This window comes from Kribbella pratensis, assembly GCF_004365355.1.
In the GTDB taxonomy this organism is placed as follows: domain Bacteria; phylum Actinomycetota; class Actinomycetes; order Propionibacteriales; family Kribbellaceae; genus Kribbella.
This window is the reverse complement of the sequence record NZ_SODP01000002.1, coordinates 1,733,846-1,789,780: the sequence shown is the minus strand read 5'-3', so window position 1 is coordinate 1,789,780 and position 55,935 is coordinate 1,733,846. Positions and strand designations below refer to the sequence as shown.

At 68.5% G+C, this 55,935-nt stretch carries 53 protein-coding genes, 1 pseudogene and 1 riboswitch (1 of these 55 running past the window's edge); of the genes and pseudogenes, 29 read left to right on the top strand and 25 right to left on the bottom strand.

Annotation, left to right across the window (positions count from 1 at the left end; all coding sequences use genetic code 11):
• The 3 genes from pucL to EV653_RS25325 all read left to right on the top strand — a co-directional run.
• Positions 1-2 carry a 2-nt sliver of a factor-independent urate hydroxylase gene (gene pucL / locus EV653_RS25335; protein WP_134106164.1) on the top strand. The gene continues 904 nt to the left of window position 1, outside the view, so just 2 of its 906 coding nucleotides fall inside the window; its start codon lies off the left edge, out of view; only part of the stop codon is in view: it crosses the left edge, with 2 bases visible at positions 1-2.
• Between the two features lie 2 nt (positions 3-4).
• Positions 5-1,348: an 8-oxoguanine deaminase gene (locus EV653_RS25330; protein ID WP_134106163.1), complete on the top strand. Its 1,344-nt coding sequence runs from the start codon at positions 5-7 to the stop codon at positions 1,346-1,348.
• 131 nt (positions 1,349-1,479) lie between these two features.
• Positions 1,480-2,430 (top strand): type IV toxin-antitoxin system AbiEi family antitoxin domain-containing protein, encoded by a 951-nt coding sequence (locus tag EV653_RS25325; RefSeq protein ID WP_166679551.1) that lies wholly within the window; start codon positions 1,480-1,482, stop codon positions 2,428-2,430.
• A gap of 88 nt (positions 2,431-2,518) precedes the next feature.
• Here EV653_RS25325 and guaD read toward each other — a convergent pair whose 3' ends face one another.
• The 6 genes from guaD to EV653_RS25295 form a co-directional block, all read right to left on the bottom strand.
• Entirely contained in the window at positions 2,519-3,796 is a 1,278-nt protein-coding gene (guaD, locus tag EV653_RS25320) for a guanine deaminase (protein WP_134106161.1), read from the bottom strand.
• On the bottom strand, positions 3,793-4,659 hold the full coding sequence (xdhC, locus tag EV653_RS25315) for a xanthine dehydrogenase accessory protein XdhC (RefSeq protein WP_134106160.1): 867 nt from the start codon (positions 4,657-4,659) through the stop codon (positions 3,793-3,795). Before xdhC ends, guaD begins: the two co-directional genes overlap by 4 nt.
• A 5-nt stretch (positions 4,660-4,664) precedes the next feature.
• Positions 4,665-7,091, bottom strand: a complete 2,427-nt coding sequence (gene xdhB, locus EV653_RS25310; RefSeq protein ID WP_134106159.1) for a xanthine dehydrogenase molybdopterin binding subunit — start codon at positions 7,089-7,091, stop codon at positions 4,665-4,667.
• Positions 7,088-8,524, bottom strand: coding sequence for a xanthine dehydrogenase small subunit (locus tag EV653_RS25305; protein ID WP_134106158.1), 1,437 nt, complete (start codon positions 8,522-8,524; stop codon positions 7,088-7,090). Before EV653_RS25305 ends, xdhB begins: the two co-directional genes overlap by 4 nt.
• A complete protein-coding gene (gene uraD, locus EV653_RS25300) occupies positions 8,521-10,434 on the bottom strand; it encodes a 2-oxo-4-hydroxy-4-carboxy-5-ureidoimidazoline decarboxylase (protein WP_134106157.1) in 1,914 nt (637 codons plus the stop codon). Before uraD ends, EV653_RS25305 begins: the two co-directional genes overlap by 4 nt.
• Positions 10,435-10,589: 155 nt before the next feature.
• Positions 10,590-12,122 carry a PucR family transcriptional regulator gene (locus EV653_RS25295; protein WP_134106156.1) on the bottom strand — a complete coding sequence of 511 codons (1,533 nt, stop codon included), beginning with the start codon at positions 12,120-12,122 and terminating at the stop codon, positions 10,590-10,592.
• A gap of 153 nt (positions 12,123-12,275) precedes the next feature.
• Here EV653_RS25295 and EV653_RS25290 point away from each other — a divergent pair, with 153 nt between their 5' ends.
• The 6 genes from EV653_RS25290 (at position 12,276) to EV653_RS25265 (ending at position 19,242) form a co-directional block, all read left to right on the top strand.
• Positions 12,276-13,088: a hydroxypyruvate isomerase family protein gene (locus EV653_RS25290; RefSeq protein ID WP_134106155.1), complete on the top strand. Its 813-nt coding sequence runs from the start codon at positions 12,276-12,278 to the stop codon at positions 13,086-13,088.
• 18 nt (positions 13,089-13,106) lie between these two features.
• Positions 13,107-13,991: a 2-hydroxy-3-oxopropionate reductase gene (locus EV653_RS25285; protein WP_134106154.1), complete on the top strand. Its 885-nt coding sequence runs from the start codon at positions 13,107-13,109 to the stop codon at positions 13,989-13,991.
• The gene (gene gcl / locus EV653_RS25280) at positions 13,991-15,766 is read left to right on the top strand and encodes a glyoxylate carboligase (RefSeq protein WP_134106153.1); all 1,776 of its coding nucleotides are present in this window, start codon (positions 13,991-13,993) and stop codon (positions 15,764-15,766) included. Before EV653_RS25285 ends, gcl begins: the two co-directional genes overlap by 1 nt.
• A 134-nt stretch (positions 15,767-15,900) precedes the next feature.
• Positions 15,901-17,067, top strand: a complete 1,167-nt coding sequence (locus tag EV653_RS25275; RefSeq protein ID WP_134106793.1) for a glycerate kinase — start codon at positions 15,901-15,903, stop codon at positions 17,065-17,067.
• Positions 17,068-17,089: 22 nt separating this feature from the next.
• On the top strand, positions 17,090-18,430 hold the full coding sequence (gene allB, locus EV653_RS25270) for an allantoinase AllB (RefSeq protein WP_134106152.1): 1,341 nt from the start codon (positions 17,090-17,092) through the stop codon (positions 18,428-18,430).
• Positions 18,427-19,242 carry a bifunctional allantoicase/(S)-ureidoglycine aminohydrolase gene (locus EV653_RS25265; RefSeq protein ID WP_134106151.1) on the top strand — a complete coding sequence of 272 codons (816 nt, stop codon included), beginning with the start codon at positions 18,427-18,429 and terminating at the stop codon, positions 19,240-19,242. Before allB ends, EV653_RS25265 begins: the two co-directional genes overlap by 4 nt.
• A gap of 176 nt (positions 19,243-19,418) precedes the next feature.
• Here the strand turns inward: EV653_RS25265 and EV653_RS25260 are convergent, their stop codons facing one another.
• Both EV653_RS25260 and EV653_RS25255 read right to left on the bottom strand, forming a co-directional pair.
• Complete coding sequence (locus tag EV653_RS25260; RefSeq protein WP_134106150.1) at positions 19,419-19,958, bottom strand: GNAT family N-acetyltransferase; 540 nt, start codon at positions 19,956-19,958, stop codon at positions 19,419-19,421.
• A gap of 50 nt (positions 19,959-20,008) precedes the next feature.
• Positions 20,009-20,368, bottom strand: coding sequence for a hypothetical protein (locus EV653_RS25255; RefSeq protein WP_134106149.1), 360 nt, complete (start codon positions 20,366-20,368; stop codon positions 20,009-20,011).
• A gap of 18 nt (positions 20,369-20,386) precedes the next feature.
• Here EV653_RS25255 and EV653_RS25250 point away from each other — a divergent pair, with 18 nt between their 5' ends.
• The gene (locus tag EV653_RS25250) at positions 20,387-21,154 is read left to right on the top strand and encodes an SDR family NAD(P)-dependent oxidoreductase (RefSeq protein WP_134106148.1); all 768 of its coding nucleotides are present in this window, start codon (positions 20,387-20,389) and stop codon (positions 21,152-21,154) included.
• A gap of 370 nt (positions 21,155-21,524) precedes the next feature.
• On the opposite strand, the gene EV653_RS25245 is transcribed toward EV653_RS25250, so the two are convergent.
• Together EV653_RS25245 and EV653_RS25240 are read right to left on the bottom strand one after the other, a co-directional pair.
• The gene (locus EV653_RS25245) at positions 21,525-22,307 is read right to left on the bottom strand and encodes an ABC transporter permease (RefSeq protein ID WP_134106791.1); all 783 of its coding nucleotides are present in this window, start codon (positions 22,305-22,307) and stop codon (positions 21,525-21,527) included.
• A complete protein-coding gene (locus tag EV653_RS25240) occupies positions 22,307-23,254 on the bottom strand; it encodes an ATP-binding cassette domain-containing protein (protein ID WP_134106147.1) in 948 nt (315 codons plus the stop codon). The genes EV653_RS25245 and EV653_RS25240 overlap by 1 nt, the downstream gene beginning before the upstream one ends.
• Positions 23,255-23,348: 94 nt before the next feature.
• On the opposite strand from EV653_RS25240, the gene EV653_RS25235 reads away from it, so the two are divergent.
• Entirely contained in the window at positions 23,349-24,137 is a 789-nt protein-coding gene (locus tag EV653_RS25235) for a TetR/AcrR family transcriptional regulator (protein WP_134106146.1), read from the top strand.
• On the opposite strand, the gene EV653_RS25230 is transcribed toward EV653_RS25235, so the two are convergent.
• The 5 genes from EV653_RS25230 to EV653_RS25210 all read right to left on the bottom strand — a co-directional run bounded on the left by EV653_RS25230 (position 24,063) and on the right by EV653_RS25210 (position 27,652).
• Positions 24,063-24,494 (bottom strand): hypothetical protein, encoded by a 432-nt coding sequence (locus EV653_RS25230; protein ID WP_166679550.1) that lies wholly within the window; start codon positions 24,492-24,494, stop codon positions 24,063-24,065. The two genes, EV653_RS25235 and EV653_RS25230, sit on opposite strands and share 75 nt — an antisense overlap.
• Positions 24,495-24,527: 33 nt before the next feature.
• Positions 24,528-25,130: an FMN reductase gene (locus tag EV653_RS25225; protein WP_134106144.1), complete on the bottom strand. Its 603-nt coding sequence runs from the start codon at positions 25,128-25,130 to the stop codon at positions 24,528-24,530.
• On the bottom strand, positions 25,127-26,272 hold the full coding sequence (locus EV653_RS25220; protein ID WP_134106143.1) for an LLM class flavin-dependent oxidoreductase: 1,146 nt from the start codon (positions 26,270-26,272) through the stop codon (positions 25,127-25,129). Before EV653_RS25220 ends, EV653_RS25225 begins: the two co-directional genes overlap by 4 nt.
• 127 nt (positions 26,273-26,399) lie before the next feature.
• Complete coding sequence (locus tag EV653_RS25215; RefSeq protein ID WP_134106142.1) at positions 26,400-26,735, bottom strand: tetratricopeptide repeat protein; 336 nt, start codon at positions 26,733-26,735, stop codon at positions 26,400-26,402.
• 38 nt (positions 26,736-26,773) lie between these two features.
• A complete protein-coding gene (locus tag EV653_RS25210; RefSeq protein WP_134106141.1) occupies positions 26,774-27,652 on the bottom strand; it encodes an aldo/keto reductase in 879 nt (292 codons plus the stop codon).
• A 128-nt stretch (positions 27,653-27,780) separates the two neighbouring features.
• Here EV653_RS25210 and EV653_RS25205 point away from each other — a divergent pair, with 128 nt between their 5' ends.
• The 3 genes from EV653_RS25205 (at position 27,781) to EV653_RS25195 (ending at position 29,372) form a co-directional block, all read left to right on the top strand.
• The gene (locus EV653_RS25205; RefSeq protein ID WP_130445777.1) at positions 27,781-28,011 is read left to right on the top strand and encodes an antitoxin VbhA family protein; all 231 of its coding nucleotides are present in this window, start codon (positions 27,781-27,783) and stop codon (positions 28,009-28,011) included.
• The gene (locus tag EV653_RS25200; RefSeq protein ID WP_166679549.1) at positions 28,008-28,808 is read left to right on the top strand and encodes a Fic/DOC family protein; all 801 of its coding nucleotides are present in this window, start codon (positions 28,008-28,010) and stop codon (positions 28,806-28,808) included. The genes EV653_RS25205 and EV653_RS25200 overlap by 4 nt, the downstream gene beginning before the upstream one ends.
• Before the next feature lie 81 nt (positions 28,809-28,889).
• Positions 28,890-29,372 carry a GNAT family N-acetyltransferase gene (locus tag EV653_RS25195; RefSeq protein WP_134106139.1) on the top strand — a complete coding sequence of 161 codons (483 nt, stop codon included), beginning with the start codon at positions 28,890-28,892 and terminating at the stop codon, positions 29,370-29,372.
• Here the strand turns inward: EV653_RS25195 and EV653_RS25190 are convergent.
• The 9 genes from EV653_RS25190 to EV653_RS25150 form a co-directional block, all read right to left on the bottom strand.
• Positions 29,353-30,444 carry a hypothetical protein gene (locus EV653_RS25190; protein ID WP_134106138.1) on the bottom strand — a complete coding sequence of 364 codons (1,092 nt, stop codon included), beginning with the start codon at positions 30,442-30,444 and terminating at the stop codon, positions 29,353-29,355. The two genes, EV653_RS25195 and EV653_RS25190, sit on opposite strands and share 20 nt — an antisense overlap.
• Entirely contained in the window at positions 30,441-31,595 is a 1,155-nt protein-coding gene (locus EV653_RS25185) for a hypothetical protein (protein ID WP_134106137.1), read from the bottom strand. The genes EV653_RS25190 and EV653_RS25185 overlap by 4 nt, the downstream gene beginning before the upstream one ends.
• 34 nt (positions 31,596-31,629) lie before the next feature.
• Positions 31,630-33,018 (bottom strand): diguanylate cyclase domain-containing protein, encoded by a 1,389-nt coding sequence (locus EV653_RS25180; protein ID WP_238160070.1) that lies wholly within the window; start codon positions 33,016-33,018, stop codon positions 31,630-31,632.
• A 142-nt stretch (positions 33,019-33,160) separates the two neighbouring features.
• The gene (locus EV653_RS25175; RefSeq protein ID WP_134106135.1) at positions 33,161-33,907 is read right to left on the bottom strand and encodes a sugar phosphate isomerase/epimerase family protein; all 747 of its coding nucleotides are present in this window, start codon (positions 33,905-33,907) and stop codon (positions 33,161-33,163) included.
• Positions 33,908-33,926: 19 nt separating this feature from the next.
• Complete coding sequence (locus EV653_RS25170; RefSeq protein WP_134106134.1) at positions 33,927-34,742, bottom strand: sugar phosphate isomerase/epimerase family protein; 816 nt, start codon at positions 34,740-34,742, stop codon at positions 33,927-33,929.
• The gene (locus tag EV653_RS25165; RefSeq protein WP_238160068.1) at positions 34,739-36,226 is read right to left on the bottom strand and encodes a dihydrodipicolinate synthase family protein; all 1,488 of its coding nucleotides are present in this window, start codon (positions 36,224-36,226) and stop codon (positions 34,739-34,741) included. The genes EV653_RS25170 and EV653_RS25165 overlap by 4 nt, the downstream gene beginning before the upstream one ends.
• On the bottom strand, positions 36,226-37,386 hold the full coding sequence (locus EV653_RS25160; RefSeq protein WP_134106132.1) for a Gfo/Idh/MocA family protein: 1,161 nt from the start codon (positions 37,384-37,386) through the stop codon (positions 36,226-36,228). The genes EV653_RS25165 and EV653_RS25160 overlap by 1 nt, the downstream gene beginning before the upstream one ends.
• Before the next feature lie 11 nt (positions 37,387-37,397).
• Entirely contained in the window at positions 37,398-38,126 is a 729-nt protein-coding gene (locus EV653_RS25155; protein WP_202871812.1) for a cupin domain-containing protein, read from the bottom strand.
• A 267-nt stretch (positions 38,127-38,393) separates the two neighbouring features.
• Positions 38,394-39,803 carry an FGGY family carbohydrate kinase gene (locus tag EV653_RS25150; RefSeq protein ID WP_134106131.1) on the bottom strand — a complete coding sequence of 470 codons (1,410 nt, stop codon included), beginning with the start codon at positions 39,801-39,803 and terminating at the stop codon, positions 38,394-38,396.
• A 116-nt stretch (positions 39,804-39,919) separates the two neighbouring features.
• On the opposite strand from EV653_RS25150, the gene EV653_RS25145 reads away from it, so the two are divergent.
• Genes EV653_RS25145 through EV653_RS25115 form a run of 7 tightly spaced genes read left to right on the top strand, consistent with a single transcriptional unit; the run spans position 39,920 to position 46,742 of the window.
• Entirely contained in the window at positions 39,920-40,813 is an 894-nt protein-coding gene (locus EV653_RS25145; protein ID WP_134106130.1) for a nucleoside hydrolase, read from the top strand.
• Positions 40,810-42,105 (top strand): ABC transporter substrate-binding protein, encoded by a 1,296-nt coding sequence (locus EV653_RS25140; RefSeq protein WP_134106129.1) that lies wholly within the window; start codon positions 40,810-40,812, stop codon positions 42,103-42,105. Before EV653_RS25145 ends, EV653_RS25140 begins: the two co-directional genes overlap by 4 nt.
• 3 nt (positions 42,106-42,108) lie before the next feature.
• A complete protein-coding gene (locus EV653_RS25135; protein ID WP_134106128.1) occupies positions 42,109-43,011 on the top strand; it encodes a carbohydrate ABC transporter permease in 903 nt (300 codons plus the stop codon).
• Positions 43,008-43,898, top strand: a complete 891-nt coding sequence (locus tag EV653_RS25130; protein WP_134106127.1) for a carbohydrate ABC transporter permease — start codon at positions 43,008-43,010, stop codon at positions 43,896-43,898. The genes EV653_RS25135 and EV653_RS25130 overlap by 4 nt, the downstream gene beginning before the upstream one ends.
• 8 nt (positions 43,899-43,906) lie before the next feature.
• The gene (locus EV653_RS25125) at positions 43,907-44,902 is read left to right on the top strand and encodes a sugar phosphate isomerase/epimerase family protein (RefSeq protein WP_134106126.1); all 996 of its coding nucleotides are present in this window, start codon (positions 43,907-43,909) and stop codon (positions 44,900-44,902) included.
• A complete protein-coding gene (locus tag EV653_RS25120; RefSeq protein ID WP_134106125.1) occupies positions 44,899-45,777 on the top strand; it encodes a transketolase in 879 nt (292 codons plus the stop codon). The genes EV653_RS25125 and EV653_RS25120 overlap by 4 nt, the downstream gene beginning before the upstream one ends.
• Positions 45,774-46,742, top strand: a complete 969-nt coding sequence (locus EV653_RS25115) for a transketolase family protein (RefSeq protein WP_134106124.1) — start codon at positions 45,774-45,776, stop codon at positions 46,740-46,742. Before EV653_RS25120 ends, EV653_RS25115 begins: the two co-directional genes overlap by 4 nt.
• On the opposite strand, the pseudogene ribB reads toward EV653_RS25115, so the two are convergent.
• Positions 46,735-47,340 (bottom strand): annotated as a pseudogene (gene ribB, locus EV653_RS25110) (3,4-dihydroxy-2-butanone-4-phosphate synthase); the annotation flags it as partial. The gene EV653_RS25115 and the pseudogene ribB overlap by 8 nt on opposite strands.
• 90 nt (positions 47,341-47,430) lie before the next feature.
• A riboswitch (FMN riboswitch) is annotated at positions 47,431-47,564 on the bottom strand.
• 45 nt (positions 47,565-47,609) lie between these two features.
• Between ribB and EV653_RS25105 the strand changes: the two are divergent.
• The 8 genes from EV653_RS25105 (at position 47,610) to EV653_RS25070 (ending at position 55,603) form a co-directional block, all read left to right on the top strand.
• The gene (locus tag EV653_RS25105) at positions 47,610-49,100 is read left to right on the top strand and encodes an apiosidase-like domain-containing protein (RefSeq protein ID WP_166679548.1); all 1,491 of its coding nucleotides are present in this window, start codon (positions 47,610-47,612) and stop codon (positions 49,098-49,100) included.
• A gap of 30 nt (positions 49,101-49,130) precedes the next feature.
• The gene (locus tag EV653_RS25100) at positions 49,131-50,105 is read left to right on the top strand and encodes a sugar-binding transcriptional regulator (protein ID WP_202871811.1); all 975 of its coding nucleotides are present in this window, start codon (positions 49,131-49,133) and stop codon (positions 50,103-50,105) included.
• Positions 50,106-51,452 carry a threonine/serine ThrE exporter family protein gene (locus EV653_RS25095; RefSeq protein WP_134106122.1) on the top strand — a complete coding sequence of 449 codons (1,347 nt, stop codon included), beginning with the start codon at positions 50,106-50,108 and terminating at the stop codon, positions 51,450-51,452.
• Positions 51,453-51,520: 68 nt separating this feature from the next.
• On the top strand, positions 51,521-52,114 hold the full coding sequence (locus EV653_RS25090) for a TetR/AcrR family transcriptional regulator (RefSeq protein WP_134106121.1): 594 nt from the start codon (positions 51,521-51,523) through the stop codon (positions 52,112-52,114).
• Positions 52,114-52,755: a VC0807 family protein gene (locus EV653_RS25085; protein ID WP_134106120.1), complete on the top strand. Its 642-nt coding sequence runs from the start codon at positions 52,114-52,116 to the stop codon at positions 52,753-52,755. The genes EV653_RS25090 and EV653_RS25085 overlap by 1 nt, the downstream gene beginning before the upstream one ends.
• On the top strand, positions 52,752-54,134 hold the full coding sequence (locus EV653_RS25080) for an FAD-dependent monooxygenase (protein ID WP_134106119.1): 1,383 nt from the start codon (positions 52,752-52,754) through the stop codon (positions 54,132-54,134). Before EV653_RS25085 ends, EV653_RS25080 begins: the two co-directional genes overlap by 4 nt.
• A gap of 82 nt (positions 54,135-54,216) precedes the next feature.
• Positions 54,217-54,615, top strand: a complete 399-nt coding sequence (locus EV653_RS25075; protein ID WP_134106118.1) for a cyclic nucleotide-binding domain-containing protein — start codon at positions 54,217-54,219, stop codon at positions 54,613-54,615.
• Positions 54,605-55,603, top strand: coding sequence for an adenylate/guanylate cyclase domain-containing protein (locus EV653_RS25070; protein ID WP_134106117.1), 999 nt, complete (start codon positions 54,605-54,607; stop codon positions 55,601-55,603). Before EV653_RS25075 ends, EV653_RS25070 begins: the two co-directional genes overlap by 11 nt.
• Positions 55,604-55,935: the final 332 nt, after the last annotated feature.

Here is a 55,935-nt window from a genome sequence, read left to right as displayed (position 1 = left end):
GAGCATGTCGAGGATCGTGATCGAGGGCGCCCACGTAGCGACCCTCGATCCGTCCCGGCGCGAGTTCATCGGGCATGTGGTTGTTGAAGGCAAGCAGATCGTTGCTGTCGGCCCCGGTCCGGGACCGGCGTACGACGGCGCTCGGGTCATCGACGGCTCGGGATGCCTTGTCACACCGGGCTTCGTGAACACGCATCAGCATCTGTACCAATGGGTGACGCGTGGTCTCGCCGCGGACGCGACGCTGTTCGAATGGCTGACGACGCTGTACCCGGTCTGGGCGCGGATCTCCGAGGAGACTGTGTACGTCGCGGCGCGGGCGGCGCTCGCCCAACTGGCTCGGACGGGATGTACGACGGCCGCCGACCATCATTACGTCTTCCCCCGTGAGGGCGGCGATCTGCTCGCCGCGGAGATCGCCGCGGCGGCCGAGATCGGGCTGCGCTTCCACCCCGCTCGTGGGTCGATGGATCGTGGTCAGAAGGACGGCGGTCTCCCGCCGGACTCCGTGGTCGAGGACCGCGACGAGATCCTCGCCGCGACCGAAGCCGCGATCGACCGCTGGCACGATCCGTCGCCGGACTCGATGCTGCAGCTCGTGGTCGCGCCGTGCTCGCCGTTCAGCGTGAGCGGCGAACTGATGCGCGACTCGGCCGAGCTGGCCCGGCGCCGCGGCGTACGGATGCACACTCATCTCGCCGAGACCACGGACGAGACCGACTGGTGCCGCGACACCCACGGCTGCACGCCGCTCGAGTACGCCGACGGCCTGGGCTGGACCGGGCAGGACGTGTGGTTCGCGCACGGCATCCACTTCGATGACAGCGAGATCAAGCACCTCGGCAGCACCGGCACCGGCGTAGCGCATTGTCCGAGCTCCAACGCTCGCCTGGGCGCAGGCATCGCCCGTACCGCCGACCTCCGCGCAGCCGGCGCTCCCGTAGGGCTGGGTGTAGACGGTGCTGCCAGCAACGAATCGGGCAGCCTGGTCGAGGAAGTTCGCCACGCCCTGCTCTTCGCCAGAGCCCGAGGCGGGCCGCAGTCCCTCACGGTCCGGGACGCTCTGGAAATGGCGACGCTGGACGGCGCCCGCATCCTCGGACGCTCGGACCACATAGGTTCGCTGGAACCCGGCAAGCTGGCCGACCTGGCCGTGTGGAACCTGAACACGCTGCCCCACGCCGGCATCCCGGACCCGGTAGCCGCCCTGGTCCTCAGCACGCCCCCGCCGCTCGCTCTCCTTCTCGTCAACGGACGACCTGTCGTAGAGAACGACGTACTGCTCACGGTCGACGAGGTGACCCTGGCCGCCGAAGTCGCACGCACGCAGGCCCGCCTCCTGGCGTAAGCACGTCGGACAAGCGATGGGGACTGCGGACCAGCTATTGCTTGTCCGCGGTCACCGGTGAGGGTCCGAGGTTTCCACAGATCGGCGCTCGGGCCGTCCGGGTACGGCGTGCGCGGTGCATGTTCTCTGGCGTGAACAAGAGACTGGAAGTGATCGCGGCCGAACGCGGCGGGTGGTTCACCCGTGCCGACGTCATGGCCGCGGGGTACAGCGACAATGAGCTGCGGCGACGCCTGCGCAGTGGGCAATGGCGCAGGCTGAGCTACAACTCGTACGTCGAAACGCGGGACTGGCCGGCCGATGAGCCGCCGTGGGATCGCGCGATCCGGTTGCATCGGCTGAGCGTGCGGATGGCGAGCGAACGACTCGGCGACGTCGTGGTCAGTCATCAGTCGGCCGCAGTACTTCACGGGCTGCCGATTTGGGGGCTCGACCTCGCCAGAGCGCACTTCACCCGTCCCGGGGCGGGGCGCGGTCGCGTGGGTCGGGCGGTCCGGGTGCATTTGTCGCCGATCGCGGTCGACGAGATTGCCGACGTGGGTGGCCTGGCGACGATCAGCGTCGAGCGCGCGATCGTGGAGACCACGTGCGGATCGTCGTACGAGGTTGGCGTGGTGCTGGCCGACGCCGCGCTCAGTCGCGGCCTGACGACTCCCGAGCGGCTGCGTGCCGTCGTACTGCGTCATCTGCGCTGGCGGGGCGCTGCTGCCGCGCGGGCCGCCGTCCTGTTCGCCGACGGACTGAGCGAGTCGGTGGGCGAGTCGCGTCTCCGGGTGTTGATGGCGAACCACGGGCTGCCGACGCCGAGGCTGCAGGTGGAGATCCACAACGAGGACGGCCGGCTGATCGCGCGGGTCGACTTCCTGTTGCCTGGTGGCCTGATCGTCGAGTTCGACGGGGCGTTGAAGTACGGCACTGGCGAGGCCGTGCTCGCGGAGAAGTGGCGCGAGGACCGGCTGCGGGAGCGTGGGTATCGCATGATCCGCGTGGGCTGGGCCGACCTCGACCGGCCCCGCGCCACGGCCGATCGGCTGTGGCGCGGGTTGCGTGGACAGGCCGCCGAGACCTTGGACAAGCAATAGCTTGTTCGAGGTCCCCGGCGGGAGTCCGCGGCTCAACGGCACCGGCCGGCCTTGGACAAGTAGCAGCTTGTCCGAGGCCGGCCGGTGGTCAGTGGAGGAGGGTGCCGTTGATCCAGACTGCTTGCACGTCCGCCGGGGTTCCCAGCGTGAAGATGCGGGCCAGGGCCTCTTCGGTGTCTTCGGCGTGGGTGATGGCGACGGCCAGCGGCGAGCCGTCCGCCGGACGGAGGAGTTGGGCGTCGAAGTGCTGTCCGACGCTCAGATGGCCGACGCGCGGCAGGTCCAGGGCCTCCGCGCCGGCTGCGGTGGAGAGGTACAGCAGGTGGGCCGCGGTCAACGGGCGGCCCTGGTCGGCGAGGAGTTGCTGGCAGAAGTACGCCTGCAGGCCCTCCTTCAAGAGCGAGAAGCCCGTGCCAGCGCCGACATCGGATCCCAGGGCCACGCGTACGCCGTACTGCAGGTGGCGGCTCAACGGGAACAGGCCGCTGCCGAGCGCCGCGTTGCTCGTCGGGCAGTGGGCGACGGTCGCACCGCTGGTGGCGAGCATCTTGAGCTCCACGTCCGTTGGGTGGACGTTGTGAGCGAGCACGGTACGGCGATCCACCAGGCCGTGCCGGTCGTATGTCGTGACGTAGTCGGCGCCTCCGAACAGGTCGGCCACCGACGCGATCTCGGCCTCGTTCTCGTTCACGTGGGACGTGAACAGCGCGCCGGGGATCGCGTCCATCAGCTCGCGGCAGGTGGCGAGGAGATCGTCGGTGCAGGACAGCGAGAAGCGGGGCGTCACGGCGTACCGGTTGCGGCCGACACCGTGCCAGCGGTTCGCGAGGGCGAGCGACTCGGCGTACGCACGCACCGGGGTGGTGAGGAGCTCCGGACGGAGCAACCTGTCGCTCAACACGAGACCGCTCGTCACTCGCAGACCGACGCCGGACGCGGCGTTGAAGAGCGCGTCGACGGCGTCTACGTAGTGCGCGCCGAAGACGAGCGCGGACGTCGTACCAGCCGCTGCGAGGCCGCGGACGAACTCGTTGGCGACGCTGGTGGCATAGGAGACGTCCGCCATCCGCGCCTCCTCCGGGAGCGCGTACCGGTCGAGCCACTCGAGCAGCGGCAGCCCGAGGCCACCGACGGCGCGGATCTGCGGGAAGTGCACGTGCGTGTCGACGAAGCCCGGGAGTACGACGCCGTCGGTCAGGTCGACGACCTGCTCCGCTGGGTGCGCGCTCCGGATCTCCAGGAACGGGCCACGAGCAACGATCACGCCGTCCTGGACCAGGAGCCCCGTGTCGCTGTCCACGCGCAGGTTCCCGCCGTCGAACGGGTTCTCCGGCGTGTCGATGAACGTGCCACGGAAGATAGTCATGCCTTCGCCTCACGATGAGCCGAGGCGGTGCGACGCTCGGCAGATTGGGCCGACACGGGATGCCGTTCGGCGGTAAAACGTTCGAGCAACCAGGCGGCAACACCGACCGCGATGACGGCCGGCTCCTTGCCGGTCACGCTGGGGATGCCGATCGGTGTGGTGATCCGGGCGATCGCTTCCGCGGAGTTGCCGTCCTCGGCGAGCTTGCGCTGGAAGCGGGTCCACTTGGCGCTGGACCCGATCAGGCCGATTGTGGCCAGCTCGTCGTTGCGGATGGCAACATCGCAGAGCGCGGCATCCTCGGCGTGGTCGTGGGTCATGATCAGGGCGTGGGTGCCTGGCGGCAGCTCACCGACGACGAGCTCAGGGAGCACCGGCACGTTGTGCACGTGTACTTGCGCCACCGCATCGTCCAAGACAGCAAGACGATCCGCGGTCAGCTGGTCCGGCCGCGAGTCGACCAGGTGCAGCTCGATGTCATGCCGCGCGAGGATCCGCGCCAGCTCGAGTCCGACGTGTCCGACCCCGAAGATCGCGACCGAAGGCACCACCGGCAGTGGTTCCAGCAACAGCTTCACCTCTCCACCACAACACTGAACCCCGTGCTGGTACGGCGCTTTGTCCGATAATGCAGCCGTCAACACCTCAGGAACCGTGATCCCGCGCGCGATCATCTCGCGCGAACGCTCGACCGCTAGTGCCTCGAGGTTGCCGCCGCCAACAGTCGCCCAGACGTTGTCAGCAGCAACCACCATCTTCGCGCCCGCTTCGCGCGGCGCATGCCCACGCACCGACATCACGGTGACGAGCACTCCGGCCTGCCGGCGGGCCCGCAACCGCTGAACAGCTTTGACCCACTCCATCGACCTCACCCACCCGTTCCACGGGAGGAGGTGGAGGGGGAGGACGAGTCGTCGTCCCCTGCACGAGCGGCTTGCCGGCCGCCGTCAGCCGCCTCGCCACCCCAGCTCTGATCTGAGCGCGCTCGTTCGACCGCCCAGTAAACCGCTTCCGGCGTGGCGGGCGACGGTAGGTCGACGCTGGTGCCCGAAGGGCCGAAGGCGGCTGCGGCCTGCCGCAGCGCTTCGCGGACCGAGAAGGCCAGCATGAGTGGCGGTTCGCCGACGGCCTTCGAGCCGTAGACCGCGCCGTCCTCGTGGGCCTTCTCCAGCAGGCGGACGTTGAAGACCTCCGGCATCTCCGAGAAGCTCGGCAGCTTGTACGTGCTGGCCGCCTGCGTCGCCAGCCGTCCACGACGGTCGCCGGTGCTCTCGTCCCAGCGCAGGTCCTCGAGCGTCAGCCAGCCGGCGCCCTGCACGAACCCGCCCTCGATCTGACCGATGTCGATCAGCGGGCTCAGGCTGTCGCCGACGTCGTGCACGATGTCGACCCGGCGGACCGTGTACGCCCCGGTGAACCCGTCCACCTCGACCTCGGACGCCGCCACGCCGTACGCGAAGTACTTGAACGGCTCGCCGCGCATCGCGTTGGCGTCCCAGTGCAGGCCCTCGGTCCGGTAGAACCCGGCCGCCCACAACTGCACGCGCTGGTGGTAGGCAAGGTTGATCAGCTCGTTCCAGTCCACGCTGTCCCCGGACAATCCGCGGACGACGCCATCGACGAACCGCACGTCGTGAGGACTGATCCCGAGCTTTCCGCCGGCGACCTGCGCCAGCCGCTCCTGGATCTGCTCGCAAGCGTTCTTGATCGCCGCACCGTTCAGGTCGGCACCGGACGACGCAGCTGTCGCGGACGTGTTCGGCACCTTGTCCGTACGTGTCGGCGCCAGCCGCACCCGCGACAGCGGCACCCCCAGCGTGGTCGCGGCGACCTGCAGCATCTTCGTGTGCAAGCCCTGCCCCATCTCGGTGCCGCCGTGGTTGATCAGTACGGACCCGTCCTTGTAGACGTGAACGAGCGCCCCGGCCTGGTTGAATGCGGTCAGGTTGAACGAGATCCCGAACTTCACCGGAGTCATCGCCAACCCACGCTTCACATGCTCGTGTGACGCGTTGAACGCCTCCACCGAAGCAACCCGCTCAGCAACATCTCCACCGGCAATGACCTGCGACCAGCACGACTCGAGCCGGTCCGCGTGCCGCACCGGTTGCCCGTACGGCGTGGAGTCGCCCGGCTGATAGAAGTTCCGTCGACGCAGCTCCAAGGCGTCGTACCCGAGCAGTGGTGCGCACCGCCCGAGGATGTCCTCGATCACCAACATCCCCTGCGGACCGCCGAACCCGCGGAACGCAGTCTGCGACGTCTTGTTCGTCTGCGCGATCTGCCCGTCGACCCGGACATGCGGGATCTCGTACGCGTTGTCGATGTGGCACATCGCCCGCGCCAGCACCGGCTCGGACAGATCCAGGCTCCACCCGCCGTCGGCGGTCAGCGTCGCATCCAGCGCGACCAGCTTGCCGTCGTTGGAGAAGCCAACGGTCCACGACGAGTGGAATCCGTGCCGCTTGCCCGACATCGTCATGTCCTGCGTCCGGTTCAGCCGCAGTCGCACCGGCCGACCGGTCAGCGTCGCGCCGAGCGCAGCGATCGCCGCGAACCCGTGCGGCTGCATCTCCTTGCCGCCGAAGCCGCCGCCCATCCGCAGGCACTGCACGGTCACCGAATGACTGGCGAGCCCGAGGACGTGCGCGACGATCTCCTGCGTCTCCGACGGATGCTGCGTACTCGACTGGACGAAGATCTGCCCGTACTCGTCCACCAGCGCCAACGCCGCGTGCGTCTCGAGGTAGAAGTGCTCCTGGCCGGCGAACTCGAACTCACCGCCGAACACATGCGAAGCCTCCGCCAAAGCAGCTGAGACGTCGCCGCGCTCCAGATGCCGCCCGATGCCCTGGAAGCTGCCCGCCTCGATCGCCTCGCGAACGGTCACCAACGACGCCAGCGGCTCGTACTCGACCTCGACCGCCAATGCCCCCAGCCGAGCAGCTTCCAACGTCTCCGCGAGGACCCAGCACACCGCATGCCCGTTGAACATCACCTCGTCCGGGAACAACGGCTCGTCATGCTTCACGCCGGCGTCGTTCACACCTGGTACGTCGTCCGCGGTCAACACTCGGACGACACCGGGCACGTCGTACGCCGGCTTCACGCGCAGCGCAGTCACCCGCGCGTGCGCATGCGGCGACTGCACCGGCCACGCATGCAGTACGTCGCGGGTGCGCATCACCAGATCGTCTGTATATAAGGCAGCACCCGTCACGTGCAGCGCGGCGCTCTCATGCGGCAGCGGTACGCCGACGACGCCAACCGCGGGCCGTTCCGACAGCGAGCTCATGCCTCGACCCCCTCGAAGTAGAACCGCAACAACGACTGCCCGAGCATCGCCGAGCGGTACGCCGAACTCGCGCGGTGATCGTCCATCGGCGTACCCTCCGCGGCCATCACTCCGGCGGCGGTCCGCACGGTCGTCTCGTTCCATGGCCGACCGATCAACGCGGCCTCAGTCTCGCGGGCCCGCAGCGGGGTAGCCGCGACACCACCGAGCCCGATCTTCGCCTCCCGCACCACACCGTCCTGTACGTCGACGGCGTACCCGATCGCGACGCTGGAGATGTCGTCGAACCGGCGCTTGGCGATCTTGTGGAACGCGGTCATCGGTGCCAGGGGCAACGGAATCACGATCGTCTTGATCAGCTCGTTGGCCGCCTTCACCGTCTGCCGATACCCGGTGAAGTACTCCGCCAACGGCACCACACGCTCACCCCGCGATGACGCCAGCACGAGGCGAGCGTCCAGTGCCAGGAGCGCGGGCGGCGCGTCTCCGATAGGAGAGCCGGTCCCGAGGTTCCCGCCGATCGTCGCGCCGTTCCGGATCAGCCGCGACGCGAACTGCGGGAACAGCTCGGCCAGCAACGGCACCCGTCCCGCCAGCCGCCGCTCGATCTCCGTGAGCGTCAGCGCCGCACCCAGCCGGACCTCGTCGTCGCCGAAGGAGAACTCGCGCAGCTCCTCCAGGCGGTCGATCGCGATCGTCAGCGGCGGGCGGGAGCCGAAGATGTTCACCTGTACGCCGAGGTCGGTCGAACCGGCGACCACCACCGCATCGCTGCGTTCGCCCAGAACAGCCAGTGCGTGGTCGAGCGAGCTCGGACGGATGAACTCGCCCTCGGGCGAGACCATGCCGGTCGGTGCCGGCGCGGGCGGCGGCGCGTCACGGCGTACGGCGAGAGCGTCGTTCTCGGCCGGATCCTCGAGGGCGTAGGCCGCGTCGCGGATCGGGCGGTAGCCGGTGCACCGGCACAGGTTGCCGCTCAGCGAATGCAGGTCGAACCCGTTCGGGCCGTGCTCGTGATCGCCCTCGCCGCACGCACGACCCGGGCGGTAGAACTCGGCTGCCATGCTGCAGACGAATCCTGGTGTGCAGTAGCCGCACTGCGAACCCCCGCGGACGGCCATCTCGCGCTGCACCGGGTGAAGCTCGGCCGGCGAGCCGAGGCCTTCCGATGTGACCAGCTCCTGGCCGTCTAGCGAGGCGATCGGCAGGAGACATGCGTTGACCGCGGTCCACTCGGTCGGGGTGTCGGTGCCGGCGCGGGCGACGAGGATCGAGCATGCGCCGCACTCGCCCTCGGCGCACCCCTCCTTGGCGCCGGTCAGGCCGCGGTCGCGGAGCCAGTCCAGGACCGTGGTGTGGACGGGAATGTCGCCGAGCGCGGTGAGCTCGCCGTTCACCGTCACAGCAGGGGCGCGCAGTGCTTGGGTAGTCATCGGTTGCTGCTCCAACGGGTTCGTGCGCTGTGGATCGGGTTGGCGTCGGAGACGAGGTCGTCGAACCGATAGCCGGCGATCTTCGCGATCTCGAGCAGCGCGGCGGCGTGCTCCTGGTTTTCGCAGTTGCCGAGCCGCTCGCGGCCCTGTTCGACGATCCGGTCGTACGACTCGGCGTCGCGCACCGAGATCACCAACGGGAATCCGAACCGCTGCTCGTACTCCGACGTGATGGCGGCCAGCTGGTCGCGCTCCGGATCGCCCAGGAACGTCAGCCCCTTGTCCGACTGGTCCCGCAGCGAGGCTTCGCCGCTGAGGCCATCGGCAACGAACTGCGACCCCAGCTGTGGGTACGCCTGGACCAGATCGCGCTGCTCATCGCGTGAGCCGGAGAACAACGCCTCCTGGAAGGAACGTCGCAGCGCGTGGGTGTCGGCGTACGGCCGCATGTCCCAGGCTCGCTCGACGGCCCAGCGCGGACCCTGGAACAGGCCGCCGAACGTCTCGACGAACTCCTCGCGGGTCATGTTGTTCACCTGGTCCAGCCGCACGGAGTCACCCGGCTGTCCCGCGACCGCCGGGCCGAAGCTCTTGCCGACGTGGTGGAACAAGATGTTCAGGAAGATCGCGGTCAGGCTGCCGAGCGTGATGCCGCTGCCGAAGATGATCTCGGCCCAGTCCGGCACGGCCTGCGCGACCTGCGGCTGCGCGGTCACGTACATGGCCAGGCCGACGCTCGTCGCGACGATGACGACGTTCCGGTGATCGTGGAAGTCGACCTTCGTCAGAGTCTGGAAGCCGACCACCGCGACGGTCGCGAACATCGCCAGCGCCGCACCGCCCAGGACCGGGTGCGGTACGCCGGCCACGATCGCACCGGCCTTCGGCAGCAGCCCGATCAGGATCATGATCGCTCCCGCGGTTGCGACCACCCAGCGGCTGCGGACCCGGGTCAGCCGGACCAGGCCGACGTTCTCGGCGAAGCAGGTGTACGGGAACGAGTTGAAGACGCCGCCGATCGTGGTCGCCAGACCGTCGGCCCGCAGCGCCCGGGCGATGTCCTCGCGGCCGATCCGCTTCTCGACGATCTCACCGGTCGCGAAGACGTCACCGGTGGTCTCGACCGCGGTGATCAGCATGACCACGACCATCGAGATGATCGCTGCCACCGAGAACTTCGGCCAGCCGAAGTAGAACGGCTGCGTCACGCCGACCCACGCCGCGTCGTGCACCGCACCGAAGTGCGCGTCGCCGAACGCCCACGCCACCAGCGTCCCGGCCACCAGTCCGATCAGTACGGCGATGGTCGCCATGAATCCCTTGAACACCCGCTGGATGAGCACGATCAGGGCCAGCGTGCCGAGTGCGTAAGCCATGTTCTTGCCGCTGGTCGGCGCCGCCGTCGGTCCCGCCCCGCCGACCGCGTCCCCGGCCGCGACCGGCAGCAGAGCCAGACCGATGATCGTGATCACCGAGCCGGTCACCACCGGCGGGAAGAACCGGATCAGCTTGCTGAAGTACGGCGCGATGAAGAACGTGGCCAGCCCGGCGACCAGTACGGCGCCGTAGATCACCAGCAGACCGTCGGTACCGCCGCCCGCCGCGAGCCCGATCGCGATCATCGGCGAGACCGCCGTGAACGTGACGCCCTGCAGCAGCGGCAGCCGGACGCCGACCTTCCAGAACCCGACCGACTGGATGATCGAGGCGATGCCGCAGGTGAAGAGGTCCGCGTTGATCAGGTGGATGAGCTGCTCGGTGGTGAGCCCGATCGCACTGGCGAGCAGAATCGGCACGATCACGGCCCCGGCGTAGAACGCCAGCACGTGCTGGGCGCCGTACACCGCGAGCTTGCCAGGTGGCAGCACCTGATCGACGGGGTGGCGGCTGGACCGCAGGTTTGCCTTCATCGGGGACACGCTCCTCGGGCTGCGTGGGGCCTGTGCAGGCTGAACGGGGGATTTGAACCTGCCCTTGAGCATCTGCTCACCGCGCCCCGGATTGCACCCGGTGAACCTCCGAAGATGAACGACCGGAGAACACCCTGTTTTGTGCGATCACACAACTAGAGCGATTTGAGCGCCAGGAACACGTCGACGCGGTCCTCCAGGCTCGACAGATCGCGACCGGTCAGTTGCTCAACGCGTTCGATCCGGTAGCGAACGGTGTTCACGTGCAGGTGCAGCGACTCCGCGGTACGGGTCCAGGAACACGAGCAGGCGAGGAACGCCTGGAGCGTGGTGAGCAGGTCGGCATGGGTACGGCGGTCGTGCTCGAGGACCGCTCCGAGGACACGGTTGGTGTAGGTACGCCGTACGTCGTCGGGCAGGGTGGCGAGCAGCAGGACGTGGGAGGCGACCTCGTCCGAGGTGACCACCGATACCGGTGCACGCCCGGCCCCGGCTGCACGCTGCGCAAAGCGGGCTTCTTCCAGTGCGCCGGCGAGTGCGTCGACCGACGTCTCGCCGCTGATTCCGACCGCGAGCCGACCTCGATTCAGACCCGGAGCGAGACGGCTGAAGCTCCGACGTACATGCTCGGGCAGCTCCGGTGTGTAGGGGAGGAAGCCGACCAGCAAACCGTCGCGTCCAGGCGCGACGACCGCCGGGCCGACCGTCAGCGCTACGTCCTCGAGCAGGCTCAGTGCGACTTCGCTCGGTCCGTCGTCGCGGAGCTCGGCGACCGCGACGACCATCGGTCGCTCCGAGTGCGACCCGGCCTGCTTGAGCCGCGCCGCGACTTCGGCTTGTGGAGCGCCGGACTCGACCAGCGCCAGTGCGTCGGCGACCAGCGGGCGGAGCGCCCGGCGGCCCTCGTCGCGACGGGCGCGGTCCAGCGCCGCGATCGCGCACAGCTCGTGCACCGCCTCGACGTGGTCGCGGGACCATTCGTTGTGGTCGCCCTCGATCACCAGCACCCACGCCGTCAGGCGGTTCCCCAGCCCGGAGCCGACCGGGAACAGGCTGTACGACGCATCGATGGTCATCGCGACCGCAGGCGTGCGATCCGCGGTCAGGAACTTGCGGGTCACCGCGTCGATCGCGGCCGCGTCGAGCTCGCCCGGCCCCGGTACGACATGGCGCCCGGTCGGGGTCAGGACGCGGCAGTCGTGCCCGATCTCCGCCGAGATCCGCGCCGCCAACTCGTCGAGGCTGCGCCCGGCTGCGATCGACGACAACAGTTGCCGCTGCCGGACGAGACTCGCCGACAGCCGGGCCCCGGTCTCCGCCGATCCGGCCGCCGCGACGTACTCCGTCACGTCCGCGAACGCGATCTCGACCGGCACCTCGATCAGCGTCACCTCGTGTCGGCGGCACGCATCCATCAGGTCCGCCGGCACGTCGCCCAACTGCGCCCTGCCGGCCAGGATCGTCGTCGCTCCACGCCCCGCCATCGAGGCCACGAACACCTCGCTGTCCATCGGCCTTCGCCGCCAGACCAGCCCGGTCAGCACCACCTCGCCGCCGTTCAGGTAGCGGCCCGGCTCGAGGAGGTCGGTGGTGACCAGCCGCCCGATCGGGCGATCCAGAACGCCGCCCGCCGAATGCAGCAACCGCAGCCCGAGTTCGGGCGCATCCAGCAGCTCGGACAGCAGCACGGCGCACCTCCTTTAGAGGAACGTACAACGCGCGCGCCCACGTGAGACACCCCCTCGCCGTCGCGAACCCAGACCTTGACGCTGTCGGGCAGGCCAACCTATGGTTTTCGCAGAACAGAAACGAACTTCCGCAATACGGAAATTGGAGTCAGGATGAGCCACCAACTGCGGTACACGGTGAACTGCTCGTTGCTCTTCACCGAGTTGCCTCTGCTGGAGCGACCGGCGGCCGCCCGGCGGGCCGGGTTCAGCGCGGTCGAGTTCTGGTGGCCGTTCGTCGAGGCGGTCCCGCCGGACCGGCAGGTCGACGCGTTCGTCGGCGCGATCACCGATGCCGGTGTCCAGCTGACCGGCCTCAACTTCTTCGCCGGCGACATGCCCGGCGGCGACCGCGGGCTGGTGTCCTGGCCGAAGCGGTCGAGCGAGTTCCGCGACAACGTCGACGTCACCGTCGGCATCGGTGAGCGACTCGGCACCCCGGGCTTCAACGCGCTGTACGGCAACCGCGTCGACGGCAGCAGCGAGCAGGAGCAGGACGACCTCGCGGTCGAGAACCTCGCCCTCGCCGCTCGGGCCGCGGCGCGGATCGGCGCCACGATCCTGGTCGAGCCGGTCAGCGGCGCAGAGCGGTATCCGCTCAAGACGGCCGCCGACGCCCTCGCCGTGATCGACCGCGTCCAGACGGCGTACGACGTACCGAACGTCGGCCTGCTCGCCGACCTCTACCACCTCGCGGTCAACGGCGACGACGTGAGCAAGGTGATCGCCGACAGCACCGACTGGGTCGCCCACGTGCAGATAGCCGACGCGCCCGGGCGCAACGAGCCCGGCACCGGCACGCTCCCGCTCGACCAGCAGCTGACCGCCCTCGAGGCGAACGGCTACTCCGGCTGGGTCGGACTCGAGTACAAGCCGTCCACCACCTCAGACGAAAGCTTCGGCTGGCTGCCGTTCGAGCGCCGCTGACCATCTAGGAGACGTGAAATGACGAATATCGCCTTCATCGGCCTCGGCATCATGGGCAACCCGATGGCCGTCCACCTCGCGAACGCCGGCCACACCGTGGCCGGGCTGGACCGCAGCCCGGAGCGGGCCCAGGACCTGGTCGCCGCCGGCGGCCGGGCCGCGACCTCGCTCGCCGACGCGGTCAAGGGCGCCGACGTGATCTGCGTGATGGTGCCCGACTCGCCGGACGTCCAGGACGTGCTCGAGGGTGAGGACGGAGTCTTCCAGCTGGCCGAGACCGGCACGCTGATCATCGACTTCTCCAGCATCCGGCCGGACGTCACGCAGCAGCTCGCCGAACGGGCGCGGGCGCTCGGCTTCCACCTGCTCGACGCCCCGGTGTCCGGCGGCGAGGCAGGTGCCAAGAACGCCGCCTTGTCGATCATGGTCGGTGGTGACGCAGACGACTTCGCGAAGGCCAAGCCGCTGTTCGACGTGGTCGGCAAGACCGTCGTCCACGTCGGCCCGAGTGGTTCGGGGCAGACGGTGAAGGCCGCGAACCAGCTGATTGTCGCCGCGAACATCCAGGCAGTCGCCGAGGCTGTTGTCTTCCTGGAGGCGTACGGCGTCGACACCAAGGCGGCGCTCGAGGTCCTCGGTGGTGGTCTCGCCGGTTCGACCGTACTGAACCAGAAGAAGGAGAACATGCTGTCGCGCTCCTTCCAGCCCGGGTTCCGGATCGACCTGCACCACAAGGACATGGGCATCGTCACGGCGGCCGCGCGCGAGGCGGGTGTCGTCGTACCGCTCGGTGCTCTGGTGGCGCAGCTCGTCGCGTCGGCGCGGGCGAACGGTGACGGTGGCCTCGACCATTCGGCTCTGCTGCGTGGCGTCGAGCGGCTGTCCGGGAAGGAGATCGGCTGATGGCCCGCATGCGCGCGGTTGACGCCGCAGTACTGATCCTGGAGAAGGAGGGGTCGACGCAGGCGTTCGGGTTGCCCGGCGCGGCGATCAACCCGTTCTACAGCGCGATGCGTGCCCACGGCGGGATCAAGCACGTCCTTGCCCGCCACGTCGAGGCCGCCTCGCACATGGCCGAGGGCTACACCCGGGCCCGCGCCGGCAACATCGGCGTCTGCATCGGTACGTCGGGCCCGGCCGGAACCGACATGATCACCGGCCTGTACTCCGCGGCGGCGGACTCGATCCCGATCCTGTGCATCACCGGCCAAGCGCCGGTCGCCAAGCTGCACAAGGAGGACTTCCAGGCCGTCGACATCTCGTCGATCGCCAAGCCGGTCGCGAAGTGGGCGGTCACGGTGATGGAGGCCGCGCAGGTGCCGGGCACGTTCCAGAAGGCGTTCCAGGTGATGCGCGAAGGCCGTCCGGGTCCGGTGCTGATCGACCTGCCGCTCGACGTACAGCTTGCGGAGATCGATTTCGACATCGACACGTACGAGCCGCTTCCGGTGTCGCGTCCTGCGGCCACCCGGGCGCAGGCGGAGCGGGTGCTCCAGATGCTCGGCGCTGCCGCTCAGCCGCTGATCGTTGCCGGTGGCGGCGTGATCAACGCGGACGCGAGCGATCTGCTGGTGGAGTTCGCCGAGCTGACGGGCATTCCCGTCGTACCGACGCTGATGGGATGGGGTTCGATCGCCGACGACCACCCGCTGAGTGCCGGAATGGTCGGGTTGCAGACCTCGCACCGGTACGGGAACGCCACGATGCTGGCGTCCGACGTCGTGCTCGGAATCGGCAACCGGTGGGCGAACCGGCACACGGGCGGGCTGGATGTGTATCGCGGTGAGCGGAAGTTCATCCACGTCGACATCGAGCCGACGCAGATCGGGCGGGTGTTCGCGCCTGACTACTCGGTCGTGTCGGACGCCCGCGCCGCACTGCAGGTGTTCGTCGAGGTGGCGCGCGAGTGGGCCGCCGACGGCAGGCTGGCTGACCGTAACGCCTGGGCCGCCGAATGCCGCGAACGTCGTACGGCGTTGCAGCGGAAGACGCACTTCGAGAACACGCCGATCAAGCCGCAGCGGGTGTACGAGGAGATGAACCGCGCGTTCGGACCGGACGTCCGGTACGTCAGCACGATCGGGCTGTCGCAGATCCAGGCCGCGCAGATGCTGCACGTGTACCGTCCGCGGCACTGGATCAACGCGGGCCAGGCCGGGCCGCTCGGCTGGACCGTGCCGGCGACGCTTGGGGTTGCGGTCGCGGACCCGGAGAGCACGGTGGTGGCGTTGTCGGGCGACTACGACTTCCAGTTCCTGATCGAGGAGCTGGCGGTCGGGGCGCAGTTCAACATCCCGTACATCCACGTGGTCGTGAACAACTCCTACCTCGGGCTGATCCGGCAGGCGCAGCGGAACTTCGACATGGACTACTGCGTGCAGCTGGCGTTCGACAACATCAACAGCCCGGAGGTCGACGGGTACGGCGTCGACCACGTGAAGGTCGCGGAAGGCCTTGGTTGCAAGGCACTTCGGGTGTCCGAGCCGGACGGGATCCTGCCGGTCCTCGAGCAGGCGAAGAAGCTGATGGTCGAGCACCGGGTCCCGATCGTCGTCGAGGTCATCCTGGAGCGCGTCACCAACGTCTCCATGGGCGTCGAGATCGACAACATCATCGAATTCGAAGACCTGGCCATCTCCCCCGAAGACGCGCCAACAGCACTGGCCCTCCTCGACTGATGACCGACCCAACTCGCCCCGGCCCCGTCCCCGCGCTAGGGGAGTGGGACGGCACCCGTGGGCCGGCGGGTGCCGCGGTCCGCCCCGATCCCTCGGCCCGGGCGGGGGACGGCCGCTCAATCCCCTCACCCCGGATGCGGGACGCCCGCCCAATCCCCCCGCCCCGAGCGGAGCGAGGGGCGGGGTTTCGGGTGGTGGTTGCCTCTGACAAGTTCAAGGGGACTTTGACGAGTTCGGAGGTGGCGGCCGCGGTTGGTGCCGGCGTGCGGCGAGTTCACCCCGACGCGACCGTGGTCTCCGTCCCGGTGGCTGATGGTGGCGACGGGACTCTTGCCGCCGCTGTCGGCGCCGGGTACGAGTTGGTGCCGGTTGTTGCCTCGGGCCCCACGGGTGAGCCGGTGAAGTCCGGCTACGCCCGCCGGGGCGACACCGCGGTGGTTGAACTCGCGGACGTCTCCGGCCTCGTACGGCTCCCCGGCGGCGTTCCAGCTCCGCTGACAGCCACGTCGTACGGCACCGGCGAACTGATCGCCGCAGCCGTCGCCGCCGGCTGCACCCGCATCATCCTCGGCATCGGCGGCAGCGCCTCCACCGACGGCGGCGCCGGCCTCATCGCCGGCATGTCGCAATCTCCGGGGGTGACCCCTCAGCTGGTGGGTTGGCCCCCCGGAATCTCGGGTGCGAACCCGCCATCTCAGGGGTCAACCCTCGCCCTGCGGGATCGGCTGCGCGGGGTGCGGGTGGTGGTGGCTTGTGATGTGGACAATCCGCTGACGGGAGCCCGGGGTGCGGCGGTGGTTTATGGACCGCAGAAGGGTGCCACGCCGGCGCAAGTGGTCGAGCTCGACGGCAGGCTCAGCGCGTGGGCCGACCAGGTGGCCGAGCTGACCGGGCGGGATCTGCGGGATGTGCCGGGTGCTGGAGCCGCGGGCGGGGTCGGCTTCGCGGCTCTCGCGCTGCTGGACGCGGAGCTTCGGCCGGGGATCGAGCTGGTGCTGGAGATGGTCGGGTTCGACGAGCAGCTTGCCGGTGCCGACCTCGTGATCACCGGCGAAGGGGCGCTCGACGAACAGACCCTGCACGGGAAGGCCGTGGCTGGAGTAGCCGCGAAGGCGGCCGGCATCCCGGTGGTCGCGGTATGCGGCATCAACCGGCTGGCGTCGAACCAGCTACAGGAAGCCGGCGTCCGAGCGGCGTACGCGCTCACCGAGCTCGAGCCGGACGTCCAGCGGTGCATCGCCGAGCCCAAACCGTTGCTCGAACAGCTTGGCGAACGGATCGCGGTCGAGCACCTACGATGACGAGAAGGGAGAGAGGGATCGCATGAACGCTCTTGATCTGGTCATCCGGGCCCGGCGAGTCGTGCGCCCCGCGGGCGAGCAGCCGGGTGCGATCGGAGTACGAGACGGGCGCATCGTGGCGATCGCGCCGTACGACGCCGACCTCCGGGCGGCCGCCGACGTACGCCTCAGCGACGACGAAGTACTGCTCCCGGGCCTCGTCGACTCCCACGTCCACGTGAACGACCCCGGCCGGACCGACTGGGAAGGCTTCACGTCAGCGACCAAGGCAGCGGCCCGCGGCGGTGTCACCACGATCATCGACATGCCGCTCAACAGCATCCCGCCGACCTGCGACGTGCCGGCGCTCAGGCTCAAACGCAAAACCGCCGAGACCCAGGCGTACGTCGACGTCGGATTCTGGGGCGGCGCGATCCCGGGCAACGTCCCCGACCTGCGCCCACTCCACAAGGCCGGCGTGTTCGGCTACAAGTGCTTCCTGCTGCACTCGGGCGTCGACGAGTTCCCGCCGCTCGATCACGCACAGCTCGAGGCCGCGATGCGTGAGATCAGCAGCTTCGACGGTCTGCTCATCGTGCACGCCGAGGACGCCCACCGCATCGACGAAGCCGTCCCGCCGAACGGCGCGAGCTACCTGGACTTCCTCAACTCCCGCCCGCGCGCAGCCGAGAACGAGGCCGTCGCGGGTGTCATCGACCTGGCCCGCGAGACCGGCTGCCGCGTCCATATCCTGCACGTGTCCAGTGCCGAGGTCCTTCCGCTGCTCGCGAAGGCCCGCGCGGACGGCGTACGGATCACCGCGGAGACCTGCCCGCATTACCTGAGCTTCACCGCCGAGGACATCCCCGACGGCGGCACGCAGTACAAGTGCTGCCCGCCGATCCGTGAGGCCGCCAACCGCGAGCTCCTCTGGGACGGTCTGCGCGACGGCACGATCGACTTGGTCGTCTCCGATCACTCGCCGTCGACGATCGACCTCAAGCACCTCGATACCGGCGACTTCGGCACCGCCTGGGGCGGGATCGCGTCACTCCAGCTCGGCCTGCCTGCCGTCTGGACCGAGGCCCGCCGCCGCGCGTTCACTCTCTCGGACGTCGTCCGCTGGATGTCCGCCGCCCCCGCCAGGCAGACGGGCCTGACCACCAAGGGCGCCGTCGAGGTCGGGTACGACGCCGACTTCTGCGTGCTCGCCCCGGACGAGGGCTTCACCGTCGACGCGACGCAGCTCCAGCACAAGAACGCCATCACGCCGTACGACGGACGCACACTGACCGGCGTCGTCCGGAGTACCTGGCTCCGCGGCCGGCTCGTCGACATCGCCGTCGACCCGCTCGGACGCCTGCTGACCCGAGGAGAACGATGAGCTACTACGCCCCGAAAGGCGGGCTGCCCGCGCAGACCGACCTCACCACCGACCGCGCGGTCTTCACCGAGGCGTACGCCGTCCTGCCGCGCGGCACGATGCGGGACATCGTCACCAGCCGGCTGCCGTTCTGGGACGACACGCGGTTGTGGGTGATCGCCCGTCCGCTGTCCGGGTTCGCGGAGACGTTCTCGCAGTACATCGTCGAGGTCGGGCCTGGCGGTGGCAGCGACAAGCCCGAGACCGACCCGGCCGCCGAGGCCGTGCTGTTCGTTGTCTCAGGCAACATTGTGCTGACGGTCGCCGGGGAGAAGCACACGCTGACCGAAGGTGGGTACGCCTACCTGCCGCCGGGCGGCGACTGGACGGTGCGGAACACGAGCGAGGCGGTCGCGACGTTCCACCTGGTGCGGAAGGCGTACGAGCGGATCGACGGGATCGACGTACCCCCGGCGTTCGTCACCAACGAGGCGGAGGTCGAGGGCCGCGAGATGCCGGGCACCGAGGGACGCTGGAAGACGCAGCGGTTCGCGGACCCGGACGACGTACGGCACGACATGCACGTCAACATCGTCAGCTTCGAGCCGGGCGGGGTGATCCCGTTCCCGGAGACGCATGTGATGGAGCACGGCCTGTATGTGCTGGAGGGGAAGGCGGTCTACCTGCTGAACAAGGACTGGGTCGAGGTGCAGGAGGGCGACTTCATGTGGCTCCGCGCATTCTGTCCGCAGGCCTGTTACGCCGGTGGTCCGGGACGCTTCCGCTACCTGCTCTACAAGGACGTCAACCGCCACCCCAAACTCACCCTCTGACCCCCCCGACCTCCCCCACGCGTCCGGCCTTCGGGACGTCTCAGGGGTCAACCCCGGACATGGTCGGTTGGCCCCTCAGAATCTGGCGGCCGAACCGACCAACTGCGGGGTTGACCCCTGAGACGTTCCAGTCCCGGCAGTTGTGGCGCGTGCGGGCGGGGCGGGGTGGCGTGTAGTTAGTCGGTGATGTGGACGGGGCGGGCTGGTGGCGTGAGCGGGTCGGTGACGAGGCGGGCGTGGCGCTCCACGTCGTACCGCGCGCCGTCGAAGGCGAGGCGTTGGCGTTCGATGCCTTCGGACAGGAAGCCGGCTCGGGCGGCGACCGTGCAGGATGCCGGATTGTTCAACTGGTGACCAAGCTCGAGCCGGTACAGCCCGGCGTGCTCGTGCGCCCAGCCGGCCAGCGCGCGGAGGGCGTCCCGGGCGACACCGTGGCCGCGCACGTCGGCGAGCGTCCAGTACCAGGTCCAGCCGACCCGATGCCGGTCGATATTGGTCACCCCGACGCAGCCGATCGGGTGATCGTCGGCGTCGACCACGGCGTACACGTGCCCGTTGTCCAGGTCCGCGACCCGCCCGATCCAGTCGACCGCGGACGCCCGATCCACGATCCCGCCCTGGCTCACCATCTCAGGATCCGCATGCGCCGCGGCCAGCCGCAACGCATCACCGGTCCGCCACCGCCGCAGCCCCAGCTCCCCGAGCGCGTATCCCATCCATCGAATCTACCGCCGGCCCCGGACCAACGACCCCACACACGGCGCGTTCAGTCCCACGGCATCGCCACGAGTCCGACGATGCCGACCAGTACACCCAGGACCTCCACGAGGCGGTCGCCCACCGGAATCTTCCCGTCGTACTGCCAATAAGTCGTGTCCTGATCGACTGTGAACGTCACCCCACGCGCCGTCGCCAGGCAACCGCCCACGGCGACCAGCCCGCCGACGAACAGTCCCAACGGGACGGCGACCGACGCCGGCGTGGCGGTCGTCGCCAGCGCGAGCGCGATCACGTAGCCCAGGCCAGTGACGATCAGGCATCGCCTGCGGACGTGCGTCAGCAGGCGCATAGCCACGACGGCGGCGGGCCAGGCGACATACGCGGCGTGCAGAACGGAACGTGGCACTGGGAGAGGATAGGGCGTATGGGATATCTGGATTTCAGGGATCAGGTTGTTGTGGTGACCGGGGCCAGTAGTGGGATCGGGGCTGCGGCGGCGGTGGGGTTCGCGGAGAGCGGGGCTACGGTCGCGCTCCACTACCACCAGAACGAGGAGGGCGCGAAGCACACCGTGGGCGCGGTGCAGACGGCCGGCGGTACGGCGTCGTTGCACCAGGCGGATCTGGCTGACCCGAAGTCGGCGGACGCGTTCATCGACGAGGTCCTCGCGCAGCACGGGCGGATCGACGTACTCGTGAACAACGCCGGCGACCTGGTCCACCGGTCGCCGATCGCCGACGTACCGGACGAGGAATTCCACCGGATCCTCGACGTGAACCTGACCTCGGTGTTCGCGCTGAGCCGGCGGATCGTGCCGGTGTTCCGCGCACAGGGCGGCGGCTCGATCATCAACGTCACCTCGATCGCCGGGCGGACGGGCGGTGCCGGCGGGTCGGTCATCTACGCGACCAGCAAGGGCGCCGTCAGCACCTTCACCCGCGGCCTGGCCAAGGAGCTCGCCCCGGAAGGCATCCGGGTGAACGCGATCGCGCCGGGCGTGATCAAAACCCCGTTCCACGAGCGCCACACCGCCGACGCCCAGATGCAGGCCATGCTCGCCACCATCCCGATGGGCCGCACCGGCACGCCGCACGAGTGCGTCGGCACGATCCTGTTCCTCGCCTCCGAGCGCATGTCGTCCTACGTCACCGGCCAAATCATCGAAATCAACGGCGGCCAACTAACGCCCTAGACAACTTGTTGGTCCCGGAGCGCGAAGGGTGGCGCGTGCCGCAAAGGCATACTCGAAGGATGGAGGAGGACTTCGAGCTACGCCGGTCCGGGTTCACGGAGTGGGCCTACGACTACGTCCTCGACCACCTGATCACCTGGTCGCGTTCGTCGGAAACCTGCTCACGCACGTGCTCGTTTTCCGCGGCGGGTGGACGCTCCATTTGCACGCCAACGGGCGCTACCGGAAGATCCGCTATCCGAGCAAGGCGGCAGCTCTTGCGGATCTGGAGGTGCAGCGGGCTCTGGTGGTGAAACTGCCACCACCAGAGCCCGATGAGCCTGTCAGGCTGCCTACCCGCGGTGGAAGCCTGCGGCGACTCTGGTGAGGGCTAACGCGACAGCGTTCGGTAGCGGTGGGTGCTGAGGGGGAGGAAGACGGCGGTCAGGAGCAGGGGGGCTATGACGGCGGCCAGGGGTGCGTGGGTGCCTATCCAGGTGGCGGTGGATGAGGGGTCGGGGTTGCCGAAGAGGTTGCGGGCGGCTGTGGCGGTGGAGGAGAGGGGGTTCCACTGGGCGATGGTGCCCAGCCAGGTCGGCATCGTGGACGTGGCTACGAAGGTGCTGGAGAGGAAGCCGATGGGCCAGACCACGACCTGGACCATCGTCACGCTCTGGGCGTTCTTCACGGTGAGACCGATGAAAATGCCAACCCACAACAGCGCGAACCTCAGCAGCAACAACAACCCGAACGCGGCCAGCGCGGACGGCAGGCCTTCGTGCCAGCGCCAACCGAGCGCCAGGCCGGTTGCGACCAGGACGAGCAGCGTCACCGCCGAGTCGAGCATGTCCGCGATGCATCGGCCGAGCACGACAGCCGTCGAGCTCATCGGGAGCGAGCGGAACCGGTCCGTCACGCCCTTCGACACATCCGTGGTGACCGCCGTCATCGTGCCCTCGAGCCCGAACAGCATCGCCAGCGCGAAGATCCCCGGCACCAGCAACTCGTAGTACGACGAACCCTCCGGGAACTCCATCGCCCCGCCCAGCAGCCCGCCGAACATCAACAGCATCAACACCGGGAAGAACCACTGGAAGATCACCAGCCCGGGCTGGTTCCGCCAGTGCGTCAACGTCCGCCGCGCGATCGTCCAACTGTCGGCCAGCACCCACATCACGCTGCCACCTCCGCCCCGGTCAGGTGCAGGAAGACCTCGTCCAGCGTCGGCCGCCGCAACGTGATGTCCTCCGGCTCGATCCTTGCCTCATGCAACGAGTTCGCCATTACCACCAACGCCTTCGTCCGATCCTTCACCGGCACACTCACCCGTACGTCGACCACACGGATCTCCCCGTCCGCCAACGATCCCGCCAGCTGCACCACCCGCGGTACGTCGGCCGGATCCGCGAGCACGATCTCCAGCCGGTCCGACCCGAGCTGCGTCTTCAACTCGTCAGGGGTGCCCTCGGCAACGACCTTCCCCGCCTTGAGCATCGAGATCCGGTTCGCCAGCTGATCCGCCTCCTCCAGGTACTGCGTCGTCAGCAACACCGTCGTACCGCCGTCGACCAGCTGCCGTACGGCGGACCGCACCTCGAGCCGCCCGGCCGGGTCCAGCCCGGTCGTCGGCTCGTCCACGAACAGCACTCGCGGCGCCACGATCAGGCTCGCCGCGAGATCCAGCCGCCGGCGCATCCCGCCGGAGTACTTGCTGACCGCCTGCCCGGCCGCCTCGGTCAGGCTGAACCGCTCCAGCAGCTCGTCGGCCCGGCCCTTGGCGTTCCTCAGATGGTTCAGCCGCCCGAACATCACCAGGTTCTGCCGCCCGGTGAGTACTTCGTCGATCGCGGCGTACTGCCCGACGAGCCCGATCCGACGGCGTACCTCCGCGCCTTGCCGGCGGACGTCGTACCCCGCGACCGTCGCCGTACCGGAATCCAGCTCCAGCAGGGTGGACAGGATCCGCACCGCCGTCGTCTTGCCGGCGCCGTTCGGGCCGAGCAGCCCCGTCACCGTGCCGGCCGTGACCTCGAGGTCGAAGCCGTTGAGCCCCGCACCCTCCCTGCCGCCCCTGTAGTTCTTCCGTACGCCGACGGCCTCGATCACTGTTTCGGTAGTCATTCCCACCTCTCGGGTTGTAGAGCCGTAGAGTGTACCGTACATTGTACGGCTCGGGTACGATGCGTTCAACGACGAGCGGTGGAAGAAGGTTCCGGTGGCGGGAAGGAAGGCGGCTGCGCCCGATCCGGCGCGCAGTCTGGCGCTGCTGTGGGGGAGCCACTCCAAACCCGGCCGCTCCGGTCTGACCGTGCGCGCGATCGTCGACGCCGCCATCGAGCTCGCCGATGGGGAAGGCCTCGAGGCGCTCTCGATGCGAATGGTCGCCGATCGTCTGAAGGTCGGCACGATGTCGCTCTACACGCATGTTCCCGGCAAGGGTGAGCTGACCGACCTGATGTTCGACCGGGTGTACGGCGACCTGTACGCCGACGCCGACGAGCCGTCGAAGCAGCCCGGCGGCTGGCGCGGCGCGCTCGAATTCATTGCCCGCCGCAACTGGGAGATCCTGACCGCCCATCCGTGGATCCACGAGGTCCCGACGATGCGTACGGCGCTCGGCCCGAACATCACCCGCAAGTACGAGGCGGAGCTACGCCCGCTCGACGGGCTGGGACTGACCGACGTCGAGATGGACTCGGCGCTGACGCTCGTCCTCACGCACGTCCAGGGCACTGCCCGCGCCGGCGCCGAACAACTCCGCACCCAACGCGACTCAGGCCTCACCGACGAGGAGTGGTGGCGTCAGATCTCCCCGACCCTCACCGCAGTCATGTCTGGCACCCACTTCCCCGTCGCCGGCCGCGTAGGCACTGCCGTAGGCGAACACTTCCAGTCCGCCCTCGACCCAGCCCACGCCCTAACCTTCGGCCTAACCACCATCCTCGACGGCCTCACGCAGCTTGTTTCTGCGCGTGCGCAGGACCATCAGGGTCAAGCCGGTTAGGGTCGCTCCCGATCCGGCGGCCATCCAGCCCCAGACTCCCGTGTGATCCGGCCCCTGACCGGCTTCTCGCACGTACACGTCGCGTCCGTCGAGCGCGTACTGGACGAGGATCCGCTCGCCGGTCCGATGAACGTCGTTGAAGTTGTTGGTCTGACCGGTCACGGTGCGCCCATCAGGCAGCTTGATGTCCAACTCGAGTTCGGGCCCGCCCTTCGTCCACCGGTTGATGTGCGTGATGACGGCAGGCGCTGTCGGAGCATTGTCGAGACGCTGGTTCTCGTCGTGATTCCAGTAGGCGATGGTGAATGCCAGGGCCGACCAGGCGAGAAAGCCCAGCGCCCAGCGCCGCTCCAGCAACCAGTTCCACACGGGACCGATGATCCCGCAGGATCAGCTGTTGAGTAGGTCTTCGAAGGGGGTGGGGTTGGTGAAGGGGTCGGACTTTGTGGGGGTTTCGTGGTGGAGGGCGGCTACCAGTTCGCCGGCTGCCTGGGTGATGCGGGGGCGGAGGCCGGCGGCGTTCGGGCCCCAGTCGGTGGAGGCGGCGTAGACGCCGGTGGGCACCGGTAGGGCCTTCAGGTAGGCGAAGAGGGGGCGGAGGGCGAAGTCCAGGACGAGCGAGTGGCGTTCAGTGCCACCCGTGGCGGCCAGCAGGACGGGCTTGCCGGCCAGGGCCTGGTCGTCGAGTACGTCGAAGAACATCTTGAACAGACCGGAGTACGACGCGCTGAACGTCGGGCTGACGACGATGAGGGCGTCCGCCGCTTCGACCGTCTCGAGGACCTCGCGCAGCTCGGCCGACGGGAAGCCGGTGAGCAGGTTGTTGGTGAGGTCGTGCGCGTGGTCGCGGACCTCGATCGTCTCGATGCGGGAGCTGATCCCGCGACCGGACAACTCGTCCGCGACCGCAGCCGACAGTTGGTCGGCGAGCAGCCGGGACGACGACGGTGTCGTCAGCCCAGCTGTCACCACAGCAATCACGCGTTCGTTCATCGCGTCGACTCCTCGGCGGTCGGCTCGGCCACCACGGCCGGCTCGTCAATGGTCTCCAACTGGCGTGCACGCTCCGCTGCAGCCTTCAAAGACGCGTGGGTCGGTGCGTCCGGCACGTGCGCCGGCTTCAGCGCGGCGAACTCCTTCCGCAGTACCGGAACAACCTCTTCGCCGAGGATGTCCAGCTGCTCCAGCACGGTCTTCAACGGCAGGCCGGCGTGGTCCATCAGGAACAGCTGCCGCTGGTAGTCACCGAAGTGCTCCCGGAACGACAGCGTCCGCTCGATAACCTCCTGCGGGCTGCCGACGGTCAACGGCGTCTCCCGGGTGAAGTCCTCCAACGACGGCCCGTGTCCGTAGACCGGCGCGTTGTCGAAGTACGGACGGAATTCGCGGACCGCGTCCTGCGAGTTCTTCCGCATGAAGACCTGACCACCGACGCCGACGATCGCCTGGTCGGCGGCCCCGTGTCCGTAGTGCTCGAAGCGCCGGCGGTACAGCTCGATCATCTGCTTGGTGTGCGAGATCGGCCAGAAGATGTTGTTGTGGAAGAACCCGTCACCGTAGTACGCCGCCTGCTCGGCGATCTCGGGCGACCGGATCGACCCGTGCCACACGAACGGCGGTACGCCGTCCAGCGGCCGCGGCGTGGCCGTGAACCCCTGCAGGGGCGTACGGAACTTGCCTTCCCAGTCGACGACGTCCTCGCGCCAGAGCCGGCGGAGCAACGCGTAGTTCTCGACGGCGAGCGCGATGCCGTTGCGGATGTCCTGACCGAACCACGGGTACACCGGGCCGGTGTTGCCGCGACCCATCATCAGGTCGACCCGGCCGTCGGCCAGGTGCTGCAGCATCGCGTAGTCCTCGGCGATCTTCACCGGGTCGTTGGTCGTGATCAGGGTCGTCGAGGTGGACAGGATGATCTTCGACGTCTGCGCCGCGATGAACCCGAGCTGGGTCGTCGGCGACGACGGCACGAACGGCGGGTTGTGGTGCTCACCCTGCGCGAACACGTCCAGCCCGACCTCCTCGGCCTTGAGCGCGATCGCCACCATCGCCTTGATCCGCTCACCCTCGGTGGGCGTGACCCCGGTCGTCGGGTCCTCGGTCACGTCCCCAACGCTGAACACCCCGAACTGCATCGGCTCTCCTCCGTCTAAGTAGTTCACAATTAAACTACATAACACCGACCACTGGCCAGTCATTCCGGCCCAGGTACGCCGAAGGCCCGCGATCCAGGTGTGGATCGCGGGCCTTCAGTGTCGTCGATCAGTGTGTGTGAGCTTCGAGTATCTCGTCGTCACCGGTCAGCGCGGCGGCGATGCGCCGATGCTTCCCGGCCTCGTCCCGGCGGGACTGCCGCTCGAGCGTCCGCGCCAGCATCAGGTGGGCGTAGTACTCGGTCGGCTCCCGCTCGATCACCTCGAGCAGATGCTCCTCCGCCGGCTTCAGCAGCGCCGCGTGGTAGTACGCCCGCGCCAGCAAGAGCCGCGTCCCGACATCGTCCGGCGTCTCGTCGACAACCGGCTTCAATGCCCGGATCGCCCCGCGATAGTCCCGCTCCTCGAAGTACTGCTGTCCCAGTCCGTAGCTCAGTGCACGCATATCCTCCACGCGCCGCAGAACGCCGTACCCGGCAGTCGTTATTCCGAGGCGTCGAGTACTGCGACCTGGTCGGCCGTCAGTTGCAGGTCCACGGCGGAGTAGGAGTCACGGATGGTCTCCGGACGGCTGGCGCCGGGGATCGGGATGACGACCGGCGACTTCGCGAGCATCCAGGCCAGCGTGAGCTTCTGCGGGCTGACGCCGAGCTCGGCCGCGAGGGTCTGGAAGGCCGGGTACTTCGCGCCGAGCTCGCCGGCGTTGGAGATCCCGCCGAGCGGGGACCACGGCAGGAACGCGATGCCCAGCTCGTCGCACAGCTCCAGCTCCGGCTCGCTCGAGCGGAACTTCGGCGAGAACTGGTTCTGGACCGAGACGAGCCGGCCGCCGAGGATCTCGTTGGCCTGCTTGATCTGGGCCGGGTTCGCGTTCGAGATGCCGGCCATCCGGATCTTGCCGGCGTCGAGGAGGTCGCGGATCGCGCCGACGGAGTCCTCGTACGGCGTCTTCGGGTCGGGCCGGTGGAACTGGTACAGCCCGATCGCCTCCACGCCCAGCCGCTTCAGCGACGCCTCGGCCGCCTCGGCGATGTGCTTCGGAGAGCCGTCGAGCGTCCAGCTGCCGTCGCCGGGCCGCAGGTGGCCGCCCTTGGTCGCGACGAGTACGTCGGACGTGTCACCGCCGTACGACGCCAGCGCCTTGGCGATCAGGCTCTCGTTGTGGCCGTCGTCGGTGGCGGTCAGGTGGTACGCGTCGGCCGTGTCGATCAGGGTGATCCCGGCGTCCAGTGCGGCGTGGATGGTCGCGATCGACCGGGCCTCGTCGGGCCGGCCCTCGATCGACATCGGCATCCCGCCGAGCCCGATCGCGGATACCTCGACGTCACCGATCCGGCGGGTCTTGTTCGTGTCAGCTGCCATACGTCCAACCTCCCGCGCGAACACTACGAATTCCAACAGGAATATCCGAACACACTCAGCAGCCCGGCTACTGAATCCCCGGACTTCGCTACGCTGGCCCGATTGCTAGCTACTCGGGGAGCTGACTGATGGCCTACGAACCGTGCCGCTACGCCCAGCGCTGGCCGGAGTTGTTCGAATCGCTCGACGATGACCAGAAGCAACGGGTCAGTGACGCGCTCGCGAACAACCGGCTGGAAGGCTGGGAGCCGCAACGCGACGACGTCGCCGACCTGGCCGACCGCGAGGCGGGCCGGATCGACACCGCGGAGTACATCCGCCGCACGATGTCGAAGGTGACCGGCGGAGACCCGGTGTGACCGAACCGGTCTCACCGGAGAAGCAACGCTGGGACGCGTATCTCTGGGAGCCCGGCGGCTGTCTGCGGAACAAGCTCGGTATCAAGAACCCCGTCGAGCTGCACTTCGCCGAGTACCGGCTGCGGTCCCTGCGGCAAGGCGAGATCGATCGCGGCGATGTCGAGATCCCGCGCACGTACGACAAGGCGCACGTGCAGGCGATCCACAAACACCTGCTCCAGGACGTGTACGACTGGGCCGGGGAGTTCCGGAACGTCGGTATCACCAAACAGGGCAAGACGTTCGTGCCGGCCGAGCTGCTGGACAAGTGGACCGGCAAGGTCAGCGCGAAGATCAACGACAAGGACTGGTCGACGATGTCGCGGGACGAGTTCGTCCAGAGCATCGCCGAGGTGTACAGCTACCAGAACCTCACCCACCCGTTCCGCGAGGGAAACGGTGCCGCGGGCAAGGTGTTCATGAGCCACGTCGCCGAGATGTCGCCGTACCGCCTCGACTTCGACCGCGTCGAGCGGGACGAGTGGAACGCGGCGTCGAGCGCGGCGTACCCGGAGGACCTGGAGAAGAGCACCGACCCGGACCCGCGCAAGATGTACGCCGTCTTCGACAAGATCACGGTCGAACGAGGCTCCGTGGTCCGGGCAGATCCCGAGCTGGCCATGGCTTTACAGCTGCAGAGCTCGACGTACGCCGGCGTCGACGCCGACGGCCCGGACGAGAACGCGGGGCTGGGCGAGCGGCCCGAGACGTACGCCGTAGCCCAAGAAGCCGACCAGGACACCGAACGCGACGACTGAACCCGGTTACCTACCTCCCCTTGGTGGGTGGCGGCATCGCGCCTGGTCGGGCTCGGCCTCGGGCGGTGCAGGATAGGCCATATGCAGACCGACGAACGGATTCGCCGTGCCCGGCCGGAGGACATCCCGGCGCTCGTAGAGCTCGTGTATGCGTTGGCGGAGTACGAGCGCGCCCCCGGCGAGTGCCACCTGACCGCCGACCAACTGGAAACCGCACTCTTCAGGCCGAACCCCGCGGTCTTCTGCCATGTCGCCGAACACGAAGGCGAGATCGCCGGCTGCGCGATCTGGTTCCTCAACTTCTCCACCTGGCGCGGCGTCCACGGCATCTACCTCGAAGACCTCTTCGTGCGCCCCGAAACCCGAGGCACCGGCCTGGGCAAAGCCCTCCTCACCGCACTGGCCCAAGAATGCGTCACCAACAACTACGAACGCCTCGAATGGTCCGTCCTCAACTGGAACACCCCCGCCATCGACTTCTACAAGTCCCTAGGCGCCAAACCCCAGGCAGACTGGACCGTCTACCGCCTAACCGACGAGCCCCTCACAAAACTGGGTTCGTAAGAAAGCGGTCGCGGAGCTCGGCCAGTAGTTGGTGTTTGTCTGTGAACGGGGTTGTTGCCAGCCAGATCGTTTCGATGACGGCTCTGAATGGGTCCTCGTTGAAGGTTGGGGTGACGACCGTCGTGGTGTTCTCGTAGGGGGTGCGGTGATCGAACCAGCCGTGTGCTTGGATGCCGAGTTGGGCGACGACCTCGCGGGGCTTGGTTCCCGGTTCGGCTGGAGGTCGGGGACCGTTGAGGGTTTCGAACCAGTCGGCGCCGCGGTCCATACGGTCGAGGATGCCGGCGATGCGCTCGTCGTCGGCGTACCCAGCCTCCTCGCACGCGCGTCGGGCCGCCCAGCGAGCGACCGAACGCAACGTCTGCGGGTCGGCTTGCTCGAGCTCGTCCACCAAAGCCCGATCCAGGTACGACAGCTCCCGGCTGAATCGAGTGCGCTCCATTCGCTCGGACGGCAGCGCACCACCCCAGTCGGCCACCCGCTCGGCCAGTCGTCGCTCTTCCTCCTGTTGCGCCTTCTCCTGCTTCAGTGCGGCGAGCTGGGCGGGTGTCGGCTGCTGACGGGCGAACTTGTGCCAGTACGCCGCCTGCTTACTGGTCTCCTTCACCACCCGATCAGGTGCAGGCCGAGCCGGCCAGAACTGCAGGAGATAGCGATCCACGAGCGGCTCGCCGTCCATCGGCGGGCCGGCCTGGTGTCCCTCGTCCATGCCCCAGGCCGAGTAGCGGACGCGGTAGTCGGTCTGGGGTTCGAGCGCCAGCGACCACGGGCCGGCGCTTCCGCCCCAGGTGACCAGCTTGGCGTCACCGATCGGCCGGTACGGCGCCTCGACGACGTCCTCCGCGCTGTACTCGACCGAGGGCATCGTGTCGTGCAACTCGACGGTGAAGCCGACCCTGCCCGTGTGCAGGCCGGTCACCAGAAACAGCTTCCCCGGCACCGCCGCGCCGCACAATCCGTTTCGCTGCCCGGCGAAACATTCACCGAGGTCGGCGTAGTCCTCTCCGCTCTGGACGTAGATCTGCGCGTACGCGACCCTGGCCGGTTCGTTCATCAGTGTGCGCATCGTCATGAAGCCGGGCTCCTGAGTTCGGGAAAGGCTTGACGGAGTTCGTCGACCAGCGCCAGATCGTTGCCTGTGGCACCGATCGCCAGCCAGAGGGAGCCGACGGCCGCGGCGAGCGGATCGTCGAGCCCGGCTGTTCTGATCACCAGCATCGCCTGCACAGGGCCGCTGCGCGCGGGATCCCAGTCACCCGTGGTGGCGACCGCGTATGGGCCGTCGCCGAACGCTCCGGGCGGTGGATGAAACGCGTCGTGGACCGCGAGTCCGCGGTCCATGCCGTCAAGCGCGGCCGCAATCCAGGCGATCTCTTCCAGACCGGCCGCGCGACAGGCACGCCGCGCCGACCACCTTGCCACGGCGTACTGCGTGTCCTCGTCGGCGCGCTCGAGTGCTTCGAGCAGCGGACCATCGAGCCGCGCCAGGTCGTTGGCTTGCCAGATTTCGCGGACACCCAGCAGACTGCCGCCCCACGCTGGGAGGACCGTGACCTGCCCGTTCATCTCCTCAATCCGCTTGAGTTCTTCGGCGGCTCGCGCCTTCTGCTCCGCGGTCGGTGGTGGCGGCGCGGTCCGCACGCTCTCGTGCGAGTACGCCGCCTGTCGGCTCGTTACCTTTACCACCCGATCGGGCGCGGGCGGTGCTGGCCAGAACTGCAGGACGTAGTGGTCCACGGGTGGCTCGCCCTCCGGTTGCCCGTGCTGGTGAGCCGCGTCCATGCCCGAGCCGCAGTACCGGACGCGGTAGTCGACCTGCGGCTGAAGATCCAACTCCCACGCGCCGGGACCCCCGCCCCACTCCACCAGGACGGCGTCACCGAGCGGCCGGTACGACGCCTCGACGATCTCCTCCCAGCTGTCGTCGATCGCCGGCTCGTCGTCGTACAACTCGACCGCAAACGCGACCTGTCCCGAGTGCAGCCCGGTCAGAAGAAACAACCTCCCCGCTACGGCAGCCCCACACAGCCCGTTCCGCTGCCCCGCAAAACACTCCTCCATCGATGAGAAGTCCCCGCTGCTCTCTACGTAGATCTGCGCATAAGAGACCCATATGGGCCCGCTCATGAGAGTGCGGTGCATATGCAGTTCCCCCCAGGTCAATAAGCCCCATTTGAACCACAGCCCACCCTCCCCATCAAGACACATGAGCTGCAGCTTCATGCAATCCGCGTGGGGCCGACCGTAGTCCGATGGATCAGCTGCGGCGGTTCTTGGCCATGTACATGGCCTGGTCGGCCTGGTGGAGGAGGGTGTCCAGGTCGGATGAGTGGGGGGTGATGGGGACGGTACCGACGCTGGTGGTTACCCGTACGGCGATGTTGGGGAGCGGGAGGCTGACGGCGGACTCCAGGCGCGCAATCAATGTAGTCAGGTCGTCGCCGGCGATGTCTTCGGCTAGTACGGCGAATTCGTCGCCGCCGAGCCGGGCGACTGTGTCGCCGTGGCGGACGGCTGTGGACAGCCGGTTCGCGATCTCGCGTAACGCGCGGTCGCCGGCTTCATGGCCGTACCCGTCGTTCACGAGTTTGAAGTGGTTCAGGTCGCAGAAGAGCAGCGCCCCCGGGCGTCCCGTCGTACGCGTCCTTTCCAGCACCTTCGTGAACCGATGCTGCAGCAGCCGCCGGTTCGGCAGGCCGGTGAGCGGATCGTGCGCCGCATGGTGACGAAGCTCCCGCTCAGCGTCCTTGCGTGCCGTCACGTCGTCGATCTGGATCAGCAGGATCCGCGGGCGCTCGACGCCCTGTTCGACGATCGCCGCCGTACCGCCCAGCCAGATCGCGTTCCCGCTCGGCTGCGTGAACACCCGCTCGAACCGGTACGTACCGTTGCCAGCAGCAACATCTTCCAGGTCGGACCGGGTCGACCCCGGCTCCTCGTCACGCAGGAACTGCGCCAACCGGGCCCCGAGGAGATCGCTGGCGACGTACCCGGTGATCCGGCAGAACGCGTCGTTCACGCGCAGGATCCGACCGCGCTCAGGGCCGTCGAACCCGATCGTCGCCATGCCGTTCCCGGCGCCCTCGAAGACCAGCCGGAACGTCGCCTCGCTCGCCTCCAGCCGCGTCTTCTCGGCCATCAGCTGATCCGTCAGCCGCGCCTTGTCGATCGCCAGCCCGGCCTGGGTCGCGAAGATCTCCAGCAGCTCCCGGTGGATCGGCCCGGGCCGCCGGTGGTCCTCGGGCAGGTCGACCGACAGCATCCCGACCAGCTCGCCGTCGGAGGAGTACAGCGGCGCGAACAGCGCGTCGAGCGGATGCCACGCGCCCGGATCGTCGGACACCGGTACGTCGGGCACCCAGCCGACGACCTCACCCTCGGGCAGACGCTCGTGCGGTACGAACCGGAGCTTGCCCCACGCGTCCGCGATTGCGAATTCGGTGTCGAAGATGTCCGGCGCGCTCACCCGCCCGAGCAGCGCCTCGCGCGCCTCGGGTGAACCTGCGACCGCGATCACCTCGAACTTCCCGTCCGCGTGCCGCAGGTTCAGTACGGCGATCCCGAAGCCGAGCCCGTTCACGACCCCGTCGACCACGGCCTGCAGCGTTTCGGCAAGGCTGCGCCCAGCGCCCATCCGAGCGCTCACTTCGTACAGTCGACGGACGGCACTCAGCCGCACCGTTGGATCGTTCTGCACCCGTTGAGAATAGGCCGATCTCACCACACGTGAGCAGACGTAACCGGAATTGACCCGGTTAAGCGTTGGTTCTCACAATCCTGAGAACTGCTCAGTACCGGATTTCGGTGAGGCCGCGGTAGCTGCGTTCGGCCGACTTCCAGGCGTCGGTGGGCTTGTCGTGCTCGACCAGCCACTGCTCCACGCCGCCCGCCCGGGCGTGCTCGAACATCGCGCCGAAGTCGAGCTTCCCGGCGCCGACGTCCTCCCACGAGCCGTCCTCGGCCATGTCCTTGACGTGCAGCGCGGGGAACCGGCCGGGGTGCTCCTGGAACAGCTTCGCCGGGTCGTGCCCGCCGTCGACCGCCCAGTACAGGTCCAGCTCGAAGCCGAGCAGCTCCGGGTCCACGTCCAGCAGGATGTCGTACAGCACCTGCCCGCCGACCTCGTCGAAGTCGCGCCCGTGGTTGTGGAAGAGCAGCTTCAGCCCAGCGTCGCGCGCCGCCTTTCCGGCCTCGGTGAAGGCGGCCGCCGCAGCCTTGAAGCCCTCGACCGAGTGCTGCTCGGACGGGATCGACGGTACGACGGCCCACTGCGCGCCGAGCGTCTTCACATCGGCGAGCGCGCCCGCCCAGTCGTCGGCCAGCCGCTTGTACCCGACGTGTTCGAGCACGATCTTCAGCCCGGCGTCGTCGGCGTACGACCGGATCTCCTCGGCGCTGTGGTCGAACCGGCCGCTCACGCCGACCGTCCGATAACCGATGCCGGCCAGGCGCTTGAGCGTGCCCGGGTAGTCCTCGGCCAGGACGTCCCGCATCGTGTAGAGGTGCATCCCGATCCCGTCGGCGGGAATAGTCATACAGACAGCTCCTCGTTCGCTAGATGACGTGTTCTTCGTAGCGCGCCAGTGCCAGGTCGAAGACCTGCTGGCCGGGCGCGTCCCACAGTTGCTGGTTGAAGATCTCGACCTCGATCGGCCCGTCGTACCCCGCGGCGTCGCACGCCTCGCGCAGCCGGCGCAACTCGATCGAACCGTCGCCCATCATGCCGCGCCCGAGCAGCGTGTCCTCGGGAAGCGGGACGACCCAGTCGCTGACCTGGTACGACAGGATCCGCTCACCGGCCCGCTCGATCTGCCGGTACACGTCCGCGTCCCACCACAGGTGGTATGCGTCCACGACCACACCGACCTGTGAGGCCGGGAATTGCTCGGCCAGGTCGAGCGCGCCGCCGAGCGACGACACTACGCAGCGGTCCGAGCAGAACATTGGATGCAACGCCTCGACCGCGAGCTTCACGCCACGTTCTTCGGCGTACGGCGCAAGCTCGGCGAGCCCGTCGCGCACCATGCCGCGCGCACCGTCGAGATCACGTGAACCCGCGGGCAGCCCGCCGCTGACGAGGACGAGTACCGACGTACCGATGGTCGCTGCCTCGTCGATCGCGCGCCGGTTGTCCTCGATCTTCGCCTGGCGCTCGGCCGGGTCGGTCGACGTGAAGAACCCGCTCCGGCACAGCGACGAGACCTTCAGGCCGGCGTCGGCGACGAGTTTGGCCGCTTGGTCGACGCCGTACTCCTGGATGGGCTCGCGCCACAGGCCGATCCACTCCAGGCCCGCGGTGGCACTAGCAGCGACGACATCCTCGAGCGGCCAGTACTTCGTTGTCGCCTGGTTGAGGCTGTACCTGTTCATGCGTCGACACCGCTCACGCGCAACAGCTGACGGAACCGGTCGACGGCGAGTTCGGGGTCTGTGAGTACGCCGGCCTGGTCGGCCAGCCGGAACGTGTCGGCGAGGTGCGGTAGCGACCGTCCCGTCTGCAGGCCGCCGACCATCGTGAAGCCGGGTTGGTGCCCGTTCAGCCAAGCCAGGAAGGCGATTCCAGTCTTGTAGTAGTACGTCGGCGCGGAGAAGATCTGCCGCGCGAGCGGGACGGTTGGTGCGAACACCCGCTCGTACTCCGCCGAATCGCCGGCGTCCAGGGCTTTCAGCGCGGCCGCGGCCGCCGGGGCGATAGCTGCGAAGATCCCGAGGAGGGCGTCGCTGTGCCGGTTCTCGTCGCCGCGGATCAGCTCGGGATAGTTGAAGTCGTCACCGGTGTAGAGCCGGACGCCTTCGGGGAGTCGGTTGCGCAAGGCAACTTCATACGATGCGTCGAGCAACGAGATCTTAATCCCGTCGACCTTCGCCACGTGATCGTTGATCAGGGCAACGACCGTGTCGGCGGCGGAGTCGAACGATCCGCTGCCCCAGTAGCCGTCCAGCGCGGGATCGAACATGGGACCTAGCCAGTGGAGGATCACAGGCCTGGTGGACTGCGTGAGAAGGCGGTCGTAGATCTTTCGGTAGTCGTCGGGGGATTCAGCAGCCGCGCACAAAGCCCGGCTGGCCATCATGATCGGCTGCGCGCCGGCCGCTTCCGCCACCGCAAACTGCTCTTCGTACGCCGAGATCACGTCTTCCAGCGAATGCTTGCCAGCAGCAAGCTGATCCGTCCCGGCGCCCACCGCGATCCGCCCATCAGGCGCCTCAGCCGCCGACCGCCGAATCAGCTCCTGGGTAGCCGCCCAATCCAGCCCCATCCCGCGCTGCGCAGTATCCATCGCCTCGGCAACCGACAACCCCAGCGACCACAAATACCGCCGAAACCCCAGCGTATGCTCCCAATCCACCACCGCCGGCGCCCCCGGCGAGTTGTCCCCCAGGGGGTCGGCGACAACATGAGCCGCCGCAAACGCCACCCGAGAAGCCGCCGGCAAACAGGCACCCTGAGCAACCGGCTGCCCAACCAACCGATAAGTCTCCACCCCACCACCAGCCGACCCAGCCCAGCCACTCACCCCACTCCGCGAGCCACCGCCCACCCCACCTTCCACACCTCGCGAGCCGCCGCCTGATCCACCCGCGACCCTCCCCGCGCCGCTGCCGCCCAGCTCACCTTCCGCGCCCCGCGAGTCGCCGCCTGGACCCCGTGCCGCGCCCGGCGAGCCGCCGCCTGAAGCGCGTGCCGCGCCGGGCGAGCCGCCGCTCGCCGCCGATCCGCGCGCGCCGGGCGCTGCACCTGCCCCGCCGTTCGAGGCATCCGGCCGCGCACCACCACCGCTTTCTGCGCCGCTGGCCGAGGTGGGCACGCCGGAGGCTCCGGCGCTTGTAGGTAGCTTGAGTTCCAGCGCCATTACTTGGCCTCGATGTCGAGTTTGGGGACTTCGAGTTTGCGGCCCTCGTGCCACGACTGGAGGCCCAGTTCCGCCAGCTGCACACCCTTGGCTGCCTCGACGAAGTCCCAGGTGAACGGAGCGTCGTCGACGACGTGGCGCAGGAACATCTCCCACTGGACCTTGAAGCCGTTGTCGAAGGGCTCGTTGTCCGGCACCTCGGCCCACTGCTCGCGGAAGTTCTCCGTGGCCGGCAGATCCGGGTTCCACACTGGCTTGGGCGTAGCCGACCGGTGCTGCGCCCGGCACCGCCGCAACCCAGCGACAGCCGACCCTTCCGTCCCGTCCACGTGAAACTCGACCAGCTCGTCCCGGAAGACCCGCGTCGCCCACGACGAGTTCATCTGCGCGACGATCCCGCCCTCGAGCTCGAATACGCCGTACGCCGCATCGTCCGCGGTCGCGGTGTACCTGTCGCCCTGTTCGTCAACCCGCGTCGGGATATGCGTCGCACCCTGGCAGTACACGGACTTGACCGGACCGAACGTCTGGTCGAGCACGTACCGCCAGTGGCAGAACATGTCGAGGATGATGCCGCCGCCCTCCTCGGACTTGTAGTTCCACGACGGCCGCTGCGCCTCCTGCCAGTCGCCCTCGAAGACCCAATAGCCGAACTCGCCCCGGACCGACAGGATCCGGCCGAAGAACCCGCCGTCGACCAGCCGCTTCAGCTTCCGCAGCCCGGGCAGTGACAGCTTGTCCATCACGACGCCGTTCTTCAGCCCGGAGTCGATCACTGTCCGGGCCAGATCGACCGCTGCGTCCAGGCTCTCGGCGATCGGCTTCTCGCAGTAGATGGCCTTTCCGGCCTCGACCGCGGCGCGGACGCCCTTCTCGCGCAGCTGCGTGAGCTGGGAGTCGAAGTAGATCTCGACATCCGGCTGGGCCAGCGCCTCGGCCAGGTCGGTGGTCCACCGCTCCAACCCGTACTGCTCGGCGATTCGGCGCAGCTTGAGCTCGTTACGGCCGACCAGGATCGGTTCGGGGATGATCATCGTGCCGTCGGCGGCGGGCAGTCCGCCCTGCTCCCGGATGGCCACGATGGAACGCTCGAGGTGCTGGCGCAGGCCCATCCGGCCGGTGACGCCGTTCATCACGATGCCGATGCGTCGCTCGTTCACTGTCGTACCTCTCACGCTCGAGTGTCATAAACGTCGAGGCGGCCGCACATGCCGTGCAGGCCGGACTCAGTAGGGGCGGGAAGTTGGTGCAGCTCAGCTGATTCCAGGTGCGGGGCGGCGCCGGCCTCCAGGGCGTCCAGCGCGGCGCCGGTCTCGTCGGCGAGGCGTCGCGCGCCTTGCTCCCAGCGCTTCCGCCAGTCCGCGAGCTGCGGCTGCACGAGCCGGATCGCGGCCGCATAGAAGTCCTCAAGCGCGGACGGTCCCTCCGACTCGTACCGTTCACGCAGTACGGCGTACCCCTGCACGGCCAGGTCGCGCCGGGCCATCGCCGACTGCGTCCGCGCGCCGTCGGCGAGTGCTGTCGCCTTCACGTAGGTCTCGCGGTCTACGAGGTACTCCGGCGGCAGTGTCATCACGGCGTCGCCGGCCTCAGGGAGTCCGGAGTTCGACATCAGGGCGAGGATCTGAAGACCTCCGCGGTTGATGAGCCGGTGGATCGTTCCGGGGCCGAACCAGACCACCGCGCCGACCTGCAGTGGGGTCTCGCTGTAGCCCTTCGTGGAGAGTGTCTGTACGGCGCCGTCGCCGGCGAGCACGTAATACCCCTCGGAGCAGGCCAGGTGCACGTGCGGAGTACCGCCGACCAGGCCGTCGGAGGCCTCGGCGTCGTACACCGTCAGCTTCGAGATGCCGATCCCACCCGGTAGCGGCATGGCCGGTCCGGGTTCGAACTCACACATGCACGCCTCCCTCCTGAGCCTGGGAAAGGGCTTTCCGCAGCCTGTGCCCGTAACCATAGGTGGGCGCCCGGACCGAGTCAACCTGTCACGGAAAGCGATCTCCGAACACAACCGGTCACTGACAGGTACGCCGCACCCCGGCCGGCCGAAACCGTGCCGCAGCGCCGTCCGTCGCAGCTCGCCGGCAAAACACAAACAGCCCCGGCTACGACAAGACGACCGGCCAGAACGCCGGGCGCAAGGTCTTTGCCGACGGCATCGACCGGATCAGGCCGACCGGCCCCGGACGGACGCGACCGCTCCGGCCCATTGCGTCCGTAGCTCGGCCCGCGCGGCGGCATCGAGCCGGGGCTCGAACGTCCGGTACGAACGTCGCGCGGCCCAGCCGGTCGTTGCGCCCAAGGTCGTCCAGGCGAGCTCGGCCGCGCCCAAGGCAGACGCCTCCGGTACGTCGGCAACCTCGACCGGTCGGCCGAGCAGATCCGCCTGGGTCTGCATCAGCAGCTCCGACACGGTCGCCCCGCCGTCGGCGCGCAGGCTCTTGACTCCGCCCGGGATGGTGTCGGTGATGTCGCAGATCTGATGGGCGACCGCGTCGACGGCCGCGCGGGCGATGTGAGCGCGCGTCGTCGAGCTGTTCATCCCGGTCAACGCCGCGCGGGCCTCGCGGTCCCAGTGCGGCGCGCCCAGTCCGGCGAAGGCCGGCACGAGTACGACGCCTTCCGCCGACGGCACGGTTGCGGCGAGGGCGACCAGGCCGCCGACGTCGGGCAGGCCGAGCAGGTCGGCCGTCCACGCCAGGGCCGCGCCGGACGACACGATGTTTCCTTCGAGCGCGTAGACCGGCCGATCCGTCAACCAGGCCAGCGTGCAACCGCCTTCGGTAAAGCCGTCCACTGGCGTCATCACCGACGATCCGGTGCCGTACGTCGCCTTCACCATCCCCGGCTGCGTGCAGCCCTGGCCGTACATCGCCGCGTGCGAGTCCGCGAGGACGGCGATGATCGGGATCCCGTCCGGCAGACCCGGCACGCCTGCGGTCACGCCGAAGCCCGCGTCGGACCGCCGTACGTCGGGCAGCGCCGACCGCGGTACGCCGAATGCGTCGAGCAACTCCGTCGACCAGTCCAATTCCTGAACGTCGAAAAGCAAGGTCCGTGAGGCGTTCCCGGCCTCGATCAGATGCTCGCGGCAACCAGTTAGCCGATGGATCAGCCACGAGTCGACCGTGCCGACGAGGGCGTCGGACCGATCGAGGAGCCAGCGCATCTTCGGCGCCGAGAACATCGCGTCCACCCGGAGCCCTGTCCGTCGACGGACCAGATCGCCAACACCGGAAGGCAGTTGGGCACACCAGGCGGCGGTGCGGGTGTCCTGCCAGCCGAGGACAGGGGCGACCGGCCGGCCCGACTTGCTCCAGCCGACGACGGACTCGCGCTGAGTGGAGAGCCCGATCCCAACGAGGTCGACCGCCGAGGTCGCGGCGGTGAGGCAGGTGGCGATCGCCTGCAGCACGCTCTGCCAGAGGTCGTCGGCGTCCTGCTCGACCCAGCCGGGGCGCGGAGTGGACAGCGCGACGGGGGCTGACCCGGTCCCAAGTACCCGCCCGTCGGCGTCAACCAGGATCGCCTTGGAGTTGGTCGTGCCCTGGTCGATCGCGAGCACCGCCTGGACCATCCGCCCTCCAACTTTCAACTGAACCCTTGACGCGACTCTAGCGTCGTGGTGACACTCATGGCGACAGGCTATGCACTAGTGAATATCTATTCATATTCAAGGGATGAGGAGCGCGAGTGAAGCCGAGCAGACGCCGGGTGATCATCAACACCGATGCCAAGAACGAGGCCGACGACCAGTTCGCGATCGTGCACGGGCTGTTGTCGCCGACCTTCGACATCCGCGGACTGATCCCCGCCCACTTCGGCACCCACCGGTCGGACCGGAGCATGGAGGAGTCCCGCGAGGAGATCGACCTGCTGCTGGACCTGCTCGACCTGACCGGCAAGGTCCCGGTCGCGAACGGCGCGACGACCGGCATCCCGGACGAGCAGACCCCGCTCGACTCGCCCGGTGCGCGGCTGATCATCGAGGAATCGAAGCTGGCCTCGAAGGGCGACCCGCTATTCGTGGCGTTCCTCGGGCCGATCACCGATATGGCGTCGGCGATCCTGCTCGAGCCCGATCTGGTGAATCGGGACGTGATCGTGGTCTGGATCGGCGGCCGCGGCTACAACGGCTACGCGGCCGATCACCGGATGGAGTTCAACCTGTCGAACGACATCCACGCCGCGAACGTCGTGTTCGGCTCGGGCATCACCGTCTGGCAGGTCCCGAGTGACGTCTACACGAAGGTTTCGGTCAGCTACGCGGAGCTCGAGGAGAAGATCGGCGACGCCGGCCCGCTCGGTCGCTACCTGATCGACCAGCTGGTCGAGTGGAACGCGACGTACCACGGCGAGCCGATCGAGTCCCGCTCCCTCGGCGACTCGCCTGCGATCTCCCTGATGCTCTACCCGCACAGCGGCAACTTCCGGACCCGTCCGGCGCCGCGTTTCGGTGTCGACGGCTGGTATCTGCCGGGCACCGACAACCCCATCCAGGTCTGCGAGCAGGTGGACGTCCGCTTCCTGCTCGAGGACATGTTCGCCAAGATCCGCCGTTTTGCCCGCCAAAGGAGCAACTCATGAGCACGTCGTTCACCCGCCGCGGTTTCCTCGGCCTCACGTCCGCCGCCGCACTCGGCGCCGGCCTGTCCGCCTGCACCGGCGGTGGTACGTCGACGGGCGGGGGAGCCACGCAGGCGGCGTCGAACAACCTGCGCCTGTTCACCTACGAGGACGACTCGACCATCGGCCTGCTCAAGGCCCAGGTGAAGAAGTTCGACGAGCAGAACGGTACGACGACCACCGTCGACAGCCTGCCCGGTTCCGGCGCGGCGGTGTACCCGGACAAGCTGCGGACTGAGCTGCTCGGCGGCAAGGGCCCGGACGTCTGGCGGATCTGGGGCGGTCAGATCGGCAGCCCGTTCGCGAAGGCCAAGCAGGCGTTGGACCTGAGCAAGTACTACGACAAGTACGGCTGGGATTCCAAGCTCAACACCACCGCGATCAGCGGTATGACCTTCGACGGGGTGAAGTCCGGCGTCCCGTTCGTGCAGCTCGGACTAGGTGCCTGGTACAACAAGTCGCTGTTCGCCAAGGCCGGTGTGAGCGCGCCGCCGACGACGTACGCCGAGCTCGAGGCGCTGAACGACAAGCTGGTGGCTGTCGGGGTCACGCCGTGCGGGCTCGGCGGCAAGTACGGCTGGGACATCATGCGCCTGTTCGAGTACCTGCTCGAGCACACCTCCGGGCCGGAGCTGCACGACAAGCTGCTGACCGGCGCCGAGAGCTGGGACCGGCCCGAGGTGGTCGAGGCGTTCACGCTGTTCAAGAAGTGGCAGGACAAGAAGTGGCTGCCGCAAGGTGCCCTCGCCCTCGACCCGTCCGATGTCGAACCGTGGTACGTGCAGGGCAAGACGGCGTACACCATCGCCGGTCAGTGGACCGAGGCCGGCGCGATCCTGGCCGCGAAGAAGAGCCCCGCCGGGTTCGGCAACTTCGAGCTGCCGACGGATAAGTCGCCCGCGCGGCACTCGGGCTTCGTCGAGGGTTACATGGTCAACGCCAAGACCGGGAACGCCGACAAGGCGGCCGCGCTGATCGACTTCATCGTGCAGCCCGCGGCGCAGAAGGCGATGAACATCACCGCCTCGACGGTGAAGGGCGCCGAGCCGGACCCGAAGTCCCTGCCGCTGTCGGCGGAGTGGTCGCAGAAGTACGGCAAGAACGGGTTCTACACGATCCAGGACCAGGCGTTCCCGAAGAAGCAGGCCGACCAGTACTTCAGCGTGCAGAGCGACCTGCTGCAAGGCAAGGTCGCCCCGGACGCGGCGTCGAAGAAGATGCAGGAGATCATCTCCGCCTGGGCGAAGAGCTAGCCGATGGCAACGACAGTCGCTGTTGCCAAGCAGCCCAAACGCGGCGGCCGGTGGTCCCCGTGGTTGTTCGCCCTGCCCGCGCTCCTGGTGTACGTCGGGTTCCTGGTGTACCCGGCGGTGTCGTCGCTGTGGTTCAGCCTGACCAACTGGGACGGCCTGAGCGCGACGTACAAGTTCGTTGGCCTGGACAACTACTTCAAGCTGCCGCACGACCCGGTCGTGGTGACGGCGGTCCGGAACAACCTGATCTGGACCGTGGTCACGATCGCCGTGCCGACGATCATCGGCCTGCTGCTGGCGATCGCGCTGAACGGCAAGGTGCACGGGAAGCCGATCCTGCGGCTGATCTTCTACACACCCGCGGTTCTGCCGCTCGTGTCCATCGCGAGCATCTGGGGCTGGCTCTACAACCCGCAGTACGGCGCGATCAACTCGTTCCTGCGCCTGATCGGGCTGGACGGGCTGGCACAGCCGTGGCTCGGTCAGGACTCGACCGCGTTGTGGGCGGTGATGGTGCCGGCGATCTGGTTGCGGACCGGTTTCCCGATGCTGCTCTACTTGGCCGCGCTGCAGGGGATCCCGAACGAGCTGTACGAAGCCGCGACCGTCGACGGTGCGACCAAGTGGCAACAGTTCTGGCACGTGACGATGCCGAGCCTGCGGCCCGCGCACTACATCGTGATCGCTCTGTCGCTGATCGATTCGTTCAAGGTCTTCGACATGATCTATGCGATGACGTACGGCGGCCCTGGTACGTCGACGCAGGTGATGGGAACGTGGATGTACTTCAACGTCTTCCAGTACTACCAAGCCGGCTACGGCACCGCGATCGCCGTCGTCATCACACTGGTGGCCATCGCGGTCGGCATCCCGTACGTCCGCTCGCAGACGAGGGAGGCGTCATGACGCTCACCGCTCCAGCCGCCGTGGACCTCCCGCTCGACACGGCCGAGCCCGCCAGTCCCGGGCCCAAGGGACGCCGAGGCCTGGTGATGACCCTCGTCCTGATCGTCGTCGCACTCTTCTGGATCTCTCCGCTTGCCCTCCTGGTGATCACCGCCGTACGCCCGCTCGCGGACTTCATCGGCAACGGTCCGCTCTCGTGGCCCGACCACCTCACCTGGACGAACTTCAAGGACGCCTGGGACATCGGCAACTTCGCCACGACGTACAAGAACAGCGCGATCCTGGCCGCGATCAAGGTGCCGCTCGGTGTCCTGGTGTCGGCGATGCTCGGGTTCGCGCTGGCCAAGCTGCGGATGAAGTTCCGCCGGACGGTGATGTTCGCGGTGTTCCTCGGGCTGACGATCCCGATCTACATCACGATCGTCCCGGTCTTCATCATGATGCGCTCACTCGGCGCCACCGACAGCATCTTCGGACTGATCGGGCCGTACCTGGCCTTCGGCATCCCGTTCGAGGTGCTGGTGCTGCAGTCGTTCTTCCGGCAGATCCCGGACGAGATCATCGAGGCCGCGAAGGTCGACGGCGCCGGCGACTGGCGGGTGTTCTTCACGATGATCCTGCCGCTGTCGGTGCCCGCACTCGTGACGGTCGCGATCCTGGACGCGGTCGCGACCTGGAACGAGTTCCTGTTCGCGCTGATCCTGCTGAACTCCGACGCGCACAAGACGATCCCGGTCGGGCTGCTGAACTTCCAGGGCCAGTTCGCGAACAACAACACCGGGCTCGCCGCGGGCATCCTGATCGCGGTGGTCCCGATCCTCATCGCCTACACCCTGCTCCAGCGCTGGATCGTCGGCGGTCTGACCGCCGGCTCCCTCAAAGGATAGGAACACCTATGACTGACATGCCGGTCTTCGGCGCGGGTATCTGGCACTTCGCCACCTACAAGGACCGTTACGCCACGGACGGGTACGGCGATCCGGTCACACTGATCGAGCAGATCGACCGCGCCGGCGCCGTCGGCGACCTGTCCGTCGTCGACCTGAACTGGCCGTTCGCCGGGTACGACGGAACGCTCGACGAGGTGAAGGCCGCTCTGCAACGCAACAACCTCAAGGCGATCGCCATCACGCCGGAGATCTACACCCGCGACTTCGTCAAGGGCTCCTTCACGAACCCGGACCCCGGCGTTCGCAAGCAGGCGATGGAGTTGTTGCACCAGGCAACCGAGCTGGCGAAGGAGCTCGGCTGCTCGTACGTGAAGCTGTGGCCGGGTCAGGACGGCTGGGACTACCCGTTCCAGGTCGACTACCACGACATCTGGAACCTCGCTCTCGACGGCCTGAAGGAGCTGGTGTCGGCCCACCCGGACATCAACTTCGTGATCGAGTACAAACCGCGCGAGCCGCGGGTGAAGATCATCTTCCCGAACGTCGCCCGGACGCTGCTCGGGATCGAGAAGATCGGCCTGCCCAACCTGGGCATCCTGCTCGACTTCGGGCACTCGCTGTACGGTCAGGAGACGCCGGCCGACGCGGCACAGCTCGCGATCGACTACAACCGGCTCTTCGCGATCGACGTCAACGACAACATGAAGGGCTGGGACGACGACATGGTCGTCGGCTCGGTGCACCTGGTCGAGACGTTCGAGTTCTTCCACACGCTGCGGAAGAACAACTGGGAGGGCGTCTGGCAGCTGGACCAGTTCCCGTTCCGCGAGGATAGCGTCGAGGCCGCGAAGCAGGCGATCCGCTTCCTCAAGGCGGTCCACCATGCCCTCGACGTACTGGACGACGACGCTCTCGCCGCCGCGCAGGCCTCGCACGACGCGCTGGCCGCGCAGCGGCTCGTCCAGAAGGTGCTGCTGAGCTCGATGTCGGAGATCGCATGACTCTGACCGTCGAGCACGCGACACTGCCGGTGCTCGGACGGCTGCCTGCTCACAGCAGCCGGACCGAGCAGATCGCGCACATCGCCGAGGCCGCGAAACAGATCCGGATCCAGGACCTCAAGCTGGTCCATTACGCCGGAGCCGGGCACATCGGTGGTGACTTCTCCGCGATCGACATCCTGGCCACGCTGTACGGCGCTGTGCTCGACATCTCGCCCGCGACCGTGAACGATCCCGAGCGGGACCGTTTCATCCTGAGCAAGGGCCACGTCGCCGGCGCGCTCTACACCACGCTCGCGGCGTTCGGGTTCCTGCCGGTCGAGGAGCTTGCGACGTTCCTCAAGCCGTTGTCCGCACTGAACGGTCACCCGAACCGGACGAAGGTGGCCGGCGTCGAGGCGAACACCGGTCCGCTCGGGCACGGTCTGCCGATCGCCGTCGGGCATGCCCTGTCGGCAAAGCTCGACGTCTCGATGCGCCGTACGTATGTGCTCGTTGGGGACGGTGAGTTGCAGGAGGGTTCGAACTGGGAGGCGATGATGGCGGCCTCGCAGTACCAGCTGGACCGGCTGACCGTGATCGTCGACCGGAACCGGCTGCAGCAGGGCGCGACCACCAAGGAGACCAACGACCTCGATCCGTTGCCGGAGAAGGCGGCCGCGTTCGGGTTCGCGGTGGTCGAGGTGAACGGCCACGATCACGGCGAGCTGCTCGACGTGCTGTCCGCCGTACCGTTCCGGCCGGGCAAGCCGACGTTCGTCATCGCCCACACGCACAAGGGCCACCCGATCTCGTTCATGAGCAACAACGTCGCCTGGCATCACCGCGTCCCCGACGACGCCGAGTTCGACCAGGCCCTCAAGGAGCTCGCATGACCGTCGTCCACACTGCCTCGATCGCCGACCAGCCGCGCTACGACTGCCGGGACGCGTACGTCGAGACGTTGGCCCAGCTCGCCGAGGCCGATCACCGGATCGTTGGCGTGGTCAACGACTCGGTCGGCTCCAGCAAGCTGAACAGCTTCCGTAAGGCGTTCCCGGATCGGCTGATCAATGTCGGGATCGCCGAGCAGGACATGGTCGGCGTCGCGTCGGGGCTGGCCAACGGCGGCCGGATCCCGTTCGTCTCGGCGGCGTCCTGCTTCCTCACAGCGCGCGCCCTGGAGCAGATCAAGGCCGACGTCGCGTACTCGCACACCAACGTGAAGCTCTGCGGTATGAGCCCAGGCGTCGCGTACGGCGAACTCGGCCCGACGCACCACTCCGTCGAGGACATCGCCTGGTTGCGGGCGATCGACGGGATCCGGATCATCGTGCCGGCCGACCCGATCGAGACTGCGGCAGCGCTGCGCTGGGCGGCGGCCTCGGAGGGCCCGGTGTTCATCCGGGTCAGCCGGATGAGCGTGCCGAAGGTGTACCCGGAGGACTACGAGTTCCACCTCGGCAAGGCGATCACGGTTCGCGAAGGCAACGACGTCACGGTGATCAGCAACGGCACGGTCCTGTGGCGCGCGCTCGCCGCGGCGGAGCGGCTCGCCGAGGAAGGAATCTCGGCCAGGGTGCTGTCGATGCCGACGGTGAAGCCGTTGGACACCGACGCCGTGGTTGCGGCCGCGCGGGAGACGGCCGGCATCGTGACCGCCGAGGAGGCCGTCTCCGGTGGCGGTCTCGGTGGGGCGGTCGCGGAGACCGTCGTACAGCATCATCCGGCGCGGGTGTCGATCCTCGGGTTCCCCGAGTTCGCGCCCACGGGGTCGGCCGGTTACCTGCTGGACCGGTACGGCTTGTCTCCCGAGGGCATCGCCGACGCCGCCCGCAAGCTCGTCACGACAAGTAGCTGACGAGATCGGCGATCGAGATCATCGCGAAGTCATGAGCGTCGGCGAAGGCGCGCAGGTCCGTGCCGGTCATCAGCGTTCCGTCGTCGTTCATGAGTTCGCCGATCACGCCGACCGGCGACAGGCCGGCCAGCCGGACGAGTTCGACAGTGGCCTCGGTGTGACCGGGGCGCTGGCGGACTCCGCCGTCGACCGCGCGCAACGGAAGGATGTGACCGGGCCGGATCAGGTCCGCGGGCTGCGCCGTGGGGTCGGCCAGCACGCGGACGGTCCGCGCCCGGTCGGCCGCGGAGATGCCGGTGCCGACACCGGTCGCCGCGTCCACGGAGATCGTGTACGCCGTCCGCAAGCTGTCCTGGTTGTCCGGCACCATCAGCGGCAACTCGAGGCGGTCAAGCAGCTCCGCCGCCGCGGGCGCGCAGACGTATCCGCTGGTGTGGCGCACGAGCAGCGCCATCAGCTCAGGGGTGGCCAGGCTCGCGGCGAAGGTCAGGTCGCCCTCGTTCTCGCGGTCCTCGTCGTCGACGACCACGACCGGCCGTCCGGCGGCGATCTCGGCGACGGCGCGTTCGACGGTGTCGAGGCTGGTGATGGTGTTCACGGTCGGTGTCCTCTCGGCAGTGCTCTGGACAGCACTCCGGGGCAACGACAAACCTCACGCTCCTGTTTTCGCGCAGGAAACGTGAAGCTGCCACGTGCGTCTTCCCATCCGGACTTTCACCGTCGGTCCCGGAGTTCCACCAGGTCAACCGCTTCTTCTCGCGAAGTCACGGGTCGCGGACTGTCACCGCCGGCTCGGAATTTCACCGACCCCAGAGCACGTGTGTCTTTCATGATCAGCTTAACGGCAACGAGCATCCCGGGAGTGTCATGTCCATCTCATCCGTCTGGCGCGAGATCGAACTCCGGCTGACCGGCGAGGACGCCGATTCGCACGGCACCGAGGTCTGGGTGGACTTCGAGCACGAGTCCGGCCGCCGCCTCCGGCGGCCGGCGTTCTGGGACGGCGGGCACAGCTGGCGGGTCCGCTTCGCCCCGCCGGAGGCGGGTCGCTGGCGCTGGAAGAGCGGCGAGTTCGAGGTGCGTCCTGCGGGCGCGGACGAGCCCAACCCGTTCTACCGGCATGGGTTCTGGCGGATGTCGCCCGGCCGCCGCAGCCTGGTCCACGCCGACGGGACGCCCGCGATCCTGGTCGCCGACACCGCGTGGGCGCTTCCGTGGCGTGCCACTCCCGAACAGGTCCGTGAGTACGCCGCCGACCGGCAGGCGAAGGGCTTCAACGCGGTCCTGCTGATGACGGTGCAACCGGACATGCACGCGGTCGGTCCCCGCGACCGCACCCAGGACGAAGGCTTCGACGTCGGCTTCGAGGACCTGGCCGACGGCCATCTCAACCAGCTGAACGTCGAGTACTTCCAGTACCTGGACGTGTTGCTGGACATCCTGGTCGAGCACGGCCTGGCCCCGGTGCTGCAGCCCGTCTTCCAGGGCTTCGGCTGGAAGGGCCTCGACGTCGCCGGCACCGTCGTACCTCCAGCCGAGTACGCCGCCTACTGCCGCTACCTCGTTGCGCGATACGGGGCGAGGCCGGCGATCTACCTGGTCGGCGGCGACGGCTCAGGTGACGAGCCGCAGACCGCCACGGGTGGGGCAGAGGTGCACGCCGTCGACTGCTACGGGCAGCCGACCGGTATCCACTACCGCCCGCACATCCGCGCGAACGCCCACCAGGACGCCGACTGGCTCGACTTCCAGTGGTGCCAGACCGGTCACACCGGCGAGCACGTCCCCGAACGAGTCGCGGACATGTGGCGCAACGAGCCGGTCAAGGCCGTCGCGAACGGCGAACCGACCTACGAACACACAGGCCGGACAGGCGTCGCCGAAGGCTGGTGGCAAGGCCACGAAGCGTGGAGCAACCTGTGCGCGGGCGGGACGATGGGTGTCGTCTACGGCGCGGGCAGCCTGTGGCAGTGGCGCCTGCATCCCGAGGAGCCGGGGCACTCCGAGTTCTTCCTGGCGCCGGGGGCGGGCTGGCGCGAGGCGGTCGGCTTCGAGGGTTCGACGTACGTCGGGATGCTCGGCAAGATTGTGGCGGGCCTGCCGACCACCGACATGGTGCCGGACTGGACCCGCGTCATCTCCGGGCGTGCGCTCAGCGGCGCGGACGGGATGCTGATCGTCTACCGGGAGAACGGCGGCCCGGTGATGGTGTTCGACGACACGGTCCCGCTCGCGTACACGGTCGTCGATCCGCGCGACGGCTCGATCGTCGCCTCCGGCAAGCGGGACACCTGGAACGCCCCGATCCCCGACCCCGGTGGATCACCACGGGTGTACCTCTGTCTGCCTGACCTATAGTCCGTATTCCTGACGTTTCGAGGGGGTCGAGTGAACGCGAACCGCGCAGTACGCCAGCCGGGGCTGGACGAGCTGCGGCTGCTCGCGAAGGTTGCGCGGATGTACCACGAGAAGGGCATCCGCCAGCCGCAGATCGCCGCCGAGCTCAACCTGTCGCAGGCGCGGGTGTCCCGGATGCTCAAGCAGGCCGTCGACGTCGGCATCGTGCACACCGTGGTGACCATGCCGAGCGGCGTACACAGCGATCTCGAGGACGAGTTGCAGGGGCGGTACGGGCTGCGGGACGCGGTCGTCGTCGACACCCTCGGCGTCGGGGACGACGTCCTGCCGGCACTCGGTTCGGGCGCGGCGGCGTACCTGGACATGACACTGACCGGCGGCCACGTGGTCGGGATCTCGTCCTGGAGCGAGACGCTGATCAGCGCCGTCGACCGGATGCCGCGCAAGAGCGTGCCGGTCGTGGACAAGGTGGTCCAGATCGTCGGCGGCCTCGGCGATGCGGCGGTGCAGATGCAGGCCACCCGGCTGACCGCGCGGTTCGCCGAGCTGACCGGCGGGATGCCGGTCTACCTGCCGGCGCCGGGTCTGGTCGGGACACCCGCCGTACGCCGGGCGATGATGAACGACGTGTCGGTTCGGGACGTTCTGGGCACGTGGGGACAGCTCACCGACGCCCTGGTCGGGATCGGCAGTCTCGAGCCCTCGCCGCTGCTGCAGCGCAGCGGGAACGCGGTCGCGGAGGCCGACCAGGACGAGCTGCGCCGGCTCGGTGCCGTCGGGGACGTGTGTTTCCGGTTCTTCGACGAAGAGGGAAGGCTTGTGCGTTCGACGTTCGACCAGCGGGTCATCGGGGTGACCGCGAAGGAACTGCTGGCGGTGCCGCGGCGGATCGGGGTCGCCGGCGGTGAACGCAAGTACTCCGCGATCCGGGCCGCGATGCTCGGCGGCTGGGTCAACATCCTGATCACCGACCTCGCGATGGCCCATCGGCTGCTCGAGCAGTAGATGCAGACTGACGAGCAGCGGGAGGTCTACGCGACCATCGACCTGGCCTTGCGGGTCGGTGAGGTGCTGTTGTCGAGCGGCGCCGGCACGGCGGACGCGACCGCGACGATCCTCGGCGTCACCGCGGCCGGGGGACTGCGCGGCTGCGAGGTCGACATCACGTTCACCTCGATGGCGGTCTCGTACCAGGCCGCGCCCGACGTCGCGCCCGAGACGCACATCCGGCTGGTCCGGTACCGCTCGCAGGACTTCTCCCGCCTGACCGACGTCGATCAGCTGGTACGACGGTTCGCGCGCGGCGACGTCACCCGCGAGGAAGCGTCGCGCGAGCTGGCCCGCCTGACGTCGGCCGGTCCGCCGTACCCGCGGTGGAGCGCCGTACTCGCCTGGGGCGCAATGGCGGGCGGCGCGACGCTCCTGCTCGGCGGCGGCTGGCTGATCACGTTGGTGGCAGTGCTCACCGCCATCGTGATCGATGTCAGCAACCGCTGGTTCAACCGGCAGAGGCTGCCCGCCTTCTACCAACAGGTCGCGGGCGCCTTCGTCGCGACCGCGGTTGCCTTGATCCTGTACGCCGTCCATGCGCCGGTCAAACCATCGCTGGTCGTTGCCGCAGGCATCATTATGTTGCTGGCGGGGATCGCGCTGACCGGCGCCGTCCAGGACGCGATCACCGGGTACTACGTGACCGCCGCGGCCCGAAGCCTCGAAGCGATGCTGCTCACCGGCGGGATCATCGCGGGGGTCTCGCTCGGGCTCGCGCTGGGACTGAAGCTCGGGCTGCACGTCGGCATCGAGGCGGAGACGATCCAGCTCGGGAACCTTCCGATCATGGTCTTCTCCGGTGCGGTGATGGCGGTCGCGTTCGCCTATGCGTCGTACGCACCTCTCCGCGCCTTGCTGCCGGTCGCCGTCATGGGCGGGCTGGGCTCGCTGGTCTTCACGCTGATGACGCGGGCGTCGTTCGGCCCGGCCTGGTCGACGGCCGCGGCGGCGTGTGTCGTCGGGCTGGGCAGCTACTCCGTCGGGCGTCGCGTCGGCGTACCGCCTCTGGTCGTGGTCGTCGCCGGCTCGATTCCGCTGCTGCCGGGGCTCACGATCTACAAGGGCCTCTACGAGCTGATGGGCCTCGGCAACCTGATCGGCATCGTCAGCCTCGGCACCGCGGTCGCCATCGGCGTCGCCCTCGCCTCCGGCCTGATCCTCGGCGAGTACCTCGCCCAGCCGATCCGCCGCGAGGCCCGTCGCCTCGAAGACCGCCTCGCGGGCCCCCGCCTGGTAGGCCCACGGCGCCCGGTCCGGCGCCGGACAGCCCGACCACGCCGGCGACGCCGTACCAGCAGCTAGCTCTCCTTGCTCGTCACCGTGACGCAGTCACGCTTGACGGTAGTTATCCACCTGGGTAACTTTTACTCATGCGGATAAATCAGAGCACCGACCGTGCCCGGAGCACGGCGGCTCGTCGCGACCAGATCGTCGCGGCGACGATCACTGTGCTCGCCGAGCGCGGCTATGCGGCAACGTCGTACGACGCGATCTGTGAGGTGGCCGGGCTGAGCAGCAAGCGGCTGATCTCGTACCACTTCAGCACCAAGGACGAGTTGCTGGCGGAGGTTCTGCGCCGGGTGACCACGGATGCGGCCGAGGCGATGCGGCCGGCGATCGAGGCTGCCGACGAGCTGCCGGGGAAGCTCGCTGCCTACATCCGGTCGAACGTCGAGTTCATCGCGGCCCGGCCGGATCATGTCCGCGCGGTGCAGCAGATCGTCTTCGGTGGCGCCCAGGTGCCGTCGGAGGAGGCCGACAGCGCTCTCGCCCGCTTGGTCGCGCTGTTCGAGTCCGGCCAGCAGGCCGGTGTGTTCCGCAGCTTCGACTCCCTGCTGATGGCGGTCGCCCTGCGCGCCGCCATCGATGCGGTGGCCGGCCGCCTGATCGGCGGCGCCGACGCCGCGGACTGTGCGCGCGAACTGATCGAGACCTTCGACCGAGCGACCCGAGTGGAGCGATGATGGCGATGGCGCTGGATGCGAAGCCCAAAGCGCGCTGGGGTGCGGTGCTCGCTCCGGTCCTGGTCGACCTGGTCGTGCCGCTGCTGATCTTCTACGGCCTCCGCCAGTCCGGCGTCGGCGTGGTCGGCGCGACGCTGGCCGGATCCGTGATCCCGGTCGTGCGTACGGCGTACTCGATCGTCCGGGGCCGCACGGTCGACTGGATGGCCGTCTTCATGATCATCGCGCTCGCGGTCGGCACGATCGCGTCGCTGGCGATGCACAGCCCGCGAATGCTGCTCGCCAAGGACGGCGTGATCACCGCGCTGTGCGGCGCGTGGATGCTCGGAACCGTTGCCCTCGGCAAACCTCTGCTGCTGTCGATCGGACGTGGCATCGCGGAAGCCAAGCGTGGCAAGGGCGGTGGCGAGGTCTGGGCGAGCCGCTGGGACCGCGAGCCGCGTTTCCGGCACGGCATCCGCCTGATCACGATCGTCTGGGGCGTCGGTCTCGTCCTCGACGCGGTCGTCCGCGTCGTGATCGCCTACGTGCTGCCGCTCGACGCCGTCCCCGGCGTGACGACGGTCCAATGGATCGTCGTGTTCGCCCTGCTCTACGGCTTCATGATGATCTACTCGCGGAAGAACGACCTGCTCGCATGACCGATGTGTTGGTGGTCGGCGCCGGACCCACCGGGCTCCTGCTGGCGTCGGAGCTCGCCCTCGCAGGCGCGCAGGTCGTGCTGGTCGACAAGGCCGGCGAGCGGTCGGGGCAGTCGAAGGCGTTGACGCTGCAGCCGCGATCGGTGGAGATCCTGCACTCCCGTGGCCTTCTCGGATCTCTGCTCGATGACGCGCCGCGGTTGCCGGCCGGGCACTTCGCGGGGCTGCCGGTCCCGCTCGACTACACCGCGCTGGATACCAGATTCCCTTACCAGCTTGGGATTCCGCAGCGGCGCATCGAGCAACTGCTCGAGGATCATTTGGTTGCGCAGGGCATCGTAGTACGGCGAGGTCTCGAGCTGACCGGCCTCCGGCAGGACTCGGCCGGCATCGTGGCGTCGTTCGCTGATGCGACGATCCGGGCGGGGTGGGTCGTCGGCTGCGACGGGGCACGGAGCGCGGTGCGGAGGCTGGCTGGGATCGGCTTCCCCGGACGCGACGGGCGATTCAGCGCGGTCGTTGCCGACGTCGTCGTCTCCGGTGTCGAGCCGGGATGGGAGTTGCCGGCGCTGGTGCCACGTGATGGTGCGGTGATGACGATGGTGCCGTTGGAGGACGGCGTTCACCGTGCGCTGTTCACGGGCCCGGAGCAACAAAATCTGCCCAAGGATCAGCCGGTCACCTTCGGTGAGGTCGCCGCCGCGCTCCAGTCCTGGTACGGCGAGGATGTCGTACTGCGTGAGCTCCGGTACGGCTCGCGTTTCACCGACGCCGCCCGGCAGGCCGACCGGTATCGCGTCGGCCGGGTCTTCGTGGCGGGCGACGCGGCGCACATCCACTCGCCGACCGGTGGTCAGGGGATGAACCTCGGACTGCAGGACGCGTTCAACCTCGGGTGGAAGCTCGGCGCGGTCGTGCGGGGCGATGCGGACGACGACCTGCTGGACAGTTACCACGACGAACGGCATCCCGCCGCGAGCGCCGTACTCGCGAACACGCGGGCGCAGGGCGTGCTGATGGTGCCGGACGACGACGTAGCGTGCCTGCGCGAGACGTTCGTCGACCTGCTCGGCGTACCGGAGGCGAATCGGCGGCTGGCCGGCGCGATCTCGGGGATCGGGCTTGCCTATGCGGCCGGTGAGCATCCGTTGGTCGGTCGGCGGATGCCGGATCTGACGCTCACCGACGGTACGACGGTGGCTGAGCGTCTTCGGGATGGGCGGTTCGTGCTGCTCGAGGGCGGGGACCTCCCGGCGGCGCGGATCCTGGTCCGGCCGGACGGGTATGTGCGGTGGGCAACCGACGATCCGGAGGCCGCAGTACCGCAGATCGGGCGTGTTTCGGATCAGAGGGTGACCACGGCGTCTACGAGCCGTTAGAGTTACCGACTGGAAACATCGGCGGATCGCCGGGTTCGACCGGCGGGCACCGTGCCAGACAGGGCCGACGAGGAGGAGCGACGTGGCACTGGGTAGGACGTCCCCACGGGATCTCCCGCTGTTCGCGGATCTGTCCGGAAAGGACATCAGGGACATCTTCCGGGCCGGTGAGGAAGTTTCGGTGCCGGCCGGCTGGTCGCTGATCCTGGAGCAGACGCCGCCCGACGCGGCGTACCTGATCCTCAGCGGCACCGCGGCGGTCCGGGAGAAGGGCCAGGAGATCGCCACGCTCGGCCCGGGCGATATCGCCGGCGAGGTCGCGGTCCGGAAGAACACGTTGCGGACGGCAACCGTCACGGCGAAGTCGCGGCTGCAGCTGCTGCACTTCACCCGGGAGAAGTTCGACGACCTGACCCGCCGGCTGCCGGCGTTCCGCGACGCCATCGACGCCACCATCGCCGAGCGCCGCGGTGGCCACTGACCCTGGGGCCACTGACCCTGGGGCGCCGGATCTGGCCGCGTTGGCTCAGGATTTCGAGCGGACGCTGCTGGGCGGGGAGCGGAAGTTCACCCGGGTGCAGGTGTCGGAGCGGGCAGGGATCTCGATCCAGCGCGCCGAGCGGATGTGGCACGCGCTCGGGTTCGCAACCGTGCCAGACGACGAGGTGGCCTTCACCGACGACGACGTCGAGGCGTTGCGGCTGGTCGCGGCGCTCGAGGACGACAAGTTCATCGAGCCCGAGATGGAGTCCTCGCTCGCGCGGAAGCTCGGGCAGACGCAGTCGCGGCTGGCGTCCTGGCAGTCGGCGATGTTCCTGGACTTCCTCTCTAGCTCCAACCTCTCGGCGGACGAGGCGATCGAGGTCGCGGGACTGCTGCTGCCGGCGATGGAGCGGTTGCAGACCTACGTCTGGCGCCGGCATCTCGCCGCGGCCGCTGGGCGGTCGGTGGCCGGGTCCGACGAGCTGGCGCGGGGTGTGCGCGCGGTCGGGTTCGCGGACATCGTCAGCTACACGCGGTTGACCCGCCGGCTGACGGAGGCAGAGCTCGGCGAACTGATCGAGCGGTTCGAGGGTACGGCGGCCGATGTCGTCGCGCTGAACGGTGGGCGGGTGATCAAGTCGATTGGCGACGAAGTGCTGTTCGTCGCCGACACCGCCGCCCAGGGCGCCGCGGTCGCGCTGGCCCTGCAGGACGCTGTGAACGCGGACGAGGGGCTGCCCGAGCTCCGGATCGGGCTCGCCTACGGCACGATCCTGATCCGGCTCGGCGACGTGTATGGCGAGGTCGTCAACCTGGCCGCCCGCCTCACCACCGAGTGCAAACCCGGCCGCGTCCTCGCCGACCGCGAACTGGCCGCCGCCCTGGACGGCCACCCCGCGTACGACCTCCACCGCCTCCGCCGGGTGTCGGTCCGCGGCTACCGCCACCTGGTCCCCTACGCCATCCAACGCGCGACCACCCCATAACCACTCCCACGCCCCGCCCTGCGGCCCGCCCCTGTTCAGCACGCCCGCCCAGCACCCCGGGCCCCGCATCCGCCGGCAACCTGTCCCGCCCCACTCCCCGGCAGCCCGCATCCCTCCCGCCGACACCCCACGCCGCACCCGCCTCCGCACCCGCCTCCGCACCGCGACGTCGTACCCGCATCCCGTCCCGCACCGGCGCCCCGCCCCGTCCCGGCGCCCCGCCCCGTCCCGGCGTCCCGCGCCGGACCCGTCTCCCGTGCTGCGGCGCCGTGCTGCGGCGCCGCACTCGCGTCCCGCGCTGCACCGGCGTCCCGCCCCGTCCCGGCGCCCCG

What these genes read in the sequence shown, in the direction of transcription:
- EV653_RS25220 (WP_134106143.1), bottom strand. Translation starts at nt 26,272, where the DNA reads ATGCAGTTCGGGGTGTTCAGCGTTGGGGACGTGACCGAGGACCCGACG.
- xdhC (WP_134106160.1), bottom strand. Translation starts at nt 4,659, where the DNA reads ATGGAGTGGGTCAAAGCTGTTCAGCGGTTGCGGGCCCGCCGGCAGGCC.
- EV653_RS25085 (WP_134106120.1), top strand. Translation starts at nt 52,114, where the DNA reads ATGGCGATGGCGCTGGATGCGAAGCCCAAAGCGCGCTGGGGTGCGGTG.
- EV653_RS25165 (WP_238160068.1), bottom strand. Translation starts at nt 36,226, where the DNA reads ATGGCGCTGGAACTCAAGCTACCTACAAGCGCCGGAGCCTCCGGCGTG.
- EV653_RS25305 (WP_134106158.1), bottom strand. Translation starts at nt 8,524, where the DNA reads ATGACTACCCAAGCACTGCGCGCCCCTGCTGTGACGGTGAACGGCGAG.
- EV653_RS25190 (WP_134106138.1), bottom strand. Translation starts at nt 30,444, where the DNA reads ATGACGATGCGCACACTGATGAACGAACCGGCCAGGGTCGCGTACGCG.
- EV653_RS25265 (WP_134106151.1), top strand. Translation starts at nt 18,427, where the DNA reads ATGAGCTACTACGCCCCGAAAGGCGGGCTGCCCGCGCAGACCGACCTC.
- EV653_RS25260 (WP_134106150.1), bottom strand. Translation starts at nt 19,958, where the DNA reads ATGGGATACGCGCTCGGGGAGCTGGGGCTGCGGCGGTGGCGGACCGGT.
- xdhB (WP_134106159.1), bottom strand. Translation starts at nt 7,091, where the DNA reads ATGAGCTCGCTGTCGGAACGGCCCGCGGTTGGCGTCGTCGGCGTACCG.
- EV653_RS25290 (WP_134106155.1), top strand. Translation starts at nt 12,276, where the DNA reads ATGAGCCACCAACTGCGGTACACGGTGAACTGCTCGTTGCTCTTCACC.
- EV653_RS25240 (WP_134106147.1), bottom strand. Translation starts at nt 23,254, where the DNA reads ATGACTACCGAAACAGTGATCGAGGCCGTCGGCGTACGGAAGAACTAC.
- EV653_RS25130 (WP_134106127.1), top strand. Translation starts at nt 43,008, where the DNA reads ATGACGCTCACCGCTCCAGCCGCCGTGGACCTCCCGCTCGACACGGCC.
- EV653_RS25150 (WP_134106131.1), bottom strand. Translation starts at nt 39,803, where the DNA reads ATGGTCCAGGCGGTGCTCGCGATCGACCAGGGCACGACCAACTCCAAG.
- EV653_RS25135 (WP_134106128.1), top strand. Translation starts at nt 42,109, where the DNA reads ATGGCAACGACAGTCGCTGTTGCCAAGCAGCCCAAACGCGGCGGCCGG.
- gcl (WP_134106153.1), top strand. Translation starts at nt 13,991, where the DNA reads ATGGCCCGCATGCGCGCGGTTGACGCCGCAGTACTGATCCTGGAGAAG.
- EV653_RS25170 (WP_134106134.1), bottom strand. Translation starts at nt 34,742, where the DNA reads ATGAACAGGTACAGCCTCAACCAGGCGACAACGAAGTACTGGCCGCTC.
- EV653_RS25185 (WP_134106137.1), bottom strand. Translation starts at nt 31,595, where the DNA reads ATGAAGCTGCAGCTCATGTGTCTTGATGGGGAGGGTGGGCTGTGGTTC.
- EV653_RS25285 (WP_134106154.1), top strand. Translation starts at nt 13,107, where the DNA reads ATGACGAATATCGCCTTCATCGGCCTCGGCATCATGGGCAACCCGATG.
- EV653_RS25225 (WP_134106144.1), bottom strand. Translation starts at nt 25,130, where the DNA reads ATGAACGAACGCGTGATTGCTGTGGTGACAGCTGGGCTGACGACACCG.
- EV653_RS25195 (WP_134106139.1), top strand. Translation starts at nt 28,890, where the DNA reads ATGCAGACCGACGAACGGATTCGCCGTGCCCGGCCGGAGGACATCCCG.
- EV653_RS25080 (WP_134106119.1), top strand. Translation starts at nt 52,752, where the DNA reads ATGACCGATGTGTTGGTGGTCGGCGCCGGACCCACCGGGCTCCTGCTG.
- EV653_RS25210 (WP_134106141.1), bottom strand. Translation starts at nt 27,652, where the DNA reads ATGGCAGCTGACACGAACAAGACCCGCCGGATCGGTGACGTCGAGGTA.
- EV653_RS25105 (WP_166679548.1), top strand. Translation starts at nt 47,610, where the DNA reads ATGTCCATCTCATCCGTCTGGCGCGAGATCGAACTCCGGCTGACCGGC.
- uraD (WP_134106157.1), bottom strand. Translation starts at nt 10,434, where the DNA reads ATGAAGGCAAACCTGCGGTCCAGCCGCCACCCCGTCGATCAGGTGCTG.
- EV653_RS25250 (WP_134106148.1), top strand. Translation starts at nt 20,387, where the DNA reads ATGGGATATCTGGATTTCAGGGATCAGGTTGTTGTGGTGACCGGGGCC.
- EV653_RS25275 (WP_134106793.1), top strand. Translation starts at nt 15,901, where the DNA reads ATGCGGGACGCCCGCCCAATCCCCCCGCCCCGAGCGGAGCGAGGGGCG.
- EV653_RS25245 (WP_134106791.1), bottom strand. Translation starts at nt 22,307, where the DNA reads ATGTGGGTGCTGGCCGACAGTTGGACGATCGCGCGGCGGACGTTGACG.
- EV653_RS25155 (WP_202871812.1), bottom strand. Translation starts at nt 38,126, where the DNA reads ATGTGTGAGTTCGAACCCGGACCGGCCATGCCGCTACCGGGTGGGATC.
- EV653_RS25215 (WP_134106142.1), bottom strand. Translation starts at nt 26,735, where the DNA reads ATGCGTGCACTGAGCTACGGACTGGGACAGCAGTACTTCGAGGAGCGG.
- EV653_RS25095 (WP_134106122.1), top strand. Translation starts at nt 50,106, where the DNA reads ATGCAGACTGACGAGCAGCGGGAGGTCTACGCGACCATCGACCTGGCC.
- guaD (WP_134106161.1), bottom strand. Translation starts at nt 3,796, where the DNA reads ATGACTATCTTCCGTGGCACGTTCATCGACACGCCGGAGAACCCGTTC.
- EV653_RS25330 (WP_134106163.1), top strand. Translation starts at nt 5, where the DNA reads ATGTCGAGGATCGTGATCGAGGGCGCCCACGTAGCGACCCTCGATCCG.
- EV653_RS25175 (WP_134106135.1), bottom strand. Translation starts at nt 33,907, where the DNA reads ATGACTATTCCCGCCGACGGGATCGGGATGCACCTCTACACGATGCGG.
- allB (WP_134106152.1), top strand. Translation starts at nt 17,090, where the DNA reads ATGAACGCTCTTGATCTGGTCATCCGGGCCCGGCGAGTCGTGCGCCCC.
- EV653_RS25125 (WP_134106126.1), top strand. Translation starts at nt 43,907, where the DNA reads ATGACTGACATGCCGGTCTTCGGCGCGGGTATCTGGCACTTCGCCACC.
- EV653_RS25090 (WP_134106121.1), top strand. Translation starts at nt 51,521, where the DNA reads ATGCGGATAAATCAGAGCACCGACCGTGCCCGGAGCACGGCGGCTCGT.
- EV653_RS25120 (WP_134106125.1), top strand. Translation starts at nt 44,899, where the DNA reads ATGACTCTGACCGTCGAGCACGCGACACTGCCGGTGCTCGGACGGCTG.
- EV653_RS25205 (WP_130445777.1), top strand. Translation starts at nt 27,781, where the DNA reads ATGGCCTACGAACCGTGCCGCTACGCCCAGCGCTGGCCGGAGTTGTTC.
- EV653_RS25140 (WP_134106129.1), top strand. Translation starts at nt 40,810, where the DNA reads ATGAGCACGTCGTTCACCCGCCGCGGTTTCCTCGGCCTCACGTCCGCC.
- EV653_RS25115 (WP_134106124.1), top strand. Translation starts at nt 45,774, where the DNA reads ATGACCGTCGTCCACACTGCCTCGATCGCCGACCAGCCGCGCTACGAC.